At 70.2% G+C, this 57,671-nt stretch carries 44 protein-coding genes and 1 tRNA gene (2 of these 45 running past the window's edge); 30 read left to right on the plus strand and 15 right to left on the minus strand.

The genetic code is table 11. The features are described from left to right. Positions 1–531 carry the 3' portion of a ParB N-terminal domain-containing protein gene (locus J2X21_RS14735; RefSeq protein WP_310329891.1) on the plus strand. It extends 270 nt beyond the left edge of the window, so the window shows 531 of its 801 coding nt (coding positions 271–801); the start codon falls outside the window, past its left edge; its stop codon occupies positions 529–531. On the opposite strand, the gene J2X21_RS14740 is transcribed toward J2X21_RS14735, so the two are convergent. The 7 genes from J2X21_RS14740 to J2X21_RS14770 all read right to left on the minus strand — a co-directional run bounded on the left by J2X21_RS14740 (position 532) and on the right by J2X21_RS14770 (position 10,897). Beyond that, positions 532–1,083 carry a hypothetical protein gene (locus J2X21_RS14740; RefSeq protein ID WP_310329894.1) on the minus strand — a complete coding sequence of 184 codons (552 nt, stop codon included), beginning with the start codon at positions 1,081–1,083 and terminating at the stop codon, positions 532–534. Between the two features lie 45 nt (positions 1,084–1,128). Then, positions 1,129–2,838 carry a PQQ-dependent sugar dehydrogenase gene (locus tag J2X21_RS14745; protein WP_310329895.1) on the minus strand — a complete coding sequence of 570 codons (1,710 nt, stop codon included), beginning with the start codon at positions 2,836–2,838 and terminating at the stop codon, positions 1,129–1,131. Between the two features lie 2 nt (positions 2,839–2,840). Then, a complete protein-coding gene (locus J2X21_RS14750; protein ID WP_310329897.1) occupies positions 2,841–5,873 on the minus strand; it encodes a glycoside hydrolase family 2 TIM barrel-domain containing protein in 3,033 nt (1,010 codons plus the stop codon). Between the two features lie 9 nt (positions 5,874–5,882). After that, entirely contained in the window at positions 5,883–7,793 is a 1,911-nt protein-coding gene (locus J2X21_RS14755) for a glycoside hydrolase family 88 protein (RefSeq protein WP_310329899.1), read from the minus strand. Between the two features lie 283 nt (positions 7,794–8,076). Next, the gene (locus J2X21_RS14760) at positions 8,077–9,387 is read right to left on the minus strand and encodes a cytochrome P450 (RefSeq protein ID WP_310329900.1); all 1,311 of its coding nucleotides are present in this window, start codon (positions 9,385–9,387) and stop codon (positions 8,077–8,079) included. Between the two features lie 122 nt (positions 9,388–9,509). Beyond that, positions 9,510–9,586: transfer RNA gene (locus J2X21_RS14765), tRNA-Met, on the minus strand. Between the two features lie 60 nt (positions 9,587–9,646). After that, entirely contained in the window at positions 9,647–10,897 is a 1,251-nt protein-coding gene (locus J2X21_RS14770; protein ID WP_310329901.1) for a glycoside hydrolase family 26 protein, read from the minus strand. Positions 10,898–11,020: 123 nt separating this feature from the next. Here J2X21_RS14770 and J2X21_RS14775 point away from each other — a divergent pair, with 123 nt between their 5' ends. From J2X21_RS14775 to pdeM, 4 genes are read left to right on the plus strand one after another with little or no spacing between them, the layout of a single operon-like run. After that, positions 11,021–12,049, plus strand: a complete 1,029-nt coding sequence (locus J2X21_RS14775; protein WP_310329902.1) for a ligase-associated DNA damage response exonuclease — start codon at positions 11,021–11,023, stop codon at positions 12,047–12,049. Next, on the plus strand, positions 12,046–13,701 hold the full coding sequence (locus J2X21_RS14780; protein ID WP_310329903.1) for an ATP-dependent DNA ligase: 1,656 nt from the start codon (positions 12,046–12,048) through the stop codon (positions 13,699–13,701). Before J2X21_RS14775 ends, J2X21_RS14780 begins: the two co-directional genes overlap by 4 nt. After that, the gene (locus tag J2X21_RS14785; RefSeq protein WP_404667349.1) at positions 13,688–16,192 is read left to right on the plus strand and encodes a ligase-associated DNA damage response DEXH box helicase; all 2,505 of its coding nucleotides are present in this window, start codon (positions 13,688–13,690) and stop codon (positions 16,190–16,192) included. Before J2X21_RS14780 ends, J2X21_RS14785 begins: the two co-directional genes overlap by 14 nt. After that, a complete protein-coding gene (gene pdeM, locus J2X21_RS14790; protein WP_310329909.1) occupies positions 16,189–16,848 on the plus strand; it encodes a ligase-associated DNA damage response endonuclease PdeM in 660 nt (219 codons plus the stop codon). The genes J2X21_RS14785 and pdeM overlap by 4 nt, the downstream gene beginning before the upstream one ends. Positions 16,849–16,861: 13 nt before the next feature. Here the strand turns inward: pdeM and J2X21_RS14795 are convergent, their stop codons facing one another. The 3 genes from J2X21_RS14795 to J2X21_RS14805 form a co-directional block, all read right to left on the minus strand. Continuing rightward, positions 16,862–17,425 (minus strand): RNA polymerase sigma factor, encoded by a 564-nt coding sequence (locus J2X21_RS14795; RefSeq protein ID WP_310329912.1) that lies wholly within the window; start codon positions 17,423–17,425, stop codon positions 16,862–16,864. Positions 17,426–17,570: 145 nt separating this feature from the next. Next, complete coding sequence (locus J2X21_RS14800; RefSeq protein WP_310329915.1) at positions 17,571–18,086, minus strand: hypothetical protein; 516 nt, start codon at positions 18,084–18,086, stop codon at positions 17,571–17,573. Between the two features lie 154 nt (positions 18,087–18,240). Further along, positions 18,241–20,061 (minus strand): serine/threonine protein kinase, encoded by a 1,821-nt coding sequence (locus tag J2X21_RS14805; RefSeq protein ID WP_310329917.1) that lies wholly within the window; start codon positions 20,059–20,061, stop codon positions 18,241–18,243. A gap of 136 nt (positions 20,062–20,197) precedes the next feature. Here J2X21_RS14805 and tssA point away from each other — a divergent pair, with 136 nt between their 5' ends. The 20 genes from tssA to J2X21_RS14905 all read left to right on the plus strand — a co-directional run bounded on the left by tssA (position 20,198) and on the right by J2X21_RS14905 (position 42,612). Next, positions 20,198–21,292, plus strand: coding sequence for a type VI secretion system protein TssA (tssA, locus tag J2X21_RS14810; RefSeq protein ID WP_310329920.1), 1,095 nt, complete (start codon positions 20,198–20,200; stop codon positions 21,290–21,292). 59 nt (positions 21,293–21,351) lie between these two features. Further along, a complete protein-coding gene (gene tssB, locus J2X21_RS14815) occupies positions 21,352–21,846 on the plus strand; it encodes a type VI secretion system contractile sheath small subunit (protein ID WP_310329922.1) in 495 nt (164 codons plus the stop codon). Between the two features lie 39 nt (positions 21,847–21,885). Beyond that, positions 21,886–23,379: a type VI secretion system contractile sheath large subunit gene (tssC, locus tag J2X21_RS14820; protein ID WP_310329923.1), complete on the plus strand. Its 1,494-nt coding sequence runs from the start codon at positions 21,886–21,888 to the stop codon at positions 23,377–23,379. Positions 23,380–23,473: 94 nt separating this feature from the next. Further along, positions 23,474–23,974 carry an Hcp family type VI secretion system effector gene (locus tag J2X21_RS14825; protein WP_310329924.1) on the plus strand — a complete coding sequence of 167 codons (501 nt, stop codon included), beginning with the start codon at positions 23,474–23,476 and terminating at the stop codon, positions 23,972–23,974. A gap of 148 nt (positions 23,975–24,122) precedes the next feature. Further along, positions 24,123–24,671, plus strand: coding sequence for a type VI secretion system tube protein Hcp (locus J2X21_RS14830; protein ID WP_310329927.1), 549 nt, complete (start codon positions 24,123–24,125; stop codon positions 24,669–24,671). After that, positions 24,671–25,510 (plus strand): hypothetical protein, encoded by an 840-nt coding sequence (locus tag J2X21_RS14835; RefSeq protein ID WP_310329929.1) that lies wholly within the window; start codon positions 24,671–24,673, stop codon positions 25,508–25,510. Before J2X21_RS14830 ends, J2X21_RS14835 begins: the two co-directional genes overlap by 1 nt. Before the next feature lie 118 nt (positions 25,511–25,628). Then, the gene (locus tag J2X21_RS14840) at positions 25,629–26,210 is read left to right on the plus strand and encodes a double zinc ribbon domain-containing protein (protein WP_310329931.1); all 582 of its coding nucleotides are present in this window, start codon (positions 25,629–25,631) and stop codon (positions 26,208–26,210) included. Then, the gene (locus tag J2X21_RS14845) at positions 26,200–27,027 is read left to right on the plus strand and encodes a type VI secretion system accessory protein TagJ (RefSeq protein WP_310329933.1); all 828 of its coding nucleotides are present in this window, start codon (positions 26,200–26,202) and stop codon (positions 27,025–27,027) included. The genes J2X21_RS14840 and J2X21_RS14845 overlap by 11 nt, the downstream gene beginning before the upstream one ends. Further along, positions 27,027–27,563, plus strand: a complete 537-nt coding sequence (gene tssE / locus J2X21_RS14850; RefSeq protein WP_310329936.1) for a type VI secretion system baseplate subunit TssE — start codon at positions 27,027–27,029, stop codon at positions 27,561–27,563. The genes J2X21_RS14845 and tssE overlap by 1 nt, the downstream gene beginning before the upstream one ends. Before the next feature lie 14 nt (positions 27,564–27,577). Then, entirely contained in the window at positions 27,578–27,895 is a 318-nt protein-coding gene (locus J2X21_RS14855) for a hypothetical protein (RefSeq protein WP_310329938.1), read from the plus strand. Between the two features lie 14 nt (positions 27,896–27,909). Beyond that, positions 27,910–29,775 carry a type VI secretion system baseplate subunit TssF gene (gene tssF, locus J2X21_RS14860; RefSeq protein WP_310329941.1) on the plus strand — a complete coding sequence of 622 codons (1,866 nt, stop codon included), beginning with the start codon at positions 27,910–27,912 and terminating at the stop codon, positions 29,773–29,775. Next, positions 29,772–30,812: a type VI secretion system baseplate subunit TssG gene (gene tssG / locus J2X21_RS14865; RefSeq protein WP_310329944.1), complete on the plus strand. Its 1,041-nt coding sequence runs from the start codon at positions 29,772–29,774 to the stop codon at positions 30,810–30,812. The genes tssF and tssG overlap by 4 nt, the downstream gene beginning before the upstream one ends. A gap of 48 nt (positions 30,813–30,860) precedes the next feature. Beyond that, a complete protein-coding gene (gene tssH, locus J2X21_RS14870; RefSeq protein WP_310329946.1) occupies positions 30,861–33,530 on the plus strand; it encodes a type VI secretion system ATPase TssH in 2,670 nt (889 codons plus the stop codon). A gap of 27 nt (positions 33,531–33,557) precedes the next feature. Continuing rightward, positions 33,558–36,545: a type VI secretion system Vgr family protein gene (locus J2X21_RS14875; RefSeq protein ID WP_310329948.1), complete on the plus strand. Its 2,988-nt coding sequence runs from the start codon at positions 33,558–33,560 to the stop codon at positions 36,543–36,545. Next, on the plus strand, positions 36,542–37,084 hold the full coding sequence (locus J2X21_RS14880) for a DUF4123 domain-containing protein (RefSeq protein WP_310329949.1): 543 nt from the start codon (positions 36,542–36,544) through the stop codon (positions 37,082–37,084). Before J2X21_RS14875 ends, J2X21_RS14880 begins: the two co-directional genes overlap by 4 nt. Continuing rightward, positions 37,084–38,841: a hypothetical protein gene (locus J2X21_RS14885; RefSeq protein ID WP_310329953.1), complete on the plus strand. Its 1,758-nt coding sequence runs from the start codon at positions 37,084–37,086 to the stop codon at positions 38,839–38,841. The genes J2X21_RS14880 and J2X21_RS14885 overlap by 1 nt, the downstream gene beginning before the upstream one ends. Then, the gene (locus tag J2X21_RS14890) at positions 38,841–39,656 is read left to right on the plus strand and encodes a hypothetical protein (RefSeq protein ID WP_310329957.1); all 816 of its coding nucleotides are present in this window, start codon (positions 38,841–38,843) and stop codon (positions 39,654–39,656) included. Before J2X21_RS14885 ends, J2X21_RS14890 begins: the two co-directional genes overlap by 1 nt. Before the next feature lie 24 nt (positions 39,657–39,680). Further along, positions 39,681–41,450 (plus strand): type VI secretion system-associated FHA domain protein TagH, encoded by a 1,770-nt coding sequence (tagH, locus tag J2X21_RS14895; protein WP_310329961.1) that lies wholly within the window; start codon positions 39,681–39,683, stop codon positions 41,448–41,450. Between the two features lie 32 nt (positions 41,451–41,482). Continuing rightward, complete coding sequence (locus tag J2X21_RS14900; protein ID WP_310329964.1) at positions 41,483–42,211, plus strand: PP2C family protein-serine/threonine phosphatase; 729 nt, start codon at positions 41,483–41,485, stop codon at positions 42,209–42,211. Positions 42,212–42,222: 11 nt separating this feature from the next. After that, positions 42,223–42,612 (plus strand): DUF4280 domain-containing protein, encoded by a 390-nt coding sequence (locus J2X21_RS14905; protein WP_310329967.1) that lies wholly within the window; start codon positions 42,223–42,225, stop codon positions 42,610–42,612. A 149-nt stretch (positions 42,613–42,761) separates the two neighbouring features. Here J2X21_RS14905 and J2X21_RS14910 read toward each other — a convergent pair whose 3' ends face one another. Beyond that, positions 42,762–43,313: an OmpA family protein gene (locus J2X21_RS14910; RefSeq protein WP_310329970.1), complete on the minus strand. Its 552-nt coding sequence runs from the start codon at positions 43,311–43,313 to the stop codon at positions 42,762–42,764. Between the two features lie 157 nt (positions 43,314–43,470). Here J2X21_RS14910 and tssK point away from each other — a divergent pair, with 157 nt between their 5' ends. The 5 genes from tssK to J2X21_RS14935 all read left to right on the plus strand — a co-directional run bounded on the left by tssK (position 43,471) and on the right by J2X21_RS14935 (position 52,595). Next, positions 43,471–44,808 carry a type VI secretion system baseplate subunit TssK gene (tssK, locus tag J2X21_RS14915; protein WP_310329974.1) on the plus strand — a complete coding sequence of 446 codons (1,338 nt, stop codon included), beginning with the start codon at positions 43,471–43,473 and terminating at the stop codon, positions 44,806–44,808. A gap of 238 nt (positions 44,809–45,046) precedes the next feature. Further along, positions 45,047–46,381: a DotU family type VI secretion system protein gene (locus J2X21_RS14920; RefSeq protein ID WP_310329977.1), complete on the plus strand. Its 1,335-nt coding sequence runs from the start codon at positions 45,047–45,049 to the stop codon at positions 46,379–46,381. A 2-nt stretch (positions 46,382–46,383) separates the two neighbouring features. Continuing rightward, on the plus strand, positions 46,384–49,923 hold the full coding sequence (gene tssM, locus J2X21_RS14925; protein WP_310329978.1) for a type VI secretion system membrane subunit TssM: 3,540 nt from the start codon (positions 46,384–46,386) through the stop codon (positions 49,921–49,923). Positions 49,924–50,029: 106 nt separating this feature from the next. Then, on the plus strand, positions 50,030–50,632 hold the full coding sequence (tagF, locus tag J2X21_RS14930; protein WP_310329980.1) for a type VI secretion system-associated protein TagF: 603 nt from the start codon (positions 50,030–50,032) through the stop codon (positions 50,630–50,632). Positions 50,633–50,804: 172 nt separating this feature from the next. Further along, the gene (locus J2X21_RS14935; protein ID WP_310329981.1) at positions 50,805–52,595 is read left to right on the plus strand and encodes a type VI secretion system contractile sheath domain-containing protein; all 1,791 of its coding nucleotides are present in this window, start codon (positions 50,805–50,807) and stop codon (positions 52,593–52,595) included. A gap of 45 nt (positions 52,596–52,640) precedes the next feature. On the opposite strand, the gene J2X21_RS14940 is transcribed toward J2X21_RS14935, so the two are convergent. From J2X21_RS14940 to J2X21_RS14955, 4 genes are all read right to left on the minus strand, one after another. After that, the gene (locus J2X21_RS14940; RefSeq protein WP_310329982.1) at positions 52,641–53,825 is read right to left on the minus strand and encodes a hypothetical protein; all 1,185 of its coding nucleotides are present in this window, start codon (positions 53,823–53,825) and stop codon (positions 52,641–52,643) included. A 49-nt stretch (positions 53,826–53,874) separates the two neighbouring features. Then, on the minus strand, positions 53,875–54,555 hold the full coding sequence (locus tag J2X21_RS14945) for a hypothetical protein (protein ID WP_310329984.1): 681 nt from the start codon (positions 54,553–54,555) through the stop codon (positions 53,875–53,877). A gap of 64 nt (positions 54,556–54,619) precedes the next feature. Further along, the gene (locus J2X21_RS14950) at positions 54,620–56,116 is read right to left on the minus strand and encodes a caspase family protein (protein WP_310329986.1); all 1,497 of its coding nucleotides are present in this window, start codon (positions 56,114–56,116) and stop codon (positions 54,620–54,622) included. Beyond that, positions 56,116–57,671, minus strand: partial view of a two-partner secretion domain-containing protein gene (locus J2X21_RS14955; RefSeq protein ID WP_310329987.1) — the 3' end only. 10,228 nt of this gene lie beyond the right edge of the window; 1,556 of the gene's 11,784 nt are visible here — the last part of the coding sequence; its start codon lies beyond the right edge, outside the window; the stop codon is at positions 56,116–56,118. The genes J2X21_RS14950 and J2X21_RS14955 overlap by 1 nt, the downstream gene beginning before the upstream one ends.

The raw sequence follows: 57,671 nt of genomic DNA on the forward strand, positions 1-57,671 counted from the left end.
GACTTCCAGCGCGGCGTGCTGGCGCTGCGAAAGCGCGAAATCGTCGCCGACCGGCGCGCGCGCAGCGCGGCGCAGGACACCCCTGCACCCGCACCCGAACAGGTCGCTGAACCTGTGACGCCCGCGGCCGCCGCCGACGCGCTGCAAACGCGCGAGGCGCTGGCCAAGGCCGCGCGCCTGAGCAGCAGCCAGGTGGTGCTGATCGAGAAGATCCAGAAGCAGGGCACGCCCGAGCTGGTGGCCGCCGTGAAGGCCGGCGCCGTGTCCATCAGCGCCGCCGCGGCCGTGGCGACGCTGCCCGCGCAGGAGCAGGCCGCAGCCGCGACCGCCGGCGCCGAGGAGTTGAAGCAGGCGGCCAAGCGCGTGCGCGAATCCCGCCGCCGCACGCCCGCACCGGCGCCCGAAACCGAAGCGGAGGCCCCGGTCGCTGCCGCGCCGGCGCCGCAGCACACGATCGAGTCGCTGCTGCAGCGCGTGGCCGAACTGGAAGCCGAGAACGCGGCGCTGCGTCAGCAGCTGGCCGCGCGCTGATCAGTCGCGCGACTCAGGCAGCCAGCCCAGCTGCTGCTCTATGGCCTCGCGGATGGGCGTGCGCTGGTCGGCGCAGGCGCGCTGCACATACTCGCGCGCCTTGGCCTGCGTCTCGGCGTCCAGGCCGCGCAGGTAGTCCAACGCCTCGTCGGCGCCGGTCGGCACGCGGCCGAACTCGCCGAGGAAGCGCGGCTTCAGCGCCGTCCAGACCACCGCGTCCACGCCCTGGGCCGCGGCCCATTGCGCAATGTCGGCGGCGCCGACCTCGTGCCTGGGTTCGGGCCCCGGCCACAGGCCGATGGAGTCGGGGCCGGAGGCCTCGCGGCCGGCCAGCGCCTCCTGGGCCTGAGCGGGCGTCGCGTAGTCCAGTTCAACCCAGCGGGTCGGGCAGCGCGCGCCGTCCGCGGTCAGCACCAGCGTCAGCCGGCCGTCGCGCGAAGTGCGGGCGAATTCGAGGGGGAGATGGGGGCCGCCCGTTTGCCAGGGCCCCTTGCAGCGGAGCACGTCCGGTTTCCAGACCAGCGAGCCCCACCCGATACAGACGATTTTCACGGGCGATAGCTTAGCCGCGCGCGGCGTCGCTCCGGCCGGACCGCCCTACTTCGGCGACACGCGCCAGATCTCGCCCGTCACATCGTCGTCCACCAGCACCGAGCCGTCGTCCTGCACCGCCACCGAGCTGGGGCGGCCCCAGACCTCTCGGTCGCTGACGACGAAGCCGGTCATGAAGTCCTGGTAGCGGCCCGTGGGCACCCCGTCCTTCATGAACACGCGCACGACCTTGGATGCGGCGCGCGTGTGGCGGTTCCAGGAACCGTGGAAGGCCAGGAAAAGGTCGCCGTCATAAGTCTTGGGGAAGGCGGCCGGCGCGTTCGGCGCAGCCTCGTACATCACCATGCCCAGCGGCGCGGAATGGGCCATCAGCAGCAGGTCCGGTGCGGTCACCTTGTCGCGCAGGTCGGGCCGGTGGCCGGCCAAGCGCGGGTCTTCATGCGAGCCGATGTAGTACCAGGGCCAGCCATAGAAGGCGCCAGGCTTCACGCGGGTCAGGTAGTCGGGCGGCAGGTTGTCGCCCAGCAGGTCGCGCTCGTTGATGCTGCAGATCAGCTCGCCGCTGCGCGGGTGCACGTACATGCCGACGCAGTTGCGCAGACCGGTGGCGAAGGTGCGGCGGTTGCTGCCGTCGGGATCGAAGGCCAGCACCAGCGCGTGGCCCTCCTCTTCGCCCCAGGCCGCGCCCAGGCCGTGGCGGGCTTCCCAGGTCGCGATGGGCACGGGCGGCGCACGGCCGATGTTCTCGGCCACGTTGGTGGCCGAACCGATGGACAGGAACATCGTGCGGCCGTCCGTCGAGAACGCCAGCGTGCGCGACGAGTGCGAGCCCACCGCCGCGCTGAGTCGGGGCACCACCACCTCCGGCTCGCCCGCGGCGACCAGGTCGCCATTGCGATAGGGGTAGCGCACGATGGCATTCACGAACGCCACGTACAGGTACTGCGGGTTGGCGCCTGTCGGCCAGAAGGCCATGCCGAACGGCCGGTCCATGCCCGACGCGAAGGTGCTGATGGTGTCGGCCGTCTCGCCGGTGGACGAGCGGAACACCTTGACCAGGCGCTTGGTCGTGGACGAGATGAAGATGTCGCCGTTGGGCGCCTTCACCATCACGCGGCCGCGGTCGGGGTCGCGAGCCCACAGCTGCGCCTTGAAGCCTTCCGGCACCGACGGCAGCACGCCCTCGGGCCGCGGCACCGTGCGCGGGCCGTTGCTGGCGCTCTCGGTGGCATAGGGCTTGGGCAACTGCGAGACCTTCAGCTCGTGGATGCGGCCCGGCTTGTCGGCGCTCCAGTGGCCGGGGTCGTCGGCGGGCTTGATGGGTGGAGTGACCGGCCGGGCGGCGGCTTTCGCGGGCTGGCCGCCCGTGAGCTGCGCCAGGTAGCGGACCAGCTCGGCACGCTGGCCCGCATCCGCCACGCTGACCGGCATGGTGGTGCCCGGAGCGAAGCGCGCGGGGTCGGCGAGATAGCGCTCCAGCTCGGCCGCCGTCCAGGTCTTGCCCAGCGCGCCCAGGCTGCCCAGCGCGTCGGAGTAGCCAAAGCCGGCAGCGCCACCGATCCTGCGCCCGACCACGCCGTGCAGCCCCGGCCCCATCAACGCTCGCCCATCGGGCGACACGGTGTGGCACATCGCGCAGTTGCCGTCGAAGACGCGCTTGCCGGCCTGGGCGGTCTGCGCCTGCGCGACTGATGTGGCCAGCGCAAGCCCCAGTGCCGCCAGGCGCAGGCAGTCCTTGATGTTCAGTGGATTCATGGTCAGAAGCGCAGCCGCAGGCGGCCTGAATAGTGGCCCGTCGCCGTCGACGGGCCGCCCGCGGGACCCGTCAGCTCGGCGGCCTGCATCTTGGCGCCCATGCCCGGGATGGCATGCAGAAAGCCGATGTCGCTGGCCGGGAAGTCCACGCTGGTGGTCGGAAAGTCCGCCAGCCGCGCGCCAAGCTGCAGGAAGCCCGCGCCCTCGCTCTCCAGCACCAGGCTGCCTGACGTCGAGTTCAAGCGCAGCCAGCGCGGGTCGGCGTAGTAGCCGGCGGGCGACGCGATGTCGTGCACGCCCAGCACCGGCCCGCGCAGGCGGTTCTGCCAGACCGGGTTCGGCCCGCGCATCAGCGCGCGGATGCCGCTGAGTGTCGCCAACGGGCTGTCGAAGCCGATGCCGTGGTACAGCACGGCGCCTTGCAGCGGGTAGGCGTAGTCCAGCACGAGCAGGCCGTCCTCGCCGAGCGTCCAGCGCACGCGCTCCAGGCCACCCGCGCCGGGCGCTTCCAGCCAGGCGCCTTGAGGCCCCGTGCCCGTCATCAACGCAACCGGCAGCCCGGGCACCGCGAAGCGCTCGGGCTCGAAGGCCAGACGCAGCGAGACGACGGTGGGCGTGCGCCTGGCGCCGGCCAGCCGCGTCACGCGCACGGCCTTGACGGGCTGCGGCGGGAAGATGTGGGTTTGGCCGTCGCGCGCCACGCGCGCGCTGTCATACACGGTCTTCCAGCGCTGGCCATCGGCCGACAGCTCCAGCCGGAAGCCGGCCCAGCCGTCCGTCTCGGCCAGCCGCAGATCGATGCTGGCGATGTTGGCCATCGTCGCGCGGGGGAATTCGTAGACGCCATCGCCGGTGGCGGTAGGCGCCTGCCAGTCCGGCTCGGCCGCCGGCCGGGGCCGCGCGACGACCAGGCGTGGGCCGTTGGACAGAGCTTGCACATGGCGGCCGCGGGCGACTTCAAGCAGCAGGCCCGTGCGCGCATCGAAGCGGGCCGACACGGCACCGGCTTGCAGCCGGATGCTGTCGTCGTCACGCATGACGGTGGGCGTGCCGGCGCGCGGCCCCGTTGCGGCCGATGGTCGAGCCGGTGCGGCCCAGACCCAGGTCCACAGCGACTCGTCACCTCGCGCAGCCGTCAGGCGCAGCGCATCCGCCTGCCGCCACACCGCCGGCAGCGGCAGCTTCAGCTCGCCGGCCGCCTGGGGCGCAACACCTGGCCCCGCCATGTCGCCCTGGGCCAGCACGCGCGCCTCGTGGCTGCGGTCCTGCGGCCCCGCGAACCGCAGCCATTCCCATCGGAAGCGCACCTCGTTCAGTGCGGTGAAGTCGTACTCGTTGCTGAGATTCAGTACGCCGTCGAAACGGCCGTCCAGCACGGGCGGCGCGATCTGCACGGGCGACCAGATCTCCCGCACCGTGTCGAAGCTGGCCTCCTTCTGCAGGTGCGGGCCGACGATGCCGTCCGGCGCGTAGCTGCCGAACAGGTCGATGCGCCCACCCTGGTCCGTGCGCACCAGGCCTTCGTCCGCCAGATTCCACAGAAAGCCACCAGCGCCGCGCGGCGAGGCCTTCATCGCGCGCCAGTAGTCGTCCAGGCCCGCGCCGTGGCCGCCGTCGAACAGGCCGTGCAGGAACTCGGTGGGCAGCACCAGCATGTCGCCCGACAGCCGGCGCAGCAGGTCGGGGTAGCGCGGGTAGTGCTTGGTGTCGATGCCGCCGAACGGCTCCCAGGGATGGATGACCGGCCGGGCCTGCGGGTCGTGCAGCGCGAAGTCGACGTCCAGCTCGCGGTTCCAGCCGCCCTCGTTGCCGTTGGACCAGATGATGATGCTCGGGTGGTTGACGTCGCGCTCCACGAGCGCGCGCACCAGCTTGCGGCCCACCTCGGTGTCATGCGCCTTCTGCCAGCCGCTCAGCTCATTGATGACATACAGGCCCAGCTCGTCCGCCGCCTCCAGGAAGGCCTTCTCGGGCGCGTAATGGGCCACGCGCATCGCGTTCATGTTCATGGACTTGATGAGCCGCGCATCCTCGTACGCCTGCGCGCGCGACACGGCACGGCCCGTCTCTGGTCGGAAGCTGTGGCGGTTGATGCCCTTGAGCATGATGCGTTGTCCGTTCAAGTACAGGCCCTGGCCCTCGCGCACCTCGAAGGTCCGGAAACCAAAGCGCTCGCTGCTTTGATGGACCGCCTTGTCGCCGTCGAACAGCGTGAGCTGCAGCTGGTACAGGTGCGGCGTCTCGGCGGACCACAGCCGCGGCTGCGCGATGCGCCCCTGCAGGCGCACGCGCCCCGCGCCGCCGGCGGGGATGGCAACGGCGAACGGGCCACCCACCGCCGCACCATCGCGCGTGGCGACCTGCGCGACGACCCGGGTCACCGTGCGCGGCGCGCGCAGCGTGACGTCGGCCGTCAGCTCACCGCTGGCCTGCGCGTTGATGGCCACGTGCGCGATGGACTGCGCCGGCGAGGCCTCCAGCCACACCGGCCGGTAGATGCCACCGAACACCCAGTAGTCGCCGTGGCGCTCCGCGATGTCGGTGGCCGTCGCCGCGGAGGCCTCACTGACCTGCACCTCGATTTCGTGCGCCTTGCCCGGCGTGACCCAGCGCGTGATGTCGTGGCTGAAGCGGTTGAAGCCGCCCTGATGCACGGGTCCCACCTCCTGGCCATCGATCTTCACGAGCGTGTCGGTCATTACCGCGTCGAAGACCACGCGCACCGTGCGGCCCTGCCATTCCGCCGGCACCGTGAAGCGGCGCTTGTAGATCGCCGTGTCGGCCGCACGCGGGCCTTTGTAGTAGCCGTACTGGTAGTGACCGAAGCCTTGCTGTTGCCAGTTGGACGGCACCAGGATGCGCGCCTGCTCGCCCGCGCGCTGGCCGCCGCTGATCGTGAAGTCCCAGGGTACCGCGTCGTCCGGACCGGTGCCGCTCAACATCAGCGTCTCGGTGCGCGGCGCGTCGGCGGCGTGCGCGAAGCTGCAAAGCAGCAGGCCCATCAGGCCCATCCAGGTGCGGCGCAAGATGCTCATCGTGGCTCTCTATTTCGGGTCGAAGTCCAGCCGCTGGGCGGCCACATGGGCTTCCCAGGCTTCGCGGGTCTTGAAGTCCAGCCCCTGCTCCCACGCGGAGCCGATGTAGTAGACGAAGGGCCGGCCCGGCGTCACGCGGACGCGGATCAGGTGGTTGTCGGCGTCGGCGCCGGCGTCGACCACCATCGCGGGCTCCACGCGCACGGCCGTGCCCATCGCGCCATGCCTGGCGTGGGCCGGCGTCCAGAACATCAACAGGCCGCGCTTCGCGTCCACCGTCAGCGTGCCCCTGGCCGTGCCCACCGGCGTCTTGTTCAGCCCGATGCCGACGATGAGGTCGCCGGGCCGGTCGGACTCGATCAGCGACTGCAGCCGCGTGAGGTGAGAGCCCAGCAGCAGCGTGAAGCGGCGCGTCTCCCACACGCGGCGGTCCACGCCCACCGGCCACGGCGCGTAGCTCACCTGGAAGGACGCCACGTCCGATCCGCTCTGCAGGATCTGGTGCGAGGCCCAGTTGCGCGAGACCCAGAGCTTGTCGTCGAACCAGATGCCCAGCCCGCCCACACCGCGGCTGCCGCCGACGCCGTAGAAGTCCAGGCCCTCGCCGTGGTCGTCGTGGTAGTTGGGCGTCTTCAGCTGCCGGTCCATGAAGGGCCAGCGCACTTTCTTTGCCCAGGCATCGATGCCCGAGCCGGACGGCGGCTCCGCCTTCTGCAGCGCCGGCCCGTAGATGCGGTGCGCGACCTTGTCGTTCTCCCAGATCAGGTCGTCGGCCCGGTCGGGCGCGTGGCGGGCGACCGCGCGGGGCACCCGCTCCTCGGCCGTGGGCGGCCGCAGCGCGTGGGGGCCGGTGGCCGGCGTCGTCGACGCCAGGTCGGCCATCGCGGTGCCGGCCAGCAGGAAGGCGCCCACGCCGTAGAGCTGCGTGTCGTCGCGGCTCACGTCGTCAGGCCGGTCGCTGACCGGCTGCACATGGCCCAGTTTGCCGTCGGCATGCACCGCCCGCAGCAGCGCGGCCCAGCCCTTGCGCGCCGAGGCTTCGTAGGCGCCTCGGTCGAGCACGCCGCGCTGCACGCCCCAGGCCAGGCCGTAGGTGAAGAAGCCCGTGCCGCTGGATTCGGGCGGGGTGTCGGGCCCATTGGCCAGCAGCGACGGCGCCCAGTAGCCGTCATCCTTCTGCAGCGCCTTGAGCCGCTGCGCCATGCGCTGGAACAGCGCCACCATGCGCGCGCGGTCCGCGTCGCGCTCGGGCAGCCGGTCGATGATGCGCGCCAGGCCCGCGAACGCCCAACCCACGCCCCGGCTCCAGAACAGCTTGCGCCCCGCCGCGTCGCGACGCGTGAAGAATCGGGAGTCGCGGAAGTACAGGTTCTCTGAGTTGTCGAACAAGTAGTCCGTCGTGGCCCAGAACTCCTTCTTGGCGAACGCCGCATACCTGGCGTCGCCGGTCTGGTTGCTCAATTCAAACCAGATGGCGGGCGCCATGAACAATGCATCCGACCAGCACCAGCGGGATTGGCAGCCCAGCGCTTCAAAACCAGTGCCGGCGCGATGCTCGGTGAATTCCAGCGCCACCATGGAGGGTTTCTCCAGGATGGCATCGAATTCAGCCTTTACCTCCGACGCCGCAATCGCTCCCGCGCCATTCCTGGCCGCCCACAAATAGGCCTGCGCGATGGCCTGGTCATCCGCAAAGTATTTGCGGGCGGCGAGTTTCCATTGATTGGCTTCACCGCGCTGCAGGATGAATTGCCGATAGCGCGGATCGGCACTGCGGTCTGCCAGTTCGGTCATGCCCACCAGCAGCGCAGCCTGCACCCAGCCCCTGGGATTGGGGTAGCTTTCACCCGTCTTGATCGGGTTCAGCCCGGCGGCCATGGCGGTGATCTGGTAATCCGCGACGCGCTGCAGAACAGCCATGATTTCTGCAGGTGCCGCCGGTGGTTTCATACTGCCGGCCACGGGTTCCGCGCAATGCGCCATCGGGGTGAACGCAGCCATTGCCACCAGAATTGCAGCGCGAAATATTCCACCCATATGTGTTCGCCCTGGATGTCCCGACCGGCTTCTGCCGGATCTCCATATGGAAAACACCTCGAATCCAGATTCAGGGTGTCGCGCACCGCCCCACACGCTCACGCTCGGCCACATGGCCGGTGGGTCGGAAATGGGATGGTAGGTGGGAACGCCGGGAAAGGGCTGCTCAACTATTTGAGCAGTTGTATGACATCGCACCACGACTGAGGTGCAGCGACTTCATGCCGCGATAGAGCGGGGACGACAGCCAGACGGGTTCGGCCGCCACTTGCAACTGGGGCCATCTCTTCAGGCAGGCACTGAATGCATGCTCGGCCTCGAGCAGCGTCAGTTGTGCCCCCATGCAGAAATGGGGGCCGGCACCGAACGAGATCGGCATGCCGACCTGCCGCCCCAGTTCCAGCGACTCGGCATCGGCGTACCGACCCGGGTCGCGATTGGCGGCGCCCAGCAGCGGCAGCACCAGGTCGCCGCGCTGGATGTCCACGCCGTGGAGTTGGAACGCGCAGGTCGCCCGGCGCGCCGTGTACTGCACCGGGCTGTCCCAGCGCAGCAGCTCCCGCACTGCCGTGGCGAGTCGCTGAGGCGCGTGGGCGATCGCCAGCCGGTCGGCCTCCTGCAACAGCCAGTACAGCCCCGTGCCGAGGAAATGGCGCGTGGTCTCCAGCCCGGCGAACAACATCATCACGGCCTGCGACAGCAGCTCCTCGAAGGACTCCAGCCGGCCGGCTTCGTGATGTCTCAACAACGCCGCCACCAGCCCCTGGTCGTCGAACCGCCGTTGCGCGATGACGCACTCCAGATGCTCGGCCAGCGTCAACATGCCTTCCGCCGCAGTGCTCGCTTCGTCCTGCGTGGGTGACAGCGAGCCGAGAAAGCCGGCCACATCGATGGAACTGGCCAGCAACTCGTCGGACGCCTCGACGCTGACGCCCAGCAGCTTGCCGATCACGCGCAACGGCAAGTGCTTCGCGAAGGCATCGATGAAGTCGAACGTCGCGTCGGCGGCCGTGCGGCGGTCGATGTCGTCCAGCAGCTCGGCCGTGATCTCGACGATAGCGCGCTGCATCGCCGCCAACCCCGCAGGCTGAAAAGGTGCGGACATGAGGGCGCGCAGCTGCGGATGGCGGGGCTTGTCCGCGAACAGCAGGGCCCTGGAGAACAGCCGCTGCATGTCGGACAGGCGCGCGCCGCTGCCGCTCGCGCGCAGCTCCCGGCGCAGGATCCATCCCGCCGTGCGGTGCGCCGACAGGCGCGGATCCTTCAACGCGCTCTGCACACCGTCGAAGGTCGTCAGCACCCAGGCGCCGTTGAAGGCCGCCTCGTCCCAATGGATGGGCCCTGCCGACCGCAAGTCCCGATACGCCGCATACGGACCGAGCGGCCCGTGAGCCCCGAGCGCTACCGGCACCGCTGGACGTCGCAAGCGGTCTCGAGATCCGCTGAGGGACTGAACGTACGGGGCTGTCGGCGCCAATGAATGGTGAACATGCGGTACTGCAACTGCTGACCATCGAAGCCCGCAACGCCGACACGGGCGAAACGCAGGCCGCAATAGAAAAACCCGCTGAGCTTGCGACTCAGCGGGTTCTTTTAATTTGGTTGCGGGGGCCGGATTTGAACCGACGACCTTTGGGTTATGAGCCCAACGAGCTACCAGACTGCTCCACCCCGCGACTGAAGCTAGCAGTATATACGAGTTTTGGCCTTCTTGGCCAGATCGCCAAGAAATCGATTCAAGGCTGTGCGGCAGGCTTGTCTGCCAGGTACTTGCCGTCGGCGCTGAGCTCGGCCCGCCACAGCGCGCGCAGCCGCGGGTTCACGTCCAGACGCGTGTCGCCCCAGTTGCCCTCGTTGCAGCCCGCGAGCTTCTTGCCTTGCGCATCGACGCGGCACTGCCAGTGCGTGTAGCGCTGCCAGTCGTCGCTGATCATGGCCACCGCGCGGATGCTGTCGCGGTTGGCGCGCACGAAGGCGAGGAAGGGCTGGTACCACTCGCGCCAGACCTGTTCCGGCGCCAGCTTCTCGCGCACCGGCTTGCCGGTCTGGCGATAGGCATAGAGGCCGGTCGCGACGTCGTAGTCGAAGCCGCGCGCGGCGGCCTCGGCGACGAGGATGGGCTTGCCCTTCTTCTTCAGGTGGTCGACGACCGTCTGCAACGTGCCGTAGCCGTCGTGGCAGTCCTGCGGGTCGAAGACGGACACGCCGGTCCAGTCGGCGTCGTCGCCGGGATACCAGGCGTCCAGCACCGCGCCGACGTTGTTCATGTCGACGTTCTGCACCGTCCCGCGCGCCTTGCCATCCAGCGCCAGCGGCTTAGCGGCGATGAGCCGGCCCGGCGTGATGCCGGCGTTCCACGCGTCATGCGACGGGCACAGCACCGCAAGCTGCCAGACGGTGGCGATGTTGTCGGCCTTCTGCGCGCGGATCTCGGCGCGCATCTTGGACCAGACCGTCTTGTAGGCCGACGGCCAGTAGCCGTTCCACGGCCCCTCGGCCTCGTAGCCTATGCGCAGCAGCACCGGCCGGCCCGTGGCCTTGAGGTCGCCGATCATGCGCTGCACATTGGCCCACAGCCGGTTGCCCTCGTTGCTACCGCTGCGGTTGCTGCCGGTGGCGAGGTCCACGTCGAGCTGGTTGGCCATCCAGAAACCCACGGCGATCGCGCTGCCCTGCAGCTGCGGCGTGCCGGTGATGAAGGCCAGGTCCTGCGGCCCGAAGCCCTCGGCGTACCAGCTGGCGGTCTTGCTGCGGCTGCCGTCGGCCAGCGTGAAGCCGCCGGAGTCCAGCGTCGGCGCGACATACATCGTCAGTCCCCAGGGCAGCGGCATGCGGCTGTCCAGCATGTAGTGATGGATGCCGTCGCGGGTCTGGCCCACGAGCACGGCCGTGCGACCCTGGGGGTCGGTGTGCGGGCCGCCGATCGGCGCGGCAGCCAGGGATGAGCAAGCCAGCGCAAGACCGGCAGCCAGGGTTCGGAACATCATCATGAAAGCGCTTTCTAGTGCCGGCGCGATTGTGTAGGCCGGCAAGCGACAACGCAGTCAGCCGCAACCCTGAGATGGGCTCTCTGCGGACGCGCAGCACCCTGGCTTGGGCACACTGCGCTCATGCCCGATCTGGTCACGCGTCGCCCGCAGGGCCTGTACTGCGAGCCCGGCGACTTCTTCATCGATCCCTGGCTGCCGGTCGACAAGGCCGTCATAACGCACGCCCATGCCGACCATTGCCGGCCGGGCCACGGCGCCTATCTGGCTCACCGCGACGGCCTGGGCCTGATGCGCACCCGGCTGGGCGACGACGCGTCGTTGGACGGCCTGGCCTATGGCGAGACGCGCCGCATCGGCGAAGTGACGCTGAGTCTGCACCCGGCCGGACATGTACTGGGCTCGGCCCAGGTCCGCATCGAGCATCGCGGCGAGGTGTGGGTGGTCGCGGGCGACTACTTCGTCAGCGGCGCGGGCGACTGCAACACCACCTGCGCGCCGTTCGAGCCGGTGCGCTGCGATGTCTTCGTCACCGAGAGCACCTTCGGCCTGCCCATCTACCGCTGGGCGCCGCAAACGGAAGTGCTGAGCGAGATGCACGCCTGGTGGGCCGACTGCGGGCGCCAAGGCCGGCATGCGCTGCTGATGGGCTACAGCCTCGGCAAGGCGCAGCGCCTGATCGCCGGGCTGGCCGGCGCGCATGCGCCCGGGCCGGTGCTCGTGCATGGCGCGGTCGCGCGGCTGAACACCGCCTACCGGGAAGCCGGCATCGCGCTGCCCGAGGTGGAGACGGTCACGCCGGACACGAACTTCAAGTCGTTGCGCGGCGCGCTGGTCATTGCGCCGCCCGCGGTGCAGGGCAGCCGCTGGGCCAAGGCGATGGGGCCGCACAGCGACGCCTTCGCCAGCGGCTGGATGCGGCTGCGCGGCGCAAGACGCCGGCGCGGCGTGGACCGCGGCTTCGTGTTCAGCGACCACGCCGACTGGCCGGGCCTGTTGTCGGCCATCCGTGCGACGGGCGCGCAGCGCGTCATCGTCACGCACGGCGACGAGGGGGCGCTGGTGCGCTACCTGGGCGAACTGGGCCTGCAGGCCGAGGCGTTCGCGACGGAGTACGGCGACGAGACCCATGGCGTGGAGGCCGCGGCATGAAGCGCTTCGTTGCGCTGTACCTGGCGCTGGATGCAAGCACGTCCACGCTGGCCAAGGTGGCGGCGGTGAAGCGCTACCTCGCCGACGCACCCGCGCGCGATGCCGCATGGGCGGTCTACCTGCTGGCCGGCGGCACGCCGCGCCGGGCCGTGCCGACCGCCGAGCTGCGCGCGCTGGCCTGCGAAGCCGCGGGCCTGCCGGAGTGGCTGTTCGAGGCCGGCTATGCCGTGACCGGCGACCTCGCCGAGGCCATCGCCTATGTGCTGCCGGACCCTGTGGACCGGCTGGATGAACCGCTCGCCGACTGGATGGAGCAGCGCATCCTGCCGCTTCGGGCAATGGATGCCGCCGGGCGGCGCGAGGCGGTGCTGGCGGCGTGGAACGGCCTGTCCGCCGACGAGCGCTTCATGTTCGTCAAGCTGGTGGGCGGAGGCTTTCGCGTGGGCGTCAGCAAGCTGCTGGTGCAACGTGCGCTGGCGGAATGGTCGGGCGCCGATGCCGCCGGCATCGCGCAGCGCATGATGGGCTACACCGGCATCGACACCCCGCCGACGGCCGAGCGTTTCCAGGCGCTGTGGGTCGACGACGCAAGCGGTGCACGCGGCGGCCAGCCCTACCCGTTCTTCCTGGCCCATGCGCTGCCCGATGAGCCCGCGACGCTGGGCGAGCGCAGCGACTGGCTGGCCGAGTGGAAGTACGACGGCATCCGCGCGCAGGTCGTCAAGCGCGACGGGCAGGTGTGGATCTGGTCGCGCGGCGAGGAGCTGGTGACCGAGCGCTTCCCCGAAGTCGAGCTGGAAGCGCGCGCGTGGCCGGATGGCACGGTCGTCGACGGCGAACTGCTGGCCTGGCATCACGGCGAGCCCGAACCCGCACCATTCGCGCTGCTGCAAAAGCGCATCGGCCGCACCAAGCTGTCCAAGGCCATCCTGACCGAAGCCCCGGTTCGGCTGCTGGCCTACGACCTGCTCGAAAGTGAGGGGGTGGACCGGCGCCAGGAACCCCTGCACGTACGTCGCGCGCTCTTGGAACGCCTGGGCATCGCGACGTCGCCCCTGCTGCCCGACGCCGACTGGCCTGCGCTCGCCGCCGCGCGCGAGGGCTCGCGAGAGCGGCGCGTCGAAGGCCTGATGCTGAAGCACCGCGAATCGGCCTACGGCATCGGGCGGACGGTGGGCGCGTGGTGGAAATGGAAGGTCGCGCCGCTGAGCGTGGACGCCGTGCTGATCTACGCCCAGGCCGGCCACGGCCGCCGCGCCAATCTGTACACCGACTACAGCTTTGCCGTCTGGAGCCGCGCGCCGCGCGATGCGGCGGAGGCCGAAGCCGCGCTGGACGCCACGGGCGGCGAACTCGCGCTGGTGCCGTTCGCCAAGGCCTATTCCGGTCTCACCGACGAAGAGATCAAGCGCGTGGACCGCACCGTGCGGCAGACGACCGTGGAGAAGTTCGGGCCGGTGCGGCGCGTGCGGCCGTCGCTGGTGTTCGAGCTGGGCTTCGAGGGCATACAGGCCAGCACGCGGCACAAGAGCGGCATCGCGGTGCGCTTCCCGCGCATGCTGCGCATCCGCGACGACAAGCCGCTGCACGAGGCCGACACGCTGGACACGCTGCGCGCACTGATGGGGGTGGCCGCCGATGCGGGTGAGTGACTGGCTGGCCGCGCGCGGCTGGAATGCGTTCGCGTTCCAGCGCAATGTCTGGAGGGCCATGGCGCAGGGCCACTCCGGCCTGCTGCACGCGACCACCGGTGCCGGCAAGACACTGGCCGTCTGGCTGGGTGCGCTGCAGGCCTTTGGCAAGTCGGAGGCGCCGCTGATGGTGCTGTGGGTCACGCCCATGCGCGCGCTCAGCCATGACACGCTGCTGGCACTGCAGGACGCCGCCGGCGCGCTGGCGCCCGACTGGACGCTGGCGGCCCGCACCGGCGACACGACGTCCGGCGAGCGCGCGTCGCAGCAGCGCCGCTGGCCCACGGCGCTGGTGACGACGCCCGAATCGCTGAGCCTGATGCTGTCGCGCGCCGACGCCCCCGACGTGCTGAAGCGCGTGCGGCTGGTCGTCGTCGACGAATGGCACGAGCTGCTGGGCAGCAAGCGCGGTGTGCAGCTGCAACTGGCGCTGGCGCGGCTGCGCCGCTGGAGCCCGGCGCTGATGACCTGGGGCCTGTCGGCCACGCTGGCCAACCTCGACGAGGCCCGCGACGTGCTCGCGCCCGAGGCGGTGCTGGTGCGCGGCGCGCAGGACAAGAAGATAGCCATCGACACGCTGCTGCCGCCCCGCATCGAGCGCTTCGCCTGGGGTGGTCACATGGGGCTGACGATGCTGCCGGCCGTGGTCGAGCTGATCGAGTCCGCCGCCAGCAGCCTGGTGTTCACGAACACGCGTTCGCAGAGCGAGCGCTGGTTCCAGGCGCTGCTCGATGCACGGCCGGACTGGGCCGGGCTGATCGCGCTGCACCACGGCTCCATTGACGCTGAGTTGCGCCGCTGGGTCGAGGCCGCGATGAAGGCCGGCCAGCTCAAGGCCGTCGTCTGCACCGCCAGCCTGGACCTTGGCGTGGACTTCCTGCCAGTGGACCAGGTGCTGCAGATCGGCTCGGCCAAGGGCGTGGCCCGGCTGCTGCAGCGCGCCGGCCGCAGCGGCCACGCGCCGGGGCGGCGCTCCAAGGTCACCATGGTGCCGACCCACAGCCTGGAGATCGTCGAGGCGTCCGCGCTGCGCGCCGCCGTGCAGGCCGGCCGCATCGAGCCGCGCCGCCCGCCCGAGGCGCCGCTGGACGTGCTGGTGCAGCACCTCGTCACCGTCGCGCTGGGCGGCGGCTTTCGCCCCGACGAGCTGCTGCCCGAGGTGCGCACGGCACCCAGCTACCGCCGGCTCAGCGACGAGGCCTGGCAATGGGCGCTGGCCTTCGTGCGCCATGGCGGTGACAGCCTGCGCGCCTACCCGGACTTCCAGCGCGTCGTGCCGGACGACGAAGGCGTCTGGCGCGTGCCCGATCAGCGGCTGGCGCGCCGCCACCGCAGCAACATCGGCACCATCGTGTCCGACGCGGTGATGAGCGTTCAATTCATGGCCGGCGGACGCATCGCGACCGTGGAAGAAGGCTTCATCGCGCGGCTCAAGCCGGGCGATGTGTTCCTGCTCGGCGGCCGCGCACTGGAGCTGGTGCGCACCGAGGGGCTGACCGCCTATGTGCGTGTGGCCAAGCCAGGCCGCGCGCTGCTGCCGCGCTGGAATGGCGGGCAGTTCCCCATCTCCGACACGCTGGCGGACGCGATGCTGGAGCGCTTAGACGAAGCCGCCCATGGTCGCTACCCCGACCGCGAGATGCGTTTCGTCGCGCCGCTGCTGAAGCTGCAGGGCGAGTGGTCGGCGCTGCCGACGCCGCACCGCCTGCTGGCGGAGGTGCAGACCTCGTCGGACGGCCACCACCTGTTCCTCTACCCTTTTGCCGGCCGCGTCGTGCACCTGGGTCTGGCTTGGCTGCTGGCCTGGCGGATCGGGCGCGACACGCCCGCCACGTTCACGGTGGCTGTCAACGACTACGGCATGGAGTTGCTCAGCGCCACCGAGCTGGACTGGGCCGCCCGCCTGCCCGGGCTGCTCGCCGCCGTGGACCGCGCGACGCTGCGCGAGGAGGTGCTGGCCAGCATCAACGCCAGCGAGCTGGCGCGGCGGCGCTTCCGGCAGATCGCGCGCATCTCGGGCCTGATCTTCCAGAGCCATCCCGGCGAGGCGCGCAGCCAGCGCCAGCTGCAGGCCTCCGCCTCGCTGTACTTCGATGTCTTCCGCCAGCACGACCCCGGCAACCGGCTGCTGCGCCAGGCCGAGGAGGAACTGCTGTCGGCCGAGCTGGACGTCGATTCACTGGCGCGCACGCTGGATCGCCTGGCCGCACTGCCGCTGGACCTGCAGCGGCCGGCGCGCACCTCGCCGCTGGCTTTTCCACTGATGGTCGAGATGCTGCGCGAGCGCGTGACGACCGAGTCGCTGGCGCAGCGGCTGACCCGCATGCTCGCCGAGCTGGAGGCGGCGGCCGGCGGCGGGCCGGCGCCGCAGGACGTGGGCGAGCGGCTCGCCTTCGGCCAGGAACGCGACAAGGCCTCCCCGCGATCCCGCGAACGCCGGAGGCGCCGGTGAGCCTGCGCGTGGACGCCGCGGGCGAGACGCTGTGGCTGCAGGCCGACGGCACGGTCTGGTGGCCGGCGGCGCGCACGCTGTTCGCGGCCGATCTGCACCTGGGCAAGGGCGCCGCGTTCCGCGCGCAGGGCCAGCCGGTGCCAGCAGGCAGCAGCGCGCGCACGCTGGCGGCGCTGGAGGCGCGGATCGCTGATGTGGGCGCGGACCGGCTCGTCGTGCTGGGCGACTTCTGGCATGGCGCGCAGGGGTTGACGCCGCCGCTGTTGGCCGCGGTAGCCGCGTTCGCGACTCGGGTGGAGACGCTGCTGGTGCTGGGCAACCATGACCGGCGCATCCATCCCGATGGCCTGCCGATCACGACGGTCCACGGTGCGTTGCAACTCGGGCCGCTGACCGCGACGCATGAGCCGCCACCCATCGGCGCACCGGGCTTCACGCTGGCAGGCCACCTGCATCCGGCAGTCGTGCTGGGCAGCCGCGCAGGCGATCGCTTGCGGCGGCCCTGCTTCGTGCGCTGGCCACACGCGCTGGTGCTGCCCGCGTTCGGCGGCCTGACCGGCGCGCTGACGCTGAACCGTGGCGAACTGGCCCGTCAGGGGGCCGATGTGGCGGTGCTGGGCGAGGGCGACGTGCGCTGGATGCCCCAGCCGCGCTGAAATGACCCGCGGGTCAGAAAGGCAGCTGCGCGCCGCGGGCCTGCATCCGTGTGCGCAGATGCGAGCGCGCGCGCGACACGCGGCTGCGCACGGTGCCGATGGGCACGGACAGCAGCGCGGCGGCGTCCTCGTAGCTCATGTCGTCCATCGCGACGAGCAGCAGCACCTCGCGCATCTCGGGCATCAGACCGTCCAGCTCGTTCTGCAGCAGCAGCATCAGCTGGTTCAGGTGGCATTGCTGCTCGGGGTCGGCCTGGTTGCAGGGCGTGGCGTCCAGCGCGGACTCGTCCTCGAAGCGGTACAGCCGCGACGGCGCGCGCGCCAGGTGGTTGCGCACCAGGTTCATCGCGATGCCGTACAGCCAGGTGGACAGCTGCGACTCGCCGCGGAACTGCTCGAAGGTGCGCGCCGCCTCGACAAAGGCCTGCTGCGACAGCTCCTCGGCCTCGGTGCTGTCGCCGATGTGGCGCAGCACGAAGCGGTAGAGGCGGTCACGGTGTTCGCCGAACAACTCCGAGAAGATGACGTTCGGGTTGGCAACGACGGGTTGGCGGATCTGAAGGCACTGCGGCTGCATCGCGGGCTCCGGGCGTGTGACGCGGCCGATTGGCCGCCCTGTCTGATCAGACGCCGTCGCCGGCACAACCGCGACAGGGCTTTCCACCCTCCCCCGCATTCGCGGGCGTGGGTAAGCCCGAACGCCGTGAACTAAATCACGGACATCAATGCGCCGCCGTCACGAGCAGCTCGCGCAGCCGTGTCGCGACCGCGTCGGCGTCGGCCGGCGCCACCCGGAACTCGGCCTCCAGCGCCTGGTCCAGCGCGCGCCGGCGCTCGCTGCCGAGGCTGACCGGGTCCAGGCCCAGCGACTCGGCCACGCGCCGGAAACGCCAGCCCAGCAACTGCGCCGAGAACTCGAACTGCAGCAAATGTGACTGCGCCTGCAGCAGGCTCAGCGCCGCCTCCGCGCAGGCCACCGCCCGGCGCACCGTGCGCGCCGGCAGCAGCCGACGCGGCTTGGTACTGAGCCGCCACTCACGCTCGGCCACCGCGCTGGCGGCGTCGCCGTAGCGCTCACGCAGCGCCAGCACGAACAGGTGGCCGATCTGGTCCGAAACCGGCACATCGGGCGTGGGCCCGCCACGAACCTCCAGTTCCCCGTCTATCCACCTCGCCCACAGCAATCGACCCGTGGCCGCGGCGCCAATGAAGGCCTCGAGGCGGGAGGAATCGGGCATCGCCGATGCAGCGGCGACGGGAAGCAGGGTCGGTTTCAGCACGCGGTCCAGGGTTCTGCGGTGATCCCGGCCTGGCGCAACACCGCACCTGCCGGGCATTGACTGGGTAACCGCCGATGCGGCCGGGTTCCCCCGCCGCGCTAGGGAGCAACGCCTAGCGCACCGCCTCGACGCCGAACACCGCCGCGCCGAACTCGCCGGCGCAGGTCGGCCGGCCGCAGTCCGGCAGGCCCAGCAGCCAGCTGGGCGCGCGCGGGTCGGCCCCCGTGGCCGGCGCCTGCGACGGCAGCGACAGGAAGCCGTAGGCGCTGTCCTTGCCGGTGGACCAGGGCGTGAAGCTGCGCGGCTCCGCCGTCACCAGCACCAGGAAGTGATGCAGTCCGGCCGGCTCGCCGGCCTTCAGCGGCCAGCTGTCCTGCGGCAGCTTCACGGCCTGGCCGGCGGTGACGCGGTTGTTGCCTTTGCCGCCCGCCTTGTCATTGGGATAGAGCTGCATCAGGCTGCCGTCCGGCCCGGCCAGCAGCACATAGAGATGGCCGTCGCGCGAGCTGGTCACGCTGAAGCGCAGCTCGTCGCGGTCGATGCGCAGCTGGGTGCGCTCGGCCTGGGCCAGCACGTCGAAGCCGGCGCTGTGGCGCGACGCCAGCTGCTGGAACTGGCCATGCAGGTCCAGCGGCGCGGCGGCGACCGGCGGCGGCGCGGGCTCCGCGGCCGGTAGGGCAGCGGCAGGCGCCTGCACCGCGGGCGTGGCGGCGGCCTCGACCGGGGCAGGCTCCCGGGTCAACAGGTAGGCGGCCAGCCCCGCCGCGGCCACGCCGGCCAGACCCAGGACGGCCAGCAGCGGCGTGCGGCTGCGGGTTGCCGGCTCGGGTGCCGCCGCGGCCGCAGGCGGCGGTGGCGGCGCCTGGATCAGCGTGGCCATCTGGCCCGGCTTGGGCGTGTAGCTGCCCGCCAGGCCCAGCGCCTCGCGGAACTCCTCCATCGACGCGGTGCGGTTGTCCGGCATGACCTGCAGCGCCCGGTCCACCGCCTGCAACAGGCGGTCGCTGTAGCGGCCTTTCGTGAGGTCGCCGAGCTGGGCCAGCGGCACGTAATCGTCCTTGACGATGCGGCCCACGCTGGGCGGCGGCGTGCGGCCGGTGATGGCGCAGTAGATGACGGCGGCCAGTGCGTAGACGTCGGTCCACGGCCCCTGCTTCAGGCTGGGCACCTCGGCGTACTGCTCGATGGGGGCGTAGCCGGGCTTCAGGATGACGGTCAGCGCCTGTGTCATGTCGCCGATGACGCGGCGCGCCGCGCCGAAGTCCAGCAGCAGCGGCAGCCCGCTGCCGCGCAGCAGCAGGATGTTGTCGGGCGCGATGTCGCGGTGATAGCAGTTCTCGCCGTGCAGCACCAGCAGCGCCTCGGTCAGCGGCGCCAGCAGGTTCATCAGCCACGCCTCGGACGGCGGCTCGCCCATTTCCTTCAGCGTGTCCTTCACCGTCTTGCCCTCGATGAAGGGCATGACCATGAAGGCCGTGCCGTTGGCCTCCCAGAAACGGTAGACCTTGACCAGCGACGGGTGGTCGAACTGGGCCAGCAGCCGTGCCTCGTTGATGAAGCTCTTCAGCCCGGCCTCGAAGGTGTCGCGGTGGCGCTCGGAGCGCACCCGCACCTGGGACTGCTCGCCGCGCAGCGCCAGCGCCGACGGCATGTATTCCTTCAGCGCCACCATGCGCTCCAGCGCGTGGTCGCGCGCCAGGTAGACGATGCCGAAGCCGCCCTCGCCCAGCACGCTGACGACCTCGAACTCGGCCTGGCGGCTGCCGACAGGCAGCGCGTTACCGGCCGGCGCCTGCAGGGCGGGTGCCGCAGGCGGTTCGGCCGGGGCTGCCGGTGCGCCGCTGAACACCGTGGGCTGTTCCAGCGGCCCGCCGACCGGCCGGATGATGGTGGCGTCGTCGTCCTCGGGGGCGCTGGGGGCGGTGGGGTTCATCTTGGGCAGGGTTTGCGGCGTCCAACAGGCTGAGTGTCATCCGGGCCCGATACGTTCCCGCAACCCCGGGGGGAACTAAGCCGCGCAGCCCGTTACTTACCGGCCGAGCATCCGTCTGCCCCCTTCCCCGACCTCCATGGACACCTCCTTCGACACGACCGATCCCGCCCAGTCGCTGAGCAGCGATCCCGTGCTCGCGCCCTGGCTGGAGCCTGTGTCGGACGACGACGCCTGCGGGCCCGACCTGGAATATGACAACGACTTCCTGGCGCTGACCCAGGCGGCTGCGGGCAAACCCGAAACCCAGTTCGCGCCGGCCGAGCCGCCGGACTGGCGCGCCGTGGCCAGCCAGGCCGAGGAGTTGAACGGCCGCACCCGCGACCTGCGCGTGGCCAACCTGCAGCTGCGCGCCCGGCTGCGGCTGGACGGCTTCGCCGTGCTGGCGCCCAGCCTGCGGCTGTTCGAACAGCTGCTGCTGCGCTGGTGGGACGAACTCCATCCCCGGCCCGACGACGGCGACGCCTATGCCCGCGTCAATGTGCTGAACGAGCTGGTCAGCCTGGAGTCCACGCTGGGCGACCTGCGCGCCAGCCTGGTGCTGAACGACCGCAGCATCGGCCAGATCAGCGTGCGCGACATCGAGGTCGCCGTCGGCGACCTGGTGCCCCGGGACGACGAGATGCCGCCGTCGCGCGGCCAGATCGAGAACATGCTGGCCGACGCCGTGGCCGACAACCCGCAGGTGCAGACCCAGGCCAGCGACGCGCTGGCCTCGCTGGATGCGCTGAACGAGTGCCTGTCCAACCGGCTGGGCTACGGCGAGCTGCCCGACTTTTCCGCGCTGCGCAGCATGCTGGACGCCGTCGCGTCGGTGTCGCCGCAGCCGGCCAGCATCAGCGCCGACTCGGACGACCTGGCCAGCATGCTGGGCGACCTGGGCATCTCCGGCGACAGCGACGACGAGTCGCCCGCGCCGGCCCGCCGCGGCCGCGGCGGTGGTGGTGGCCTGGGCGCCATCGAAAGCCGCGCCGATGCCGTGCGCGCCATCGAGCTGGTGTGTGCCTATCTGGAAAAGAACGAACCGACCAACCCGGCCGCCAATCTGCTGCGCCGGGCCCAGCGCCTCATCGACCGCAACTTCCTGCAGCTGGTGCGCGAGTTCGCGCCGGATGCCGTCGGCGAAGTCGCGCGCATGCTGGGCGTGGACCCCGAGAGCCTGGAGTCCATGTGATGAGCGCCACCCCTTTCTTCCACGTCGAACCCTGAATCCCGTCCGCAAGGAGCATTGAGATGAGCAAGAGCAGCCAGAAATTCATCGCCCGCAACCGGGCCCCGCGGGTGCAGATCGAGTACGACGTGGAGCTGTACGGCGCCGAGAAGAAGGTGCAGCTGCCGTTCGTGATGGGCGTCATGGCCGACCTGTCCGGCAAGCCGGAAGATCCGCTGCCGCCGGTGGCCGACCGCAAGTTCCTCGAGATCGATGTCGACAACTTCGACTCGCGCATGAAGTCCATGAAGCCGCGCGTGGCCTTCAACGTCGAGAACACGCTGACCGGCGAGGGCAGCCTGCCGGTGGACATCACGTTCGAGAGCATGGACGACTTCTCGCCCGCCGCCGTGGCGCGCAAGGTCGAGGGCCTGAGCAAGCTGCTGGAAGCCCGCCAGCAACTGTCCAACCTGATCACCTACATGGACGGCAAGAGCGGCGCCGGCGACCTGATCGCCAAGGTGCTGGCCGACCCCACGCTGCTGAAGACGCTGACCGACGCGCCCAAGGGCGAGTAAGCCGCAGCCCCAGTTCAAAGATACGACCGGAGTCCACACATGACCCAAGCGGAACAGTCAGCATCGGCCCTGGCCGGCGTCACCTTCGAAGGCAACGACTTCGCGGCGCTGCTGAACAAGGAGTTCAAGCCCAAGACCGACGAGGCGCGCGGTGCCGTCGCGCAGGCGGTGCAGACGCTGGCGCAGCAGGCGCTGTCCAACACGGCGCTGCTCAGCGACGACGCCGTCAAGACCATCGAGTCCATGATCGCGGCCATCGACGCCAAGCTCACGGAGCAGATCAACCTGATCATGCACCACGAGGACTTCCAGAAGCTGGAGTCCGCCTGGCGCGGCCTGCACTACCTCGTCAACAACACCGAGACCGACGAGCAGCTCAAGATCCGCGTGATGAACGTTTCCAAGGCCGACCTGGGCAAGACGCTGAAGCGCTTCAAGGGCACGGCCTGGGACCAGTCGCCCATCTTCAAGCGCCTCTATGAAGAGGAGTATGGCCAGTTCGGCGGCGAGCCCTACGGCTGCCTGGTGGGCGACTACCACTTCGACCACACGCCGCCCGACGTCGAGCTGCTGGGCGAGATGTCCAAGATCGCCGCCGCCGCGCACGCGCCCTTCCTGACCGGTGCCGCGCCCAGCGTCATGCAGATGGAAAGCTGGCAGGAGCTGGCCAACCCGCGCGACCTGACCAAGATCTTCACGACGCCCGAATACGCCGCCTGGCGCTCGCTGCGCGAGAGCGACGACGCCCGCTACCTGGCCCTTTGCATGCCGCGCTTCCTGTCGCGCGTGCCCTATGGCGCCAAGACCGCACCGGTGGACGAATTCGCGTTCGAGGAAGACACCGAGGGCGCCGACCACAACAAGTACACCTGGTCCAACGCGGCCTACGCGATGGCGGTGAACGTCAACAACTCGTTCAAGCAGTACGGCTGGTGCTCGCGCATCCGCGGCATCGAGTCCGGCGGCGCCGTCACCAACCTGCCCACGCACAGCTTCCCGACGGACGACGGCGGCGTGGACATGAAGTGTCCGACCGAGATCGCCATCTCGGACCGCCGCGAGGCCGAGCTGAGCAAGAACGGCTTCCTGTCGATGGTGCACCGCAAGAACAGCGACTTCGCGGCCTTCATCAGCGGCCAGTCGCTGCAGAAACCCCAGGAGTACGACGACGCCGACGCGACCGCCAACGCCGCGCTGGCCGCCCGCCTGCCCTATCTGTTCGCCTGCAACCGCTTCGCCCACTACCTGAAGTGCATCGTGCGCGACAAGGTGGGCTCGTTCAAGTCGCGCGATGCGATGGAAGACTGGCTGAACAGCTGGATCCTGAACTACGTCGACGGCGACCCGATGAACTCGTCGGAAGAGACCAAGGCCACGCGCCCGCTGGCGGCCGCGCAGGTCGAGGTGTCGGAAGTGGATGGCGCGCCCGGCTACTACCAGTCCAAGTTCTACCTGAAGCCGCATTACCAGCTCGAAGGCCTGACCGTGTCGCTGCGCCTGGTCTCCAAGCTGCCGTCCGAGAAATCGAGCTGATCACACGCGAGAACTCGCCCCGCGCGGGAGCAGGACGGGTCACCTCCATCACCACCGCATCCCGCGCAATCTGAACCTCTAAAGGAGCAACAACATGGCAGTCAATGCATTCATCACCTTCTTCGACAAGGCCGATGGCGAGTCCATCCAGAAGGGCAAGGAGAAGTGGATCGAGATCCAGGGCTGGGACTGGGAAATCGAAGCCGAGACCAGCTGGACCAAGGGCGGCGGCGCCTCCGTTGGCAAGCCCAACCCCGGCAAGATGAACTGGGAGCACTACTTCGACACGTCCTCCACGGTCATCATGGGCTACATCTGCACCGGCAAGGCCTTCCCCAAGGTCGAGCTGCAGATGATGAAGACCACCGGCTCGGCCACGCCCGAGACCTACTTCACGATGACCATGGAAGGCGTGTTCATCACCAAGGTGCAGCAGAACGGTACCGAGGAAGGCTCCGTGCAGCAGAAGGTCGAGATGGTCTTCAAGACCGTCAAGATCGAATACAAGCCGCAGGACAACAAGACCGGCAAGCTGCAGGCCGCCAAGACCTACAACTGGGACATCCCTGCCGGCACGGCCTCGCCCTCGGCTTGATCAGCCCACCCCCTACCGGCTTCGCCGGCCCCCTCAAGGGGGCGCTGCCAGCGGCCCGGCAAAGCCGGTTCCGCGGCAGCCGCTGGGTCAGGCACCACTTGCCTGCATGCTTCTCGCTCTCGCCGCCGCAGCGCTTCGCTGACCACACATGAGTCGTTCGAACATCTTCATGCAACTCATCACCGGCGCCGGGCCGGTGGTGGGCGAGGGGCTGCTCGAGGGCGCCGAGGGCTCCGTCGAACTGCTGGAGTTCGGCTGGGGCATGAAGGCCCTGAAAGACCCCAAGAGCAAGGGCAGCGGCATGGCCGCCGTCGCGGCCGCCGCGGCCTCGATGGCCGGACTGGGCAAGTCGGTCTCCATCAAGATGGAGCCGCTGACCTTCAAGAAGCGCTTCGACGTGGCGTCGTCGCAGATGCACTTCTGCCTGGACAACCACCTGCCCATCGTCAGCGCCTCCATCACGGTGCTGCACATCAAGCAGCAGGGCCGCGCCATCCACCAGCCCGGCTTCACGCTGGTCTGCACGATGGGCCATTTCGCCAGCTGCGAGCTGGCGGTCGCCGACGACGGCCTCTCCAAGGAGGTCACCGAGGACTGGACCCTGAACTTCAAGAGCATCAAGATGATGTATCTGAAGACGCTGGGCAAGGACAACCTGCCGACCGCCCCCTTCTTCTACCCGACGGCACTCCTCTGATGGCTGACAACGGCGCCGACATCTACATGATCCTGCTCCGCCCCACCCGCGTGCCGGTGGCGGGCGAGTCGGTCTCGCACCTGTTCCAGGGCCAGGTGCTGCTGGAGAGCCTCGAGTGGAACCTGCACAACGAGGAAGAGCGCGTCAACAACGACGTGCGCGACGACATGTTCCGCGAGAAGGAGTCGTTGATCTCGCAGGAGAGCAGCGTGCTGCAGCAGTTCAAGTCCTTGAAGGGCGACGTCACGGCCGCCCAGGCCTCGCTGAAGCGCGCGATGAGCAAGGCGCAGGGCGCGGAGCGTGAGGCGCTGCAGGAAAAGCACGACCGGCTGATCCGCGACTCGCTGGACAAGTTCCAGGAGAAGTACAAGGACGCCAACGAGGCCGTGAAGCGCCAGTCGGAAAGCAAGGGCTTCGACGAGCGCGTGGCCGACAAGCGCAGCGACCTGGAAGGGCGCAACCCCAACTTCGAGTTCAAGTTCAAGAAGCGCGTGGACATCGCCACGACGCAGATGCTGAACTCGATGAAGGCCGGCGACATCTTCCCGTCCGGCACGCTGACCATCCACAAGCGCTCGACCAACGTCATCGAGGGCACGTCGCTGGTGTTCACCATCCAGAAGATCCGCCTGCTGGAATACAAGCTGGAGGTGGCCGTCACCGACACGATGACGGAGATGATGGAAGAGTGGACCTGCGAGTTCGGGTCGCTGGCCTACGTCTACAAGAACCCGCCATCGCACTACTCGCACGGCAACGTCGGCCAGGCCGTCGTCAAGACCGCCACGCAGGCGACGATGCGCGCGTTCACGATGAAGAACATTGGTTCGCCAATATGAGCTCCCCCCCTACCGGCTTCGCCGGCCCCCTCAAGGGGGCGCTGCCAGTGGCCCGGCAAAGCCGGTTCCACGGCAGCCGCTTGGTCATCAACACGTTCGGATGCGTCGGGGGTTCGGCTTGTCTCTAACCAACTACCGCGATGTCAGCACGTCCATGAGCGACGTGTCGGCGGGCTTCCAGTTCGAGTTCTATTGCGAGAAGTGCGGCGAGACCTCGCGCTCGGCGTTCAGGCCTTACCGCAAGGGACAGATCACGGGCTGGCTGAGCCGCTTCGCGTTCATGTTCCATGACTTGAGCAAGGCCAGCCGCGCGACGGGCGCCTTCGCCGAAGCGGGCGGCAGCGGCGCCAAGGCCGAAGCACTGGAAGAGGCCCGCGCACTCGCGGCCGCGCTGTACGAGCGCTGCACCGGCTGCCGCAAATGGGTGGGCCGCGAATGCTGGGACGGCAACGCCGGCAGCTGCCGCGACTGCGCCACCAAGGCCGCCGCCAATTCGGGCGGAGGCTATGGCTCGCAAGGCGGCTACGGCGCGGCCTCGGGCGGTGCCGCCTGCCCCAACTGCCAGACGGCCTCGCAGGGCGGGCGCTTCTGCCACGAGTGCGGCTTCGACATGGCCAGCACGCACAAGAGCTGCCCCGCCTGCGGCATCACCCTTCCGCGCTCCGCGCGCTTCTGTACCGACTGCGGCCATGGCTTCTGACCTGACACCCCAACAAGCCGCCGAAGAGGCGCTGCGTGCCGGCGACCCGCGCACCGCGCTCGCCAAGTTGACCGAGGCCGTGCGCGCCAAGCCGGCCGACCCCAAGCTGCGCACCTTCATGTCGCAGCTGCTCAGCGTGCTGGGCCAGTGGGAACGCGCGCACACCCAGCTCAACGTCGTCGCCGACATGGACAAGCTGGCCATCCCCATGCGCGAGACCGTGGGCCACGCCATCCGCTGCGAGCTGCTGCGCGCGCAGGTGTTCGCCGGCAAGCGAACGCCCGTCGTGTTCGGCCAGCCCGAGGCCTGGGTGGCGCAGCTCATCGAGTCGCTGAGGCAGCAGGGCGAAGGCCACGACCAGCTCGCCGTCGATCTCGCCGCCAAGGCCTTCGACGCCGCGCCCACCAGCGCCGGAGCCATCGACGGCCAGCGCTTCGAATGGCTGGCCGATGCCGACTCGCGCCTGGGGCCCATCCTGGAGGTCTGCCTGAACGGCCACTACACCTGGGTGCCGTTCCAGAATCTGGCCAAGATCAGCTTCGACAAGCCCGAAGACCTGCGCGACTGCGTCTGGATGCCTGCGCAGCTGAGCTTCACCAACGGCGGCAACAGCGTGGCGCTGGTGCCCACGCGCTACGTGGGTTCCGACAAGAGCGACGACGGCCTCATCAACCTGGCGCGCAAGACCGTCTGGGAGCCCCTGCCCGGCGAGGAGCGCTACGCCGGCCTGGGCCAGCGCGTGCTGGCCAGCGACGTGGGCGACCACGACCTGATGGCCATCCGGGAAATCACCTTCGATAGCAACGAGGCCGCCTGATGGCCGGCCTGGGCGCCCAGGACCGGCTCCAGCCCTCGCTGCTCGACCGGCTCACCGACCACGAGCCCGACAGCCGGGTCGAGGCGCTGGACGCGCGCATGCTGACCCGCAAGCAGCTGCGCGAGGCGGTGTTGCGCGACCTGTCCTGGCTGTTCAACGCCGTCTGCGAGGAGCCCGACATCGGCAACCGCGACGACCCCGAGCGCACCGCGCTGTGGAAGAGCGTGCCGCACGCCGCCGACTCGGTACTGAACTTCGGCATCCTGCCGCTGACCGGCCAGACCATGAGCGTGCACAACTTCCCGCTCATCGAGGCCCAGTTGCGCCAGGCCATCGTCCGCTTCGAACCGCGGCTGGACCCCAACACCGTCGAGGTCCGCATCGCCAACGACATGACCACCGGCATCCGCCCCACCAGCCTGCGCCTGACCATCAAGGGCCAGATGTGGAACCAGCCCGTGCCGCTGGAACTGCTGCTCAGCGCCGACGTGGACGTGGACACCGGCCAGGCCGCGGTGCGCGACCTGCGCGCCTAGACCAAGGATTCACGATGCAGCGCAAAGTGCTAGGCGGCCACGTCCAGCCCAAGGACGGCAAGCTCAAGGAACCGGCCAAGGACGACAAGGGCAAGGAGATCAAGCCGGTGCCCACCGACGTCGACTCCGTCGAATTCAAGGTGCCCGAGGGCGCACCCGACGTCACGACAGGCTCCGAGGGCGTCATGCTGTTGTCCGGCGCGCCCAACACCGGCCCGTACAAGAAGGACGACGTGCTGCTCTACCTGATCCCGAAGTTCAAGGCCCGCATGACATTGAAGGTGCTCTCCGAAGTGGGCCCCACCAAGTACAAGGTCAAGCGCATCGCCTGACGCCTCCACTGTCCATGGATCCCCGCCTCCTCCGCTACTACAACCAGGAACTGCGCTATCTCCGTGAGATGGGCGGCGAGTTCGCGCGCGAATTCCCCAAGATCGCCGGCCGCCTCGGCATGGAAGGCCTGGAAGTGGCCGACCCGTATGTCGAGCGGCTGCTGGAGGGCTCGGCCTTCCTGGCCGCTCGCGTGCAGCTCAAGCAGGACGCCGAGTTCCCGCGGCTGGCCCAGGCGCTGCTGGACATCGTCTGCCCCAACCTCGGCGCACCCATCCCGTCCATGCTGGTGGCCAAGCTGGAGCCCAGCAACGACCCCAACCTGATGGCCGGCTTCACGCTGCCGCGCGGCAGCGCGTTGATGTCGCAGCCCACGTCGCTCGGCCCCACGCGCTGCGAGTTCCGCACCGCGCAACCGGTGACGCTGACGCCCATCCAGGTCACGCAGGTCGAGTACTTCCTGAGCGCCACCGACATCAACCTCAGCGGCCTGCCGCTGCGCGAACGCCCCAAGAGCGGCGTGCGCGTGAAGCTGGCGCTGCCCGACGGCATGAGCTTCGCGAAGCTGCCGCTGGACAGCCTGCGCTTCTTCATGGGCGGCCTGCAGGACGTGGCGCTGAAGCTGCACGAGCTGGCCACCTGCCGCTGCGTGGGCGTGCTGGCCGGCCCCGGCGGCAAGGACGCGCGCCGCAACTTCCTGCCGCCCGGCTGGGTGCGCCACGTGGGCCTGGCCGACGACGAGGCCATGCTGCCCGTGACGCTGCGCGGCCTGTCCGGCACGCGGCTGATGCAGGAGTACTTCGCGTTCCCGCAGCGCTTCCTGTTCCTGGACGTGGCCGGCCTGCGCGCCAGCTTCGCGGCCTGCCCCGGCAACACCTTCGAGCTGGTGCTGCTGTTCGACCGCTACGAGCCCAGCCTGGAGGGCGGCGGCGAGCCGGCCAACTTCAGCCTGAACTGCGTGCCGGCCATCAACCTGTTCGAGCGCCGCGCCGAGCGCATCGCGGTGGACGACAGCAGCACGGCCTTCCAGGTCATCCCGGACCGGCTGGCCGGCAACGACTACGAGGTCTTCGACGTCGCCTCCGTCGCTGGCTTCTCCAACGACAGCGACGAGCTGCAGTTCCTGCCGCTGTTCGACGTGCCGCATGTGGACCCCGGCGGCGCGGCCGGCTACTTCAGCCTGCTGCGCGAGCCGCGCCTGGCCAGCGACCGCGCCAAGCGCGAAGGGCCGCGTTCGGCCTATGTCGGCAGCGAGGTCTTCCTGGCGCTGGTGGACCTGCAGCGCGCGCCCTACCGCGACGACCTGCGCCAGCTGGCGGCCAAGGTGCGCTGCACCAACCGCGACCTGCCGCTGTTCATGCCCACCGGGCGCGACCACGGCGGGCTGACGCTGGAGACCCGCGCGCCGGTGGAGACCATCGCCGTCGTCGCCGGCCCGTCGCGACCGGTCAGCGCCACGCGCGAAGGCCCGCTGGCCTGGCGGCTGCTGTCGCTGCTGTCGCTGAACTACCTGTCGCTGGTGGACGAGGACGCCGAGCGCGGCGCGCTGGCGCTGCGCGAGCTGCTGGGCCTGTTCGGCCAGAGCGCCAACGCCGGCCTGCTGCGCCAGATCGAGGGCGTGCGCTCGGTCGCCACGCGGCCGGTGGTGCGCCGCCACCCGGCGCCGGGCCCCATCGCGTTCGGCCGCGGGCTGGAGGTGCAGGTCACGGTGGACGAGCTGTCCTTCGAGGGCGGCAGCGCCGCGCTGCTGGGCGCCGTGCTGCACCACTACTTCAGCCGCCATGTGTCGATGAACAGCTTCGTGCAGACGCTGCTGGTGTCGCGCACGCGCGGCGAGTTGAAGCGCTGGCATCCGCTGCCCGGCGCGCGGGCCATCCTGTGAACATCTTCGATGCGTTGAAGCAGCGACCGGGCCGTTTCGACCTGTTCCAGGCGCTGCGCCGCATCGAGGCCGCCCACCCCGACAAGCCGCGGCTGGGCGACGCGCTGCGCCCGGGCGACGAGCCCGTGCGCTTCGCCAGCGAGCCGGCGCTGAACTTCGCGCCCACGGCCATCACCAAGCTGGACGCGCGCGACGGCCACGCGCCTCGGCTGGTGCAGCGGGTCATGAGCCTGTTCGGCCCCAACGGCGCGTTGCCCACGCACCTGACCGAGTACGCCCGCGAACGGGCCATGCACCACGGCGACCGCACCTTCGCGGCCTTCGCCGACCTGCTGCTGCACCGCTTCGGCCTGCTGTTCTACCGGGCCTGGGCCCGCTCCCACCCGGTGGTGGGCATGGACCGCGGCCGCAACGCGCCCGTCGTGCGCCACGTCGGCGCGCTCATCGGCCTGGCCGAGCCCGCGCTGCGCGAGCGCGACGCCCTGGGCGATTTCTCCAAGCTCTACTTCGCGGGCCGCCTGGCCCGCTCGGCCCGCGACGCCGACGGCCTGCAAAGCTGGATCGCGCTGCGCTTTCGCGTGCCGGCCCAGGTGCACCAGTTCAGCGGCCACTGGATGACGCTGGAGCCCGAGGAGCGCACCCGCCTGGTCAGGCACGACGGCGTCGCGCTGGGCCGTGGCGCCATGCTGGGCGGCCAGGTCTGGGACGTGCAGCACAAGTTCCGCATCGAGATCGGCCCCTTGAGCTGGACGGAGTTCCAGGCCTTCCTGCCCTACGGCCCGCACCTGCCCGCGCTGCAGGCCATGGTGCGCCAGTACGTGGGCCACGAGTTCGAATGGGACGTGCGCCTGCGCCTGAAGCCGGCCGAGGTGCCCGCCTGGCCGCTGGGCCGCCAGCCCGGAGTCGGCCAACTGGGTCGCAGCGCCTGGCTGAACAGCAAGCGCCCGCGCAAACGGGCCGACCAGTTGCTGATGAACGTCGAAAGCATCTGCCGGGAACCGCTGGGGCCGTCCTTGGCACCAAAGCATCAGATGTAGCGGAACCGAACGGCGGCCCCGGTCACTTAGCACCGAGGAGAACCGCAAATGACCGACATCAGCCGCCAAGCCCTTTTCGGCAAGCTCAACCCGCTGGCCTACAAATCCGTCGAGGGCGCCACCGTTTTCTGCAAGCTCCGGGGCAACCCCTATGTGGAGCTGGTGCACTGGATCACCCAGCTGCTGGAGAACAACGAGTCCGACGTGGCGGCCATCGTGCGCCACTACGGCCTGGACGCCGCAGCACTCGCTCGCGACGTGACGACCGCGCTGGACCGCCTGCCGCGCGGCTCCACGTCCATCAGCGACTTCTCCGAGCACATCACGCACGCCATCCAGCAGGCCTGGGTCTACTCGACGCTGATGTACGGCGACGCCCAGGTGCGCAGCGGCCACCTGCTGGTGGCGCTGCTGAACACGCGCACGCTGCGTGAGGCGCTGTTCGGCATCTCGCGCCAGTTCGAGAAGATCAAGGCCGACGACCTGGGCGACAAGCTGCCCAGCCTTGTGGGCAAGACCGGCGAAGCCGGCCTGGGTGCCACCGACGGCAGCGCGCTGAGCAGCGGCCAGCCCGGTGAGGCCTCGGGCGCGATGGCGCCGGCCGCGATGGGCCGCCAGGAGGCGCTGAAGAAGTTCACGGTGGACCTGACCGAGAAGGCCCGCAACGGCGAGATCGACCCGGTGACGGGCCGCGACGACGAGATCCGCCAGATCGTCGACATCCTGATGCGCCGCCGCCAGAACAACCCGCTGCTGACCGGCGAGGCCGGCGTCGGCAAGACGGCTGTCGTCGAAGGCTTCGCGCTGCGCCTGGCGCGCGGCGACGTGCCGCCCAGCATGCAGGGCGTGACGCTGCTGTCGCTGGACATCGGCCTGCTGCAGGCCGGTGCGTCCATGAAGGGCGAGTTCGAGCAGCGCCTGCGCCAGGTCATCGATGAGGTGCAGCAGAGCCCCACGCCCATCATCCTGTTCATCGACGAGATCCATACCCTCGTTGGCGCTGGTGGTGCCGCCGGCACGGGCGATGCGGCCAACCTGCTGAAGCCGGCGCTGGCGCGCGGCAACCTGCGCACCGTGGGCGCGACGACCTGGGCCGAGTACAAGAAGTACATCGAGAAGGACCCGGCGCTGACCCGCCGCTTCCAGACCGTGCAGGTCGAGGAGCCCGACGAGAAGAAGGCCATCCTGATGCTGCGCGGCGTGGCCACCGTGCTGGAGAAGCACCACCAGATCCAGTTGCTGGACGAGGCCATCGAGGCCGCCGTCAAGCTGTCGCACCGCTACATCCCGGCCCGCCAACTGCCCGACAAGGCCGTCAGCCTGCTGGACACCGCCTGCGCCCGCGTCGCCGTCAGCCAGCACGCGATGCCGGCCGAGGTCGAGGACTGCAAGCGCCGCATCGAGTCGCTGGAGATCGAGCAGGGCATCATCGCCCGCGAGGCCCAGGTCGGCGTGCACATCGGCGAGCGGGGCTCGCTGGTCGAGGAGAAGCTGGCCGCCGAGCGCACCCGCCTCGGCGAGCTGGAAGCCCGCTGGACGAAGGAAAAGGACGTCGTCGCCAAGATCCTGGACCTGCGCGCCAAGCTGCGCGGCGGCGACCAGCCGGCCGACGCCGGCGGCAGCCCCGACCGCGACGCGCTGCTGGCCGAGATGCACGCCGCGCAGGCCCAACTCACGGAGCTGCAGGGCGACGCACCGCTGATCCTGCCGTCCGTCGATGCGCAGGCCGTGGCCAGTGTCGTCGCCGACTGGACCGGCATTCCCGTCGGCCGCATGGTCAAGAACGAGCTGGAAGCCGTGCTGCGCCTGGGCGCCACGCTGGGCGCGCGCGTCATCGGCCAGCAGCACGGGCTGGACATGATCGCCCGCCGCATCCAGACCTCGCGCGCCAAGCTCGACAACCCCAGCAAGCCCATCGGCGTGTTCATGCTGTGCGGCACCTCGGGCGTCGGCAAGACCGAGACGGCGTTGGCGCTGGCCGAGTCGCTGTACGGCGGCGAGCAGAACGTCATCACCATCAACATGAGCGAGTATCAGGAGTCGCACACCGTCTCCACGCTCAAGGGCGCGCCTCCGGGCTATGTGGGCTATGGCGAGGGCGGCGTGCTGACCGAGGCCGTGCGCCGCCGGCCCTACAGCGTCGTGCTGCTCGACGAAGTGGAGAAGGCCCACCCGGACGTGCACGAGCTGTTCTTCCAGGTCTTCGACAAGGGCTGGATGGAAGACGGCGAAGGCCGCCTGATCGACTTCAAGAACACCATCATCCTGCTGACCAGCAACGTCGGTTCCGAGCTCATCATGAACATGTGCCGCGACCCCGAGCTGCTGCCCGACCCCGAGTCCCTGGCCACGGCGCTGACCGAGCCGCTGCAGAAGGTGTTCCCGCCCGCGTTGCTGGGCCGCATCGTCACGATCCCGTATTACCCGCTGTCCGACGAGATGCTGGCCAAGATCGTGCGCCTGCAGCTGAACCGCATCGTCAAGCGCGTGGCCGAGAACCACCGCATCCCGTTCGAGTACAGCGACGCGGCCGTCGAGCTGATCGTCAAGCGCTGCAACAACGCCGAATCCGGCGGCCGCATCATCGACGCCATCCTGACCAACACCGTGCTGCCCAAGGTCTCCATCGAATACCTGTCGCGCACGGCCTCGGGCCAGCCGCTGGCGCGCGTGGCGCTGGATGTCGCCGATGGCGACTTCAGCTACAGCTTTGACTAAGCCTGATCGCGACGCGGAGAGCCTGGCATGAGCGATGCTGTGATGTCCATCACCACCACGCTGGGTGGTGACAAGCTGCTGGTCCTGCGCATGGACGGCAAGGAGCAGCTGGGCCAATTGCCGGAGTGGAACGTCGACCTGGTCGGCAACGTCAGCATGCTGGGCGTGCGCGAGACCATCAACCTGCACAAGCTGCTGGGCACGCGCGCCAACGTCTCCATAGCGCATGGCGCCAAGCGCAACTTCAACGGCTACATCACCGAGGCGCAGCGCGGCGAGCGCCATGGCCGGTTCGAGTCCTTCCGCATCACGATGCGGCCGTGGCTGTGGTTCGCCACCAAGACGCGCAACTCCAAGGTGTTCCAGAACAAGAGCGTCAAGGACATCGTCAAGGCCGTGCTGACGCCCTACAGCCCCGACTTCGAATGGCGGGTCAAGGACACCGGCGTCGACAAGGCGCTGGAGTACTGCGTCCAGTACAACGAGTCGGATTTCGATTTCGTCAGCCGCCTGCTGGAGGAGTTCGGCGTCTACTACTTCTTCGAGCACACCAGCACCACCCACACGCTGGTGCTGATCGACGCGCTCGACAAGCACGAGGCCAAGACCGGCACCAAGACCATCCAGTGGTCGCACAAGCTGGAGGCCGGCAAGCCCGGCATCGTCGACTGGAGCCTGATCGAGGAAGTGCACTCGATCAAGGCCGTCGTGCGCGACTACGACTACCTCGCCACCGCCACCGCCATCGAGCAGACGCAGTCCGCCAGCATGATGGCGGCCACCGAGAAGCGGGGCCCCGCCGAGGTCTACGAGTACCCGGCCCGCGCCGTGCTGAACCAGGTCAAGGACGCCTCGCAGCCGGCCACCACGATGATGAACCGCTTCGCCAAGCTGCGGCTGGAGGAGCTGCAGTCGCTGCAGAAGGTGTTCACCGGCACCACCAATGCCAACGACCTGGAGGTCGGCACCTACTTCGAGCTGGAGGACGCGCTGACGCCGGCCGATGACGACACCTATGTGGTCGTCAGCATGAACTTCAGCGCCGAGTTCGCCGACCACGAGGCCATCGACGACCTCAAGGCCGTGCACCAGCGCCGCGACGGCGTGCTCGCCAGCTTCATGTGCATTCCCAAGGACGGCAACGCCTTCCGTCCGCAGCGGCGCACGCCGCGCCCCATCATGTATGGCCCGCAGACCGCCGTGGTGGTGGGCAAGTCGGGCACCGAGGTGGACTGCGACAAGCACGGCCGCATCCGCGTGCAGTTCCACTGGGACCGCCTCGGCAAGAAGGACGAGAACAGCTCCTGCTACCTGCGCCTGTCCCAGCCCTGGGCCGGCAAGAACATGGGCTTGTGGATGATTCCGCGCGTGGGCCATGAGGTGGTGGTCAGCTTCCTGGGCGGCGACCCCGACCGGCCGCTGATCACGGGCTCGGTGCACAACGACGTCAACGTGCCGCCCTACCCGCTGCCCGACAACTCGGACATCAGCGGCTGGCGCACCCACTCCACCAAGGACGGCAAGGCCGATGCGCGCCATGAACTGCGCTTCGACGACAAGACCGACGGCGAGTACATCTGGCTGCAGTCGCAGAAGGACTTCCACCGCCACGTGAAGGCCGACGCCTTCGACTGGATCGAGATGAACGAGACCAAGAAGGTCAAGCTCACTCGCCAGGAAGTGGTGGGCGAGAACTGGTACGTCAACGTCGGCAAGGACGTCATGCACGACCTGGGCAAGGACTTGCACACCAAGGTCGCGGGCGACATCTTCACGACCGGCGCCGCCACCTACCAGCTCAAGCTGGACAAGGACTACAACGCCAAGGTCGGTGCCGACTACGGCCTGGACGTGACCGGCAAGACCGCCGTCAAGTCCGGCGGCGACATCAACCTGCAAAGCGGCGGCGCGGCCAACATCAAGACCACGGGCAACCTGGTGGGTGAGGCGGGCGCCAAGCTGTCGCTGAAGGCCACGGCCGACCTGCTGATGCAGGGCGTCAACGTCAAGGCCAAGGGCAGCGCCGAGATCGTGCTGGAGGCCACCGCGGGCATCAAGATCGTCTGCGGCGCCTCGGTCATCACGCTGGGCCCGGCGGGCGTCACCATCGACGGGCCGCTGGTCAAGGTCAACTGCGGCGGCGGCGGTGGCTCCGCCGGTGCGGCCGAGAGCGCGGCTGCGGCCGAACCCAAGGCCCCCGAGGACGCCAAGAACCAGGAACTGCTGACGCCGGCCAAGGTCAAGGACTACGACAAGCTGTTCGAAGACCCGCTGAAGGAGGCCACCGGCACCAGCACGCCGGCCGCCGGCGGCGCCGGCGCGACGGCGGGCGCGGGCGCAGGCGGCATGAGCGCCGGCGCACTGCCGGGTGCAGGCGCCGTCTCGGCGCTGCGCGCCGGTGCGCTGGCCGCGGGCGCCGCGGCACTGGCCGCCGGCGGCGCGGTGGCCGTGGGCTTTGCCGCCGCAGCGGCTCCAGCCCCGGCCGCGCCTGACGACAGCCCGGCTCCGGTCACCGACGAGACCGCCGACGCGATCGCCTCGGCCGAAGCCGCCTATGCGGCCGAGAAGGAAGAGGAGCGCCTGGCCAAGGAGGAGGCCGACAAGGCGGCCGAGCAGGCCAGCAAGGACGCCGCCGCCTCCCAGGCCGCGTTGAAGGACGCCGAGGCCGCCGCGAACGCGGAGCTTTCCAAGCAGACCGCTGAACAGGCCCAGGCTGAAGCCGAGGCCGCCTATGCCACGGCCAAGACCGCCGAAGCTGCGGCCCAGCAGCCCGGCAAGACCGCCGACGAGGTGGTGGCCGCCTCTGACGCCGCCTACGCCGAGGCCAAGGCGGCGGAAGCCGCGGCGCAGGAGCCCGGCAAGAGCGCCGACGAAGTGGTCGCCGAGTCGGAGGCCGCGTACGCCGCGGCCAAGGCCGCCGAGGCACAAGCCGCCGCCGACGCTGCGGCGGCCGCCGATCCCGCGGCGCCGCCACCGCCCGCGCCCGCACCCGATGACGGAGGAGGCGCGGCTTGAACGGTGCCGCCCTGGCCACGGCCCAGATCCCCTCGGCACTGTGGAGCCGGCCAGACGCCCGCGTGCACGCCGTCATCGACGGCAGCGTGCTGGCGGGGCTGCCCACAAGGCTTCAAGCCGCACAGACCATGGGCTGGGACTGCCTGCAACGCGGCGCGCTGACGGCCGACGCCGCGGCCCGCGCGGCCTACATCGTCGAGTTGCAGCCCGAGTCCGAGTTCACCGCCTGGCTGGTGGGCGAGGCCTGTGTCGCCTACGACGGCTGGGGCGTGCTGATGACGTCCGCGCGGCCGCTGCTGGCCATGCGCGAGCACAGCCGTGACCTCGCCGAAGTGCGCGCCCCGGACGGCCGCCGCCGCCCCTGGCGCTGGTGGGATCACGAGCTGCTCACGATGCTGATGCCGGGCCTCGCGCCGTCGCAACTGGACGCCTTCTTCGCCGCCGGCCAGCAACTGGTCGTGCCGCAGGCGCGCCGCTGGACCTGGTGGCAGAAGCTGGACGGCGTGCTGGATCGCCAAGTGCGCGAACGGGTAGCCTGATGCTGCAGCTGACCCCCGATCAACTCGACCAGGTCGAAGCGCTGCAGTCCCGCCGCGATGCGGCGTCGCTGCTGCAGCTGCTGGGCGCCGCCTGGCCCGAGGTCGCGCAGCGCCTGCAGGACCGCTGGCCGGCGTTCGTCGAGCTGGCGCTGGACTGCGGGCAGGCACTGGGCCTGCGACATGCCGCCGACCTGGCACGTTATGCGTCGCTGTGCTGCCTGTGGGGCGCGCGCTTCGAGACCCGCGCCGGCTTCGAATGGGCCGCGGCCATAGGCGCCGATGCGGCGCTGAGCCCGACCTTGCGGCTGCACCAGCTGACCCACCGCTCGCGCGAGGAGCTGGGCCACCGCACGGCGCACACCCGGCAGGCCGGCGACGCGCTGACGCCCGCCGGTTTCGACCAGGCGCTGGCGGCCGTCGAGGCCGGGCTGGCCCAGGCCGCGCGCGGCCGCAGCATCTTCCTGGACCAGCCGCCACCGCCCCGCCCCACCGCTTGCGACCTCGCCGCTGTCGGCTTTGCCGTCGTGGAACCCAAGCCGCTGCAGGCCTACCAGGGCCAGGATGGCAACTGGCGGCGCGTGGACCTCGCGCCGTGGGCACCCGCCCCCGAGACGCTGACCGCGCCGCCGGACGAGCCGCGCAGCCTGGCCGTGCTGAGCCGCGCGTCGGGCGCCGGCGCCAGCGCGCGGCTTCAGCTGGCCGTCAATGCGCTGGGCGACTGCGGCGCTTCGCATCCCGAGGTCAGGCACGACAGCGGCGCCGGCCGCCTGCACTGGCGCGGCGCCGACACGGCCCGCCTGAGCCTGACGCTGCACGCGCCGCCGCTCGACGCCCAGCTGCCGCCGGCCGGCATCGCCCATGGCGAGCCGCCCGATGTGCAGACGCTCAACGTCGGCAGCTGCGGCATCCGCGATGCCGGCGCGCCGCTGGGCAGCATCGCGCTGGAGCTGCGCGTGCACGCGGCCACGCAGCGGCTGGTGCAGGTCCGCCACGGCGCCACACCGGCGCTGGCCTGGCCACAGGAGGCGGCAGCGCCCGCGGCGCCCTCAGCACCCGCGCTCACGTCCTGCCAACTGGAGGCCGACGGCCAGACACTCGCGGTGCCCACCTGGCTGAAAGCCTGGCAGCAGCTGCAGCCGCAGGCGCGTGCCGGGCTGGAGAAACTGCACAACGCCTGGTCGCGCCAGATGGCCGGCAGCAGTGGCCGGCTTGAGGCCGAACTGTCGCCGCTGCTGGGCCAGGCCGACATCAGCTGGGGCTGGCAGCATGAGGCCGATGGTTCGGTCGCGCTGCGGCTGCTGGGCGGCATCGACTTCGCCGCGCTGGTGCTGGACCTGCGGCTGGCCGGCGAGCTGGACTGGGCCGGCAGCCGCGCCCGCGTCAGCCTGCGCGCGCAAGGCCGCAGTGACTGGCGCATGAGCCTGGACCAACGCGGCGCGCAAGCCACCGAAGGCCAGGGCCTGGAGCACGCCAAGGCCACCTGGCGCCTGCCGTTCGCGCTCAGCGTGGAGGCCATCGCCATCGGCGAGCCGGCACTGCTGTCCGCCGGGCCGCTGGCCCCCGAGCTGCGCGGCGCCGTGGTGGGCGAATGCGGCCTGCGCCCCCGCCCCGACGGCCGCGGCCAGCAGTGGTTCTACAAGCTGGCCATCGAGCCGGTGTACGTGAACCTGCTGCGCCAGGATCCGCTGACCGGCACGCAGCGCCAGCGCCGCGAGTTGCTGCCGGCATTGACATTGATCGACTGGAGTGCGGGCTGATGGACAGGCTCATGTGCCTCCATGTGCAGACGAGCGGCGAGCCGGTCGAGGTGCTGGTCAACGGCGTGCCGGTGCTGAACCTGCCGGCCGGCGCGGGCAGCCAGTCGATCACCGTGCACGAGTACCTGCAGAACGGCAGTAACCGCCTCAGCCTGGTCGTCGCGCCGCCGCCCGTGGCGCTGGCCGTGGCCGCGCCCGATGCGCCGGCCCAGCCGCGCATGGCCGCCCGCGCCGCGCAGGCGCGCGCGCGGCTGGTGCTGCTGCGCAACGGCAAGAGCCTGGCGGACGAAGCCGTGCGCGTGATGGCCGAAGTGGTCTGGGCCGTCGACGAGGGCAGCAGCTTCGACGCCCCCACCGTGCAACACCAGGACCTGGAGCTGCCCGTCGGCTTCCCGCGCTGGCGCTGGATGGACGCGCCGGTGCTGAACCCCGGCCCCCAGGACCGCAACCTCGTGCTGGCCGCGCTGCAGCGCATCGCGTTCGACCTGTCGCGCGGCAACCCCGACACGCTGCTGGCCGCCTGCCGCTTGCGCCTGGAGGAACTGGATCACGCCTACCAACGCCCCACCGGCCATGGCGCGGCCGCGCTGCGCGAGCAGGTGCAGCAGCTGTGGCAAAGCGGCGTGCTGGCCACGCTGCAGCCGCCCACGGCGCAGACGCTGCTGCTGCGCAGCGTCGCCGGCGGCCGGCTGCTGGAGTGCCTGAACCCGCTGGGCACGCCCGTGCTGTCCACGCAGAACGACGACACCCAGGCGAATGCCGCCTGGCCCTTGCGGCTCACCTTGATCGAAGGCAAGGTCTATGTCCTGCGTTGACCGTTCGCCTCGACACTCGCTCTCATGATCCGCCTCACCGTCACCTCCTACAACGGCCAGCCGCTGGCCCAGCCCTTGTCCGCGCAGTTCGACGAACTGGGCGGTGACATCGGCCGCGCCGACACCAACCAGTTGGTGCTGCCCGACCCCGAGCGCACCGTGTCGCGCGTGCATGCCCGCGTGCTGTTCCGGGCCAACAGCGGCTTCGCGGTGGTGGACCAAGGCAGCAATCCGATCAGCGTCAACGGCGAGCAGCTGGGCAAGGGCCGCGAGGCCGCCATCAAGGCCGGTGACCAGCTGCAGATCGGCGGCTACACGCTCAGCGTGGAAGCCGGCGCCGCCGCGGCTGGGGCGGCCAGCGACCCATTCGCCGACTTCTTCGGCCTGGCCCCCGCCCAGCATCCCGCCACGCGGCCGGGCGTTCGACGCGAAGCCCCGGTGGACCCGCTGGGCCTGTTTGGCGCCGCACCGGCACCGGCTGCCGCGGCCCCCACGCCCCCTTCGGTCTATGCGGCACCGCCCGCTCCCGCGCCCTTCGGCGGCATTCCGGCCGACTGGGACCCGTTTGCCGCGCCGCCCCCCGCGCAAAAACAGGCCGCTGCACCCTCCGCCGGCGCGCGCGCGCTGGGCCTGGACATGGGCGCCGGTGCGCCCGCGCCCCTGATCCCCGACCTGCCCGGCAGCCCCGGTGGCGGTGCCGGCGGCGACTCGCTGGACCTGCTGTTCGGCCTGGGTGGCGCCCCCGCGCCGGCCAGCAACCCGCTCGCGCAAAGCCTGTTGGGCGAGGCCGTGGCCCAGCCCAATATGGCCGGCCACAGCGACCCGCTGAAGGCGCTGGGCATGCTGCCCGCCGCGGCTGGCCAGGCGCTGCCCGACACGACATCGGAGCTGAACCGGCCCTTCCTGCCGCCGTCCACGCCGGCGCAGCCGTCCGCCGCGTCGCCCGCCTTGTCGCCTGCCCAGAGGTCGCGCCCGCAGACCACGGTGCTGGACCCGTCAGACACCCTGTCCGGCGCCGTCGTGTCGTGGAACGACAAGGGCGGCGAAGGCCGCACCATCATCCGCGCCGGCCGCAAACCCGAGCCGCAGGTCGCCGCGCCGCAGGCCGCTGCAGCCCCGCTGATGACACCGCCCCCGCCGCCGGCCGTCATGCCGCCGCCGGTGGCCACAGCGCCGGTCTCCGCGGCGATGCCGGCCGACCAGGCCGCGCTGCTGGCGGCCTTCCGCGAAGGACTGGGCATGCCCGGCCTGCCGGCCGGCGGCCTGACGCCGGAGTTCATGCGGCTGCTGGGCCAGCTCATCCACGAGTCGGCGCGTGGCACAGTGGACCTGCTGGTCGCCCGCGCGGCGCTGAAACGCGAGGTGCGCGCCGAGGCCACGATGATCGTCGCGCGCGAGAACAACCCGCTGAAGTTCTCGCCCACCGCCGAGGTCGCGCTGGGTCATCTGCTGGGCCCGACGGTGCGCGGCTTCATCGAGCCGCAGAAGGCCATGCGCGACGCGTTCGACGACCTGCGCGCCCACCAGTTGGCCTTCCTGGCCGGCATGCGTGCCGCGCTGGAAGGCCTGCTGCAGCGCTTCGACCCCAGCGTGCTCGAGGCGCGGCTGACGCAGAAGTCCGTGCTGTCCAGCCTACTGCCGGCCGCGCGCAAGGCGCAGCTGTGGTCGGTCTTCCAGCAGGAGTACCAACAGATCGCCGGCGAGCTGTCCGACGACTTCCACCAGGTCTTCGGCCGCGAGTTCCTGAAGGCCTACGAGGCCCAACTCGACGCGCTGCAATCAGAACAACGATAACGGAGGGGCCTGTGCACATCGAACTGGCATTGATGTCCGAACAAGGCGGCCGCGACTACAACGAGGACGCCTGCGGCCACTGGCATTCCGAGCGCTACCTGTGCTGCGTGCTGGCCGACGGCGCCGGCGGGCATGGCGGTGGCGACATCGCGTCCAAGCTGGCCGTCAGCCATGTGCTGCAGGGCTATGCGGCCATTCCGGCCCACCAGCCGCAGGCGCTGGAGGCCTTGCTGCGCGACACCAACCGCGCGCTGCTGGCCCAGCGCGCCGCCAACCCGCAGCTGCGCAACATGCACTCCACGGTGGTGGTGCTGTCCATCGACCTGCAGGACCGCACCGCGCTGTGGGGCCACTGCGGCGACTCGCGCTTCTACGCGTTCCGCGACGGTCGGCTGGCCGAGCGCACCAACGACCACAGCCTGGTGCAGTCGCTGATCGACGGCGGCCTGCTGGACGAGGCCGGCGCGCGCGTGCACCCCAAGCGCAGCGAGCTGTACTCGGCGCTGGGCACCGATGGGAACGACCTGCACATCAGCGTGTCCGAGCAGCCCTGGCCGCTGCAGGGCCGCGAGGCGCTGATGCTGTGCACGGACGGACTGTGGGAATGGATCACCGACGAGGAGATCGCGTCCGCGCTGTCCTTCGCGCCGGAACCGCAGGCCTGGCTGGACGACCTGAAGCAACGCGTGCAGCTGGCCGCCGCCGCCAAGCCCAACCATGACAATTTCACCGCCCTGGCCCTCTGGCTAGGCACCGACTGAGGAGAGCCGCCATGCCTCAACACTGCTGTACCGGTGCGGTGATGAACTGCACCTTCGGCGCCGCGCCCAGTACGCTGAACGTGTTGCCCAAGAACAAGATGATGACCAGCAACATGGCGGCGGCCAACATCATGGACAACGTGCCCATGGTGAACATCCCGCCGTTCGGCATGTGCAACAGCCCGGCCAATCCGACGGTTGCCGCGGCCACCGCAGCCGCTTTGGGCGTGCTCACGCCAATGCCCTGCGTGCCCGTCTTTCCGGGCCCCTGGGTGCCGGGCGCGCCCACGGTCATGCTGGCCAACATGCCGGTGCTGAACAACACGTCCAAGCTGATGTGCGCCTACGCCGGCGTGGTCAGCTTCGCGATGCCGGGCCAAATGACGGAGATGGTCCCCTGAAGCCGAGGCCATTCCGGGCCGAGCGCCGGGCCGCCCCAAGCCGGTCCGCGCTGGCGATGTGCTTGCGGCTCAATGCCGCAAGCATCGCCGTCCCCTAGGGGGACCGGTCGGGCTGCCCGCGTTCAGCAGGGCAAGACCGGTCGAGGGGTCTACTTCCTACCGATTTCCACCCGGCGGTTCTCGTCGGCGTTGGGTTTCTTCGGGTTCTTCAGGTCCTTGGACCCGACGCCCTCGATCTCCAGCATGCCGACGTCGGCGCCCTTGCCGACCAGGTAGTCACGCACCGACTCGGCCCGCTTGATGGACAGCGCCTGATTGGCCGCCGGCGTGCCGGAGGCGTCCGCGTGGCCAATGATGCGCACCTTGCGGTCGGTGTTCTTCTTGGTTTTCAGCACGTCGGCGAACACGTCCAGCTGACGCTTCAGCGTGGAAGGCAGTTCGGCCGAGCCCACCTTGAACGCGGTGGCCGGCAGCGAATAGCGCGTGGCCGGCTTGAAGCCCATGCACTTGAAGCCGTTGGCCTCCAGTTCCTTGCACTTGTCGTCCGGGAACAGGCCCTCGGCGATGGCTTCGGCCGTGGGCACGGTCTTGCCCAGGTCCACCGAGGCGGGCGCCGACGCGGCGGCATCCGGCGCCTGAGCCTGGGCGGCGAAGGCCAGGCTGCAAAGAGTCAGGGCAAGAAGGGGGCGAAGCTGCTTCATGAGGGGCACTCGTGTCGACGGTACGGTCGCGGACTGAGTGGCAGCCAGCGCCAAATGGTTCCCGACGGGAACCAAGCGCGCCCGGCAGTCACTCATGGCCTGATCGTGGTCCGGCTGGGCCGCGCTGTCCGTTTTTTCCGTTGAGGCGACCCCACACATGACCTGGCGCGACCGAGTGATCTGGACCGAGGGCATGTTCCTCCAGCCGCAGCATTTCCAGCAGCACGACCGCCACTGGGAGCACCAGTGGCGCCAGCGCCTGCAGCAGTGTCTGCCCTATGCCTGGGGCTACTCGGCGCTGACGCTGGACGAGGCATCGCTGACGCTGGGCAAGGTGGGCCTGGCCGCCGCCCAGGGCCTGCTGCCCGACGGCACCGCCTTCTCCGCGCCCGGCAGCGACGCCGCGCCGGCCGCGCTGGACATCCCGGCCGACGCCCGCAACGAGATCGTCGTGCTGGCCGTCACGCTGCAGCGCCCCGGCGTCGTCGAGACCGATGCTGAAGCAGCCGCCGGCTCCATGGGCGCGCGCTTCCTGGCCGCCGAGGTCAGCGTGGGCGACAGCAACTCCCAGCTGGACCGCGACGCCGCATTGCAGGTCGGCCGGCTCAACCTGCGCCTGATGCTGGCCCGCGACGCCGGCGACGGCTACGCGACGCTGGGCGTGGCCCGTGTCGTGGAGCGCCGCGCCGACAACCGCGTGGTGCTGGATCCGACCTTCGTGCCGCCGCTGCTGCACGCGCCGGCCCACCCGGTGCTGGACGGTTATGTGCGCGAGCTGTGCGGCCTGCTGCACCAGCGCGGCGAGGCGCTGGCCGCCCGCCTGGCGGCCCCCGGCCGCGGCGGCGTCGGCGAGATCGCCGACTTCCTGCTGCTGGAGGCCGTCAACCGCAACCAGGCCACGTTCAACCACCTGCGCTCGGTGTCCGTGCTGCACCCCGAGCGGCTGTACAGCGAGTGCCTGGCGCTGGCCGGCGACCTGGCCACGTTCCGCGACAGCCGCCGCCCCACCGCCTACGCCGACTACCTGCATGACGACCTGGCCGCCACCTTCAAGCCCGTCATCGACGACCTGCGCCAGTCGCTGTCCATGGTGATGGAGCAGACGGCCATCCCGATCGAGCTGCAGGACCGCGCCTATGGCGTGCGCGTGGCACTGATCCCGGACGTGAACCTGCAGCGCAGCGCCACCTTCGTGCTGGCCGTGTCGGCCCAGCTGCCGGGCGACGCGCTGCGCGCGCGCTTCCCGACGCAGGTCAAGATCGGCCCGGTCGAGCGCATCCGCGACCTCGTCAACCTGCAGCTGCCCGGCGTGACGCTGCGCCCGCTGCCGGTGGCGCCGCGGCAGATCCCCTACCACGCGGGCCACAACTACTTCGAGCTGGAGACCCGCGGCAACGAGCTGTGGAAGCAGCTCGAATCCTCGGGCGGCCTGGCCCTGCACATCGCCGGCGAGTTCCCGGGTTTGGAACTTGAGTTCTGGGCAATTAGATCGTGACCCACCCCCTACTCGCTTCGCGAGCCCCCTCAAGGGGGCCGAGCCCGGACACAGGGGCGCCGGTAGCGCGCCTGTGCCTGGTGAGGAGCTGGGCGGCCACGCCCAGCGCGGCCTGCAAGGCCCGCCAGTGGCCCGGCAAAGCCGGTTCCACGGCGGCCGCTGGAGGGTTGGCGGGCTGCGCCGCCAATGAATGCACTGCCGCCCGGCGGTGCGCCTGACTACTTGATCGGTTGACGCGATGAGCGACCCCAACAACGACGATCCCTTTGCCGCCTTCGGGCAGGACCGCACGGTCATCAAGCCCAGCGCAGGCCGCGCGACGACGGCGCCGCAGCCGCCTGTCCGGCCGGCCGGTGGCCAGCCGCCCGTCGGCATGCCCGCCGGCCCCATGGGCAAGGAAGCGCCCATGGCGCTGGAGGCGCTGACGACCGCCAGCCTGAACCCGCTGGTGGCCGCCGCCATGCCGCTGCTGTCGGCCGCGCCGCGCGTGCGCCACAGCCCGCAGCACCCCAACCCGGCCGGGCTGAAGGAGGCGCTGGCCGAGGGCATCCGCACCTTCGAGGCCAAGGCGCGCGCCGAGGGCCTGCCCAACGAGCAGGTCATCGCCGGCCGCTACATCCTGTGCACGCTGCTGGACGAAGCCGCCGCCAGCACGCCCTGGGGTGGCTCCGGCGCCTGGGCGTCGCAAAGCCTCTTGGTGCAGTTCCACAACGAGTCCTGGGGCGGCGAGAAGGTCTTTGCGCTGATGGCCAAGCTGGCCGAGAACGTGCCGGCCAACCGCAACCTGCTGGAGCTGCTGTACGTCTGCCTGGCCTTCGGCTTCGAGGGCCGCTACCGCGTCATCGACAACGGCCGCGCGCAGCTGGACGGCGTGCGCTCGCGCCTCGCGCAGATGCTGCGCCAGGGCCAGACGCCCGACCCGGCGCTGTCGCCGCGCTGGCAGGGCGCCGAGCCGGCCGAGAAGGGGCTGCGCCACAAGCTGCCGCTGTGGGCCATCGCGGCCGCGACGGCGCTGCTGCTGCTGGTCGTGTACGGCGGCTTGCGCTTAGCCATCAACGGCGCATCGGACGAAGCCTTCGCCGTGCTGCGCGGCTTCGACGTGAAAACCGCCGCCATCGCCGCGCCCACGCCGCCGCCGGCCGCGCCGCGGCTGGCCGGGCTGCTGGACAACGACATCAAGGCCGGGCTGGTGCAGGTCAACGACCTGGCCGACAAGTCCATCGTCACCATCAAGGGTGACGGCCTGTTCAACCCCGGCAGCGCCGAGGTCAGCAGCGAACTGCGGCCGCTGGTGCTGCGCATCGCCGAGGCGCTGCAGCGCATGAAGGGCCCGGTGCTGGTGACCGGCCACACCGACAACCAGCCCATACGCTCGCTGCGCTTCCCGTCCAACTGGCATCTGTCGCAGGCGCGTGCCGAGGCCTTCCGCAACCTGCTGTCGGAGCGCGTCGAAGCCAACCGCCTGCGCGCCGAAGGTCGCGCCGATGCCGAGGCCGTGGCCGACAACGCCACGCCGGCCGGCCGTTCCAAGAACCGCCGCGTCGAAGTCACGCTGATGGTGCAGGACCGTTGATCATGAAGAAATTCCTGTCCATCTTGTTCCACCCGATCACGCTGGGCGTGTTCGGCCTGCTGGTCATCTCCGCGCTGGTCTGGTGGGTAGGCCCGCTGATCGCGTTCGGCGAGAACCGCCCGCTGGACTCCAGCCTTGCGCGCTGGATCGCGCTGGCCGTCGTCTGGCTGCTGGGCCTGCTGCGGCTGGTGTGGTCGCAGATGCGTCGGCGCCGCATCAACGCCGCGCTGGTCAAGGGCATGGGCTCGGGCCCCTCCGCCGCCGCCAAGGAAGAGGCGGTGCTGCAGGAGCGCTTCGGCCAGGCCATCGCGCTGCTGAAGAAGGCGCCCGGCTCGAAGAAGGGCTTGTTCAGCGGCGGCACCTCGCTGTACGAACTGCCTTGGTATGTCTTCGTCGGCGCGCCCGGTTCGGGCAAGACGACGGCGCTGCTGAACGCCGGCCTGAACTTCCCGCTGGCCGACAAGCTGGGCCAGGCCAGCGTGCGCGGCGTGGGCGGCACGCGCAACTGCGAGTGGTGGTTCAGCGACGAGGCGGTACTCATCGACACCGCCGGCCGCTACGCGACGCAGGACTCCGACAAGGACACCGACGCCGCCGCGTGGGACACCTTCCTCGGCTTGCTGCGCAAGGCGCGTCCGCGCCGTCCCATCAACGGCGTGCTGCTGACCATCTCCGTGCAGGACCTGCTGGCCCTGCCGCCCGACCAGCGCAAGGAGCAGGCCGCCGGCATGCGCGGCCGCATGCAGGAGCTGCAGCAGCGGCTGGGCGTGAAGGTGCCGGTGTACGTGATGGTCACCAAGTGCGACCTGCTGGCCGGCTTCAACGAGACCTTCGGCCCGATGGGCAAGGAGGAACGCGACCAGGTCTTCGGCTTCACCTTCCCGCTGTCCACGCAGCCCGGTGAAGAGATCATGGCCAACTTCGGCAGCGAGTTCGCGTCGCTGGAGAAGCGGCTGCGCGAGCGCCTCATCGAGCGCATGGAGGCCGAGAGCGACACGCTCAAGCGCGCCGTCATCTTCGCGTTCCCACAGCAGTTCGGCGGCCTGCGCGGCCTGCTGGGCAGCTACCTGGAAACCGTGTTCGGCGGCGCCGGCACGCTGGACGAGGCGCCGCGGCTGCGCGGCGTCTACTTCACCAGCGGCACGCAGGAAGGCACGCCCATCGACCGCGTGCTTGGGGCTCTCGCCCGCACCTTCGGCGTGGAGCGGCGCCTCACGCCGCCGGCCGCGGCCAAGGGCCGCAGCTACTTCCTGAACCACCTGCTGCGCAAGGTCATCTTCCTCGAGCAAGGCCTGGTGGGCCAGAACGCGCAGGTCGAGCGCCGCAGCGCGCGACTGCGCCTGGCGGGCCTGGCCGCATTGAGCCTGGTCACGCTGACGCTGCTGGTGGGCTGGGGTTTCAGCTACATCGGCAACAAGGGCTACATCGCCGACATCGAGGCCAAGCTGCCCGCGCTGCGCGACACGGTCACGGCGCTGCCGCCCACGTCGGGCAGCGACCCGTCCGCACTGCCCGAGGCACTGGCCGCATTGCGTGATGCGGCCCAGCCGCCGGGCTTCGCGCTGAGCGACCCGCCGCTGCGGCTGGGCTTCGGCCTGTTCCAGGGCGACAAGCTGGATGCCGGCGCGCAGGTGTCCTACCACCGCGTGCTTCAGCGCGCGCTGGCGCCGCGCGTCGCGGCGCGTCTGGAGGAGCGGCTGCGCACGGCCAACCGCGACAACCTCGAGTTCGCCTACGAGTCGCTGAAGGCCTACCTGATGCTCTACACGCCCGAGCATCTGGACGCACCGGGCCTCGAAGCCTGGGTGGGGCTGGACTGGGATGCCAACCTGGAAGGCAGCCTGGGCACCGAGAAGGTGGCGCTGCTGAAGAACCACCTGTCGGCGCTGCTGTCGCGCGGCAGCTTCGAGGTGGCCCAGCCCATGGACAAGACGCTGGTGGCCAGCGTGCGCGAGATGCTGGGCGCCTACCCGCTGGAGTACCGCATCTTCAGCCGCCTGCGCCGCGCGCAGATCGACGGCGACCTGCCCCCGTTCACGGTGGCCGCCGCGGCCGGCCCGCAAAGCCCCAACGTGTTCGAGCGCGCCAGCGGCCAGCCGCTGACGCAGGGCATCCCCGGCATGTTCACGAAGGACGGCTACAAGAAGGCCTTCCAGACCTCGGTGGACAAGACCGCCAAGCAGCTCGCCGAGGAAGAGGCCTGGGTGCTGGGCACCAACCCCGCCACGGCCAAGCGCCAGGCCGAGGACAAGATGCTGGTGGAGCGCGTGCGCCGGCTCTATCTGGAGGAGTACGTCAAGGTCTGGGACGCCTACCTCGCCGACGTGCGCCTCGTGAAGCTGAACGGCCTGGACCGCGGCATCGCCGTGTCGCGGCTGCTGTCGGCGGTGGACTCGCCGCTGGCCGCCTTCCTGCGCGCTGCGTCGCGCGAGACCACGCTGATCGAGCCGGTCAACAACGCCAACACGATCAACAAGGAACTGAACAAGCGCACCGACGACGCCATCTTCGCCAAGGGCGGCGAGCTGGCCAAGCTGGCCGGCAACCAGGTGCGCGCGCCCGCGGCCATCCGCGCCGACGGGCCGCTGGAGAAGATCGTCGACGACCACTTCGCCGGCCTGCGCCGCCTGGTCACCGGCACGCCGCCGCCGCTGGACGACGTGATGAAGATGTTCAACGAGGTCTATGTGCAGCTGAACGCGGTGCAGGAGGCCTTGAAGAGCAAGTCCCCGCCGCCCGCGGGCGGTGGCGGCGGCAAGCTGAAGGCCGCGGCCGGCCAGCAGCCCGAGCCGCTGCGCAGCGCGCTGGAGGCGCTGGCCGAGGCGTCGGACAACCAGAGCCGCCTCGTCGAGCGTCAGAGCCTGACCGGCGAGCTGCAGCCTGTGGCCGACTTCTGCGCCCGCGCCATCGCCGGCCGCTATCCGGTGGCGCAAGGCTCCAAGGTCGACGTGCTGCCCGAGGACTTCGGCCAGTTCTTCGCGCCGGGCGGGCTGATGGACGACTTCTTCACCCGCAAGCTCAGCCCGCTGGTGGACGTGGGCACCAACCCGTGGAGCTTCCGGCCCACCGGTGATGGCAGCCGGCCGGTGTCGCCCGCGGCGCTGGCCGACTTCCAGCGCGCGACCCGCGTGCGCGAGGTGTTCTTCCGCGGCGGCGGCCGCGCGCCGGCCTTCCGCGTGGACGTGCGCGCGCTGGAGCTGAGCGACGGGCTGAAGGAGTTGACGCTGGACATCGACGGCCAGGTGAGCAAGTTCACCGCCGGCAGCAACCAGGTCGTCAGCCTGCAGTGGCCCGGCCAGCGGCTGTCGTCGCAGATCAAGCTCAGCGGTGGCGGCGCGCCCATCAGCTTCGAAGGCCCGTGGGCGCTGTTCCGGCTGTTCGACCGCTTCGAGGTGCAGGGCTCGCCACAGCAGCCCGAACGCTTCATCGTCGTCATGAACCTGGACGGCGGCCGCGCCCGCCTGGAAGTGACGGCCAGCAGCGTGTTCAACCCGTTCCGGCTGCGTGAGCTGCAGCAGTTCCGCTGCCCGGGGGCGCTGTGATGCCGTCCATACAGAAATGCAACCACAGAGGCACAGAGGCACAGAGAAAGGCCTCTGAATTCCTCCGTGTCTCTGTGTCTCTGTGGTCGTGTTCGGAGTTCCCGACGTGATCCCCGGTTGGTACGGCAAGCTGCCCGCGCTGGGTGATTTCGCGTCGCGGCGGCTCACGCCCGAATGGATCGCGCAGTGGGACGGCTGGATGGCCGATGGCCTGCACCAGCTGCGCGAGGCCGCGCCCGACAGCTGGCTGAACGACTACCTGGCCAGCCCCGCCTGGCGCTTCGCGCTGCTGCCGGGCTCGCTGCCCGATGGCTCGGGCGAAGGCCTGCGCGTGGGCGTCATGATCCCGTCGGTGGACCGCGTGGGGCGCTACTTCCCGCTGGTGGTCGTCAGCGCGCCGCTGCCACGCCCCAGCGGCACTGACATCGCCGCGCTGTGGCAGTGGGCCGGCCAGCTGGAGGAGATTGCCGTCGCCGCGCTGCACGACGACTGGACCGCCGAGGCGCTGGACGCCGCGCTGGCCAACGCAATCCGACCTTTACCCGCCGCGCCCGACAGCACCGTGCCTGCCGAGCTGAGCGCGCTGCTGGCGCAAGCCGCCTGGGATGGCCTGCACGGCTGCAGCCTGTGGCTGCATGCCGGCGCCGCCCCCAGCGTGCACCCCGCCCTGCCCCGCGGCGCGGCCTTCGCCGCGCTGTTCAGGCCCTGAGAAGCTGTGAACGAACACCACACGCCCGCTCATCCCGCCGCAACGTCGCCACTCGGCGTTGCAAATGCTCGCCGCAGCACGCGCTGCGACTCCGCTTTGCGCCTTGATTGGCAACGCCGCGACGGTCTGCTCGGCCGCGCGGCGTCCATTCACAGCTTCTGAAGGACTCCCCATGCCCAAGAGTGACTGGACCCCCAACTACGGCGAACTGGACGCTGCGCCGCCGGCCTGGGCTGCCAAGCGCCCCGTGCGCATCGCGCTGCTGGGTGACTTCGGCGCCGGTGCCGCGTCGGGCCGGCTGGACACCGGGCCCGACCTCGCGCGCCGCAAGCCCAAGTCGGTCGAGTTCGACAACCTCGAAGACTGGTTGGGCCAGCAAGGCATCACGCTGACGTTGCCCATAGGCAGCAAGCGCGGCGGCGTGGAGGTGCAGCTCAACGACCTGGAGTCCTTCCACCCCGACACGCTGTACCGAGAGCTGGACCTGTTCAAGAAATTGCTGGACCTGCGCAAGCGGCTCAACAACACCGCCACGTTCGACAAGGCCGCCGCCGACGTCGCCAAGCTGACCGGCGTGAAGAAGAAGGCCTCGCGCGCCGGCCGCGGCCTGCGCTCGCGCGGCGCCGCACCGGCCGCAGGCGCCAAGCTGGACGACTTCGCCCGCCTGACCGGCCGCGCCAGCGCGCCGGCCGACGGCGGCGGCATCGACGCGCTGCTGCGCGACGTGGTGGGCCCGTTCATCGTGCCGTCGGCCAAGCCCGAGAAGACCGCGCTGCTGGCGGCGCTGGACGGCGCCATCTCCGACGGCATGCGCGCCGTGCTGCACCAGGCCGACTTCCAGACCGCCGAGTCGCTGTGGCGCGGCGTGGACTTCCTGCTGCGCCGGCTGGAGACGGGGCCGATGCTGCAGGTCCACCTGATCGACGTCAGCGCCGAGGAGTTCGCCGCCGACCTCAGCGCCGGCGACGACCTGACCGAGACCGGTCTGTACCGTCTGCTGGTGGAGCAGCCCAGCCAGAGCAAGGACGGCGGCTACACCTACATCGCCGGCCTGTACGACTTCGAGGCCTCGCCGCCGCACACCGAGCTGCTGGGCCGCATGGCCAAGGTCGCCAACGCCGCCGGCGCGACCTTCTTCACCGCGATGGCGGTGGACGACCTCGCCAACCCCAAGAAGCCACCGCACCCGCTGGTGGCCGAGGCCTTAGCCGCGCTGAAGGCGCTGCCCGAGGCGAAGCGGCTGAGCCTGCTGGGTCCGCGCTTCCTGCTGCGCCACCCGTACGGCAAGAAGAGCGACCCGATCTCGTCGTTCGCGTTCGAGGAGTTCACGGCGGCCGACGGCCTCACCGGCATGCTGTGGGGGCACCCCACCTTGCTGGCACTGACGGCGCTGGCCGGCCAGGGCGGCACGCCCACCATCAACGATCTGCCCTTCCACCACTTCGTCGATGCCGATGGCGACAGCACGGCCCTGCCCTGCACGGAGCGCTTCCTGTCGGCCGCGGCCGTGTCGGCGCTGGGTGCCTACGGCATTGGCGCGCTGGTGGCGCACAAGGGTGAGCCGGTCGTGCGGCTGTCTGGCCTGGGCAGCATCGCCGCGGCCGGCGCGGCGTCCAAGGCCGGTGCGCGCGCGGGCATCGAGATGAGCGTGCGCGCCAAGCTGCCGGACGGCGCAGCGGCGGCGCGGCCGGGCAAGACGGCTGTGCAGGACACTGGCGACGGCAGCGACGCGTCGTCCAGTGACGACGCCGACGACCTGCTGGCCAGCCTGGGCGGCTCGGACGGCAGTGACGACGGTAGCAGCGGTGGCGGCGACGACGACCTGGACGCGCTGCTGGCCAGCCTCGGCGGCGATGGCGACGAGGCTGGCGGCGCTGACTCGCCGGCCGACGACGCGAGCGCGGGGTCGGCCGACGAGGGCATGGATCCGGAGCTGGCAGCCCTGCTCGCCTCGCTGGGCTGACGGAACCGAGGCGCCCGGTTCGAGGCCGGGCGCCCTGCGCCTGGCCTACTTCTTGGCCGCGATCTTCTGCGCGCCGGTCACGATGGTCTTGATCGGGCCGGCGACCTCCTTGATGACACCCACCGCCGTCTTCAGCTTGGTCAGGCTGCTCACCAGCTTGGGCATCGCCTTCGTGACATCCTCGGGGCTGAACTTCTTGGCGGCCTCCTTGGCGTCGAGCGCCTGCTTGCTCACCTCGCTGATCTCCGCCAGCGCCTTGAACGCGCCGTCCATGGACTTCTGCACCTTGATCGACTCCGCGTACAGCTTGTCGGCCTCGGGACTGCCCGCTTTGGCCTTGGCCAGCTGATCGGCGATCTCCTGGAGTTCCTTGACCTGGCGCAGCGTCTTGTCGCGCGCCACCGCGGCGAACTTGTCCAGCTGGCCCACATGCTTGTCCAGCGCCTCCACATCGGCCGACATGTAGGCCTTGAAGGCCTTGACCTTGTCCCACGTGCCGGCGGTCTTCTGCTTGGCCGCGTTCAAGGCCACCGCCGACTTCAGGATGGCCTTGGCATCCGCCTCCACGGCCGCCAGCGTGTTGGCCAGCACGTCATAGCTCTTGGTCACTTCGGAGACCGAGCCCAGCAGCGCCTTGCCGGCCGTCACCAGCGCGGCCAGCACCACCGGTGCGATGGCGGCGCCGGCGCCCATGGTGACCACGCTGGCCGCGATGGTGACGGCGGCCGCCGTCAGCGTGAGCAGCACCATGATGGCGATCTTGACCCCGATCTTGGCCTTGGCCTTGGTGATCTTGAGCTTCATCTCCTTGATGGACGCCTCGTAGGCCTCGTCATAGGCCTTCTGGGCGAGCTTGCGCGCCATCTCGATCCAGGTCTTGCACTTGGCGACCAGGTTGGCATTCGTCTTGTCGACGACCTGCTCCATCAACTTCTTGACGTCACCCTTCTTGTCCTTGGACAGCTTGTCCAGCGCGTCCTCGGTGGTGTCCATGGCCTTCTGCATGTCGCCGAACCAGCCATTGCTCATCTTGTTGAACTCGGGCGTGAACCGCTTCTCGAACTGCTGCTCGAAGACCTTGAACTGCTTGTCGGGCATCTCCTTGACGTCCTCGGTGGTGAACTTGATGTCCACCGCGATCTCGGGCTGCTTGAGCAGCTTCTTCTTTGCGATGACGGGCACTTTCCAGTTCGGCACGTCGATGACGACGCCTTGTCTCAGTCCGGGCATGGGAGAACTCCTGTGGCAGTTGGAGGGGAAGGGTCAGTCGCGCAGGCGCCTAGTGGTCCTGCGACACCTGGGTCAGGTTGACATTCAATGTCTTGGTGGGGATGTCGAAGTCCAGCTCGAAATACAGGCGCCAGGTCGTACCGGTGCCCATGCTGGGCTCGTCGATGTAGGCCTTCCAGCCCTTGCCTGGCTGCTCGTGGCATTGGTGCTTGGCGAAGCGCGGGTCCCAGCCGCCGCTGCTGCCGCCGCCGCCCACGTAGCTGTAGCTCGCGGTCTTGCCCATCTGCGTCATCAAGTCCTTGAGGTCGACGACGAAGTTGGCCGGGCACGCCTTCAGGTTGGCGCCGCGCAGGTGCACCTTCACGTGCGGCGGTTTGCTGTTGCGCTTGATCGCGCGCGGCGTCTTGTCACCGCTGGCAGGCGCGGCGATGGCCACCTTGAACTTGAGCACGCGGTCCCACAATTCCAGCTCGACGTTGTAGGTACCGGGCTCCTCCAGGTTGCTGGTGATCTTGCGCGGCTTGCCGGGCGACTTGACGCCGCTGGCCTCCACCACGGTCTCCCACAGCTTGGCCTGCCAACGCACCGTGTCGATGAACTTGCCGTCCAGGTCCAGTTCGGCGTTGGTGGTCTTGAAGTTGAAGGTCTTGCCGTCGAGCTTGTTCTCCAGTTCGGAGATCACCTTGGCGGACAACTCGGTCGCGCTCAGGTCGATGTGGGCCTTGGCCATGGGGTCTCACTGCAGTGGCGTTCTGCATGTGTAACTCCGGCACGGCGCCGGTTCCCGCAAGCTGCTACTTGCGCACGTTATCCAGGTCCGGCGGCGGCGTGTAGCCCAGGTCGCGGGCGCGTGACTCGAACTGCGAGGCCAGCAGCGGCTGGCCCGTGTTGCGGAAGTGCAGCGCCAGCTCGTAGCTGGCAATACCGTTGCCTAACGCGACGGCGAACTGCAGCCAGCCCTCGTAGCGTGACTGCGTCGCCGACGAACCGCTGAAGTTGCGGAAGCGCGCGGCCATGCGGGCCGCCGCGTCCTTGTCGCCGCGGCCGCAGCGCAGCAGGTCCTGGCGCTGCTCGCCGGGCATGTCGTCGCTGAGCGTGAACGCTGCGCGGTACAGCCGCACGTCGCTGCGCTTGAGCGCCTTCACGGCCGTGCGGGCGCCATCGCGCGCCACCTGCACACCGGGCGCGAACGGGCTCTGCGGCCGCGCCTCCAGGAAGGTCTCGCACAGTTGCACGACCTCGGCGGGCCAAGCCATCTGCTCCAGCTTCTTCAGCCAGTCGTCCTCGTCGATGTCCGCAACGATCGGCGCTGCCGGGCCGGCGCGCTTGGGCTCCACGGTCAGCCGCACGCGCGTGTGGTCGGCGATGAAGGGGTCTTGTGCCAGCTCGCGCACAGCGGCGACCGGATGCTTCAGCATGGTCTCGCGCACGTCGGTGCGCACCAGGTGCATCAGCTCGGGGAAGGTGGTCTGATCCGACACGCTGCCCATCAGCTTCACGAGCGAGCCGGTGTAGAAGGTGTTCTGCGTCTCGACGGCCGGCGCGATGGCCGGCTTGCCGGCCGCGGTGGAGAAGCTGATGAGGCAGCCCGGCGGCGCCTCGACCTGGTTCAGGCCCGCCACCTCGCCGGCCTTCAGGCCCGTGCGGCAGGCGTCCACGACGGCGATGACCATGCCGTCGCGCCGTGGCGGCAGCCGGCGCACGACATCGCTGAGCAACTGCACGCTGGCGGTCTGCAGCACATCGGCGCGCGCCGACGGGTTCAGCCCGGCCGGCAGCAGCAGGTTGGCAGCATCCACCTGGATGCCGTGGCCGCCGAAGTAGAAGAAGATGGTTGCATCCGGCGGGCTGCTGGCGGCCTCGGTGACGAAGGCGTCCAGCGCGCGGCGGGCCGCTGGCAGGTCCAGGTCCAGCGCGGTCGTCACCTTGAAGCCGCGCCGGGCCAGCGCGCCCTCCAGGTCGCGCAGGTTCTTCGGGATGGGCGGCAGGTCGAAGGGCTGCGGGTAGCTGCGGTTGCCCAGCAGCAGCGCCAGGCGGATCTCGCTGCTGGGCGCCAGCGCGGCGGGCTCCGAAGCAGATGCTGCGGCGGCCGGCTGCGCGGCCGAGGCCGGCGCCGCCTGCGGGGCGGGCGGTTGCGCGGGGGGTTGAACAGGCTTGGCCTGCTGCGCCTCGCGCCCGTATTGCGCGAGCGCCCGCGGCGCCCCCAGCAGCGCGCCAGCGCCCAACAGCGAACCGCACACGAGGCGGCGGCGGCGTGGGTCAGGCAGGGTCACATCGGATTCGTTGGACATCACTTACAGCTCAGAACGGGTTGGGCGGCGGGGTCGCATTGCACCGGCGGCGCGGCGCCTTCGCTGCCCTGCGTGGAGGCGCGGCCGGGGCCTACTTCGGCGATGACGCCGGAGCGCAGGCGCACGGTCACGTTCTCCGTCCGCACCGTCTCCTGGAAGCGCGCCCGGCGGGCGTCCTCGGCGTCGCCGTTGATGGAGGAGAGCGCACCGGAGGCGGCGGGCGTCAGCGGCAGGACTCCGTTATAGATCACCGGGACTTCCGTTGCCTGACTGGCCCCATCGTGGAAGAAGCGATAGCCCGGCCCGCCCGATGCCGGCTGGCTGCCGATCACGGGGCCGCTCAGCACCACCGCCACCGCGCCCTGGGCGCCGTCCTTGGGCAGCACGGTCAGGTAGCCGGCATTGGGGCCGCTGGTGCGCGCACCGGTGGCCGTGGAGCCCACCACCACGCGCAGCGGCCGGCCGTTGATGGCGCCGAAGCTGCCCGAGCCCGTGAAGGCGCCGGGCGCCAGCTCCAGCGTCATGGCGGGCAGCGACAGCGCGCGGCCCAGAACGATCTCGTCGAAGGGCAGACGCGCGACGAGTTGCGCCTCGTCCACCGTACCCAGCCGCTCGGCGCGGATGCTGACGACGTCAGCCTCGATGCCGGCGTCTCCCACCAGCACCTGCTTGCCCGCCACGCGCACCAGCGACTGCACTGCGTACTGCCCCTTGGCATTGGGCGTCCAGGCCGTGTTGTAGCCGGCACCGCTGAGCACCGAGAGCTGGCCCTTGAAATCGTTGGCGTCCTGCCCCAACAGCACGGAGCCGCCGCCGCTGGCGTGAACTGCCAGCCTGGCGCCCTCGTCCACCGTGATGGCGCCGGACGCACCCTGCTGCACGGTCGCCTCGGCCGTGGCCATGGCCAGCCCGGCGACCGGCACCTGGGCCGTGCCCTGAGGCGTGGCCTTGGCGTCGTCGGGCGCTGCCGTGGCGACGAGGGTGAGGTTGCCGCCCGACAGCTTCAGCGCCCCATCGAGCTGCAGCCGCGGCGCCTCGATGCGACCGCCGCCGGACAGCGTCACGTCACCCAGCACCAGGCCGTCCTTCGCCGTGACCAGCGCCTGGCCGCCGCGCAAGCCCAGCGGCCCGATGCCGAACTGATTGCTGCTGGCGCTGGCATCGATGCGGCTGCCGCTCAGCGTCAGGCCGGCTGGGTTGGTGAGCGTCAGGCTGCCGGTGTAGACCTGCTCGCCCTGCGTCGTCAGGTTGCCGGCCAGGCGCACGCTGCCGGCGGCCTGCAAGGCCGCGATGGTCTCGGCGCCGCCCAGCTGCAGCTGCGCGCCGGCCGCCACGCGCACGGCGCTGGCGTCGGGCAGGCGCTCGGCGCCCGTGGTGATGAGGCTGCCGCCCTGCACGTCGGTCGCGCCGGTGTAGGCGTTGGCGGCGTTCGCCAGCGTGACCTGGCCGCGCGCGACGACGAGGCTGCCGCTGCCGGTGATGGCCTGGTCCAGCTGCAGCGGGTCGTCGCGCTCCAGGCGCAGCTGTCCCTGGTTGCGGATCTCGCCTTCGCCCA

This window comes from Roseateles asaccharophilus, assembly GCF_031458115.1.
Classification (GTDB): domain Bacteria; phylum Pseudomonadota; class Gammaproteobacteria; order Burkholderiales; family Burkholderiaceae_C; genus Pelomonas; species Pelomonas asaccharophilus_A.

Bases quoted from the DNA above. Each gene is read 5' to 3' on its own strand.
- J2X21_RS14885 (WP_310329953.1), top strand. From the start codon at position 37,084: ATGCTGCAGCTGACCCCCGATCAACTCGACCAGGTCGAAGCGCTGCAG.
- J2X21_RS14855 (WP_310329938.1), top strand. From the start codon at position 27,578: ATGCAGCGCAAAGTGCTAGGCGGCCACGTCCAGCCCAAGGACGGCAAG.
- J2X21_RS14845 (WP_310329933.1), top strand. From the start codon at position 26,200: ATGGCTTCTGACCTGACACCCCAACAAGCCGCCGAAGAGGCGCTGCGT.
- J2X21_RS14905 (WP_310329967.1), top strand. From the start codon at position 42,223: ATGCCTCAACACTGCTGTACCGGTGCGGTGATGAACTGCACCTTCGGC.
- J2X21_RS14900 (WP_310329964.1), top strand. From the start codon at position 41,483: ATGTCCGAACAAGGCGGCCGCGACTACAACGAGGACGCCTGCGGCCAC.
- tssC (WP_310329923.1), top strand. From the start codon at position 21,886: ATGACCCAAGCGGAACAGTCAGCATCGGCCCTGGCCGGCGTCACCTTC.
- J2X21_RS14795 (WP_310329912.1), bottom strand. From the start codon at position 17,425: ATGCAGCCGCAGTGCCTTCAGATCCGCCAACCCGTCGTTGCCAACCCG.
- tssK (WP_310329974.1), top strand. From the start codon at position 43,471: ATGACCTGGCGCGACCGAGTGATCTGGACCGAGGGCATGTTCCTCCAG.
- J2X21_RS14825 (WP_310329924.1), top strand. From the start codon at position 23,474: ATGGCAGTCAATGCATTCATCACCTTCTTCGACAAGGCCGATGGCGAG.
- J2X21_RS14940 (WP_310329982.1), bottom strand. From the start codon at position 53,825: ATGCCCGGACTGAGACAAGGCGTCGTCATCGACGTGCCGAACTGGAAA.
- tssE (WP_310329936.1), top strand. From the start codon at position 27,027: ATGGCCGGCCTGGGCGCCCAGGACCGGCTCCAGCCCTCGCTGCTCGAC.
- tssA (WP_310329920.1), top strand. From the start codon at position 20,198: ATGGACACCTCCTTCGACACGACCGATCCCGCCCAGTCGCTGAGCAGC.
- tssB (WP_310329922.1), top strand. From the start codon at position 21,352: ATGAGCAAGAGCAGCCAGAAATTCATCGCCCGCAACCGGGCCCCGCGG.
- J2X21_RS14875 (WP_310329948.1), top strand. From the start codon at position 33,558: ATGAGCGATGCTGTGATGTCCATCACCACCACGCTGGGTGGTGACAAG.
- J2X21_RS14755 (WP_310329899.1), bottom strand. From the start codon at position 7,793: ATGGCTGTTCTGCAGCGCGTCGCGGATTACCAGATCACCGCCATGGCC.
- J2X21_RS14785 (WP_404667349.1), top strand. From the start codon at position 13,688: ATGCGGGTGAGTGACTGGCTGGCCGCGCGCGGCTGGAATGCGTTCGCG.
- J2X21_RS14830 (WP_310329927.1), top strand. From the start codon at position 24,123: ATGAGTCGTTCGAACATCTTCATGCAACTCATCACCGGCGCCGGGCCG.
- J2X21_RS14950 (WP_310329986.1), bottom strand. From the start codon at position 56,116: ATGTCCAACGAATCCGATGTGACCCTGCCTGACCCACGCCGCCGCCGC.
- J2X21_RS14780 (WP_310329903.1), top strand. From the start codon at position 12,046: ATGAAGCGCTTCGTTGCGCTGTACCTGGCGCTGGATGCAAGCACGTCC.
- J2X21_RS14920 (WP_310329977.1), top strand. From the start codon at position 45,047: ATGAGCGACCCCAACAACGACGATCCCTTTGCCGCCTTCGGGCAGGAC.
- J2X21_RS14805 (WP_310329917.1), bottom strand. From the start codon at position 20,061: ATGAACCCCACCGCCCCCAGCGCCCCCGAGGACGACGACGCCACCATC.
- tagH (WP_310329961.1), top strand. From the start codon at position 39,681: ATGATCCGCCTCACCGTCACCTCCTACAACGGCCAGCCGCTGGCCCAG.
- J2X21_RS14935 (WP_310329981.1), top strand. From the start codon at position 50,805: ATGCCCAAGAGTGACTGGACCCCCAACTACGGCGAACTGGACGCTGCG.
- tssF (WP_310329941.1), top strand. From the start codon at position 27,910: ATGGATCCCCGCCTCCTCCGCTACTACAACCAGGAACTGCGCTATCTC.
- J2X21_RS14745 (WP_310329895.1), bottom strand. From the start codon at position 2,838: ATGAATCCACTGAACATCAAGGACTGCCTGCGCCTGGCGGCACTGGGG.
- J2X21_RS14800 (WP_310329915.1), bottom strand. From the start codon at position 18,086: ATGCCCGATTCCTCCCGCCTCGAGGCCTTCATTGGCGCCGCGGCCACG.
- J2X21_RS14890 (WP_310329957.1), top strand. From the start codon at position 38,841: ATGGACAGGCTCATGTGCCTCCATGTGCAGACGAGCGGCGAGCCGGTC.
- J2X21_RS14750 (WP_310329897.1), bottom strand. From the start codon at position 5,873: ATGAGCATCTTGCGCCGCACCTGGATGGGCCTGATGGGCCTGCTGCTT.
- tssM (WP_310329978.1), top strand. From the start codon at position 46,384: ATGAAGAAATTCCTGTCCATCTTGTTCCACCCGATCACGCTGGGCGTG.
- J2X21_RS14770 (WP_310329901.1), bottom strand. From the start codon at position 10,897: ATGATGTTCCGAACCCTGGCTGCCGGTCTTGCGCTGGCTTGCTCATCC.
- J2X21_RS14945 (WP_310329984.1), bottom strand. From the start codon at position 54,555: ATGGCCAAGGCCCACATCGACCTGAGCGCGACCGAGTTGTCCGCCAAG.
- J2X21_RS14910 (WP_310329970.1), bottom strand. From the start codon at position 43,313: ATGAAGCAGCTTCGCCCCCTTCTTGCCCTGACTCTTTGCAGCCTGGCC.
- tssH (WP_310329946.1), top strand. From the start codon at position 30,861: ATGACCGACATCAGCCGCCAAGCCCTTTTCGGCAAGCTCAACCCGCTG.
- J2X21_RS14835 (WP_310329929.1), top strand. From the start codon at position 24,671: ATGGCTGACAACGGCGCCGACATCTACATGATCCTGCTCCGCCCCACC.
- J2X21_RS14775 (WP_310329902.1), top strand. From the start codon at position 11,021: ATGCCCGATCTGGTCACGCGTCGCCCGCAGGGCCTGTACTGCGAGCCC.